We start from the raw sequence: 54,966 nt of genomic DNA, 5'->3' as shown, positions 1-54,966 counted from the left end.
GCTGCCGCGCGAGTCGATACGCGCCTTCCGCGGCAAGGGCCCCAAGCCTCAAGAGGGTGGCAACGTCATCGCACTGCCCGCGCCCTGGACGCTCGCGCCCATTCCGCTGGAACTGGTGCGCTGGCGCGACGTGGTCTGGATCGACCGGCGCGACATCGCACTCGCCTACGACGGCGAGATCGCCTTCGACCCCCAGTGGCGTCCGCGCCAGGCCCGCGTCGAGCGCGCCGGAGCGACGCCGCTCGCGCGCCTGCGCCTGGACCGCGAAGCCGGGCAGGACCGCTGGCGCACCCGCATCGACGTGGGCGGCGGCACGTGGAACGGCGTCACGCTGTTCGAGACCGCCGCCGGCGGCAAGCTGCGCCTGTCGGCCGAACTCGATCCGCGCCAGGTCGACATCGAAGGGCTGGTGCAGGCCTTCGGGCGGCGCACCTCGGTGGCGGGCAAGGTCAACGGCCATTCCACGCTCGTGGCCGAGGCCGACGAGGCCAACGAGTTGGGCGCACTGATGCGCAGCATGCACACCCGCACCACCTTCTCGGTGCAGCCCGCCACGCTCACCAGGCTGGACATCGCCAAGGCCGTGAGCACCGTCGGCATCAGCCGCGGCGGCACCACGCCGCTGGACGAGCTCACCGGCACGCTCGACACCCAGGGCACCGAGGACGGCATCGTGATGCGCTACACCAACCTCAAGGCACGCTCGGGCGTGCTCACCGCGAGCGGCAACCTGCGGCTCTTCAATCGCAAGATGGAGGGCGATATCGCGGTGGACCTGGTCGATGGCGTGGTCGGCGTGCCGCTGAAGATCGGCGGCAGCGTGAGCGACCCCGAGGTGTCGTTGACCGGCGGCGCGCTCGCGGGCGCTGCGGTCGGCAGCGCGGTGCTGCCGGGCGTGGGCACGGCCATCGGCGCGCGCGTGGGGCAGCAGGTCGAGAAGCTGTTCGGCGGCGGCGAGCCCGAGAAGAAGCCGGCGCCGAAGCCGCGCAAGCCGCCGGCCTCGCAGCGCTGACGCCGTGCGTCAGGCCGGCTCCGGCTCGCCGGGCGGTTCGGCAATGGCAACGGGCTCGATGTCCTGTACGCGCGGCACCGGCCGCTCGCCGATCTGCTGGCGCCACATCGCGTAGTACAGCCCCTTGCCTTCGAGCAGCGCCGCATGCGTGCCGCTCTCGACGATGCGCCCCTTCTCCAGCACGTGGATCGTGCCCGCATGCATGATCGTCGAGAGCCGGTGCGCGATCAGGATGGTGATCTGCGTGCTGCGCGCCGAAATCTCGCGCACCGTGGCGGTGATCTGCTCTTCCGTCAGCGAGTCGAGCGCCGAGGTGGCCTCGTCGAAGATCAGAAGGCGCGGCTCCCGCACCAGCGCCCGCGCGATCGACAGCCGCTGCTTCTCGCCGCCCGAGAGCTTCATGCCGCGCTCGCCGATGGGCGTGTCCAGCCCCTCGGGCGACTTCTCGGCGAGGTACGCGCACGAGGCCTGCCGCATGGCTTCGAGGATCTCTTCGTCGGTGGCATCGGGCTTCACGAGCTGCAGGTTCTCGCGGATCGTGCCCGCGAAGAGATGCGTCTCCTGCGTCACGAAGCCGATCTGCCGGCGCGCCTGGTTGTAGCGCAGGTCGCGCGTCGAAATGTCGTTGTAGAACACCTCGCCGCTCGCGGGCGTGTACAGGCCCACCAGCAGCTTCACCAGCGTCGACTTGCCCGAGCCCGAAGGTCCGACGAAGGCGATGGTGTCGCCCAGGCCCGCCTCGAACGACACATCGTCGAGCGCGTTGTCCGTGGCGCCCTTGTGGCGAAAGCTCACGTCCGCAAAGCGCAGGTGGGTGACCGGCCCGATGCTGATCGGCGACTCGGGCCGCCGCTCGATCGGCTTCTGCATCAGCGCTTCGAAGTTCAACAGCGACGCCTCGGCTTCGCGCCACGCCAGGATGATGTTGCCCAGCTCCTGCAGCGGCGCGAAGATCGCGACCGAGATGAACTGCATCGCGATCAGCTCGCCCGTGCTCAGCACGTCGCGAAAGATCAGCCACAGCAACGCGAACAGCACCGCCAGCTTCAAGAGGCTCAGCGTCGTGCCCTGCAAGAACGACAGGAGCCGGATGCGCTTCACCTTCTGCATCTCGAGCGCAAAGATGCGCGTGGTCTGCGCCTGCAGCCGGCGGATCTCGGGAAAGGTCAGCCCCAGGCTCTTGATGAGTTCGATGTTGCGCAGCGACTCGGTGATGAAGCCCGAGTTGCGATTCGTCTCGCGCGTGATCGAGCGCTGCTGGGTCTTGATCTCGCGGCTCAGGAGGCCCGTGAGACCGCCCAGCACCAGCACGCCGATCAGGAACACCGGCACCAGCAGCCAGTGCTTGGTCACCGCATACCAGACCAGGAACCCGATGCCCACGATGGCCGCGAACGCGGTGTTGATGAAGGCATTGATGAAGCGCTCGCTGTCCGCGCGCACCTTCTGCAGCATCGATAGCGTCTCGCCGCTGCGCAGGTCCTCGAACTCGGGGAACTTCAGGCGCAGCACCTGCCGCAAGCCATCGTTGAAGATCTGCGTGCCGAACTTCTGCACCACCAGCCGGGTGATGTATTCCTGCAGCGCCTTCGCAAGCCGCGAGGCGATGGCCACGCCCACCGCGAGCGCCAGCAGGCGCAGCACGCCGGAGACCAGTTCTTCCTCGGTCTTGCCGTCGCGGTGGATGGCGTACCGGTCGATGATCTTGCCGAAGATGATCGGGTCGACCAGCGCCAGCACCTGGCTGATGCCTGCCAGCAAGAGGGCGAGCAGTGCGAGGCGCGCATGCGGCCTCAAGTAGGTCCAGAGGATGTGCATCGCGCCAGTATGCGACGCACGCCCCGCACTTGCGAAATCAGCCGAAGGCCTTGATCACCGCCGGCACCGTCAGCACAGCCGTGTAGTAGCCCATGAACTGCACCCCGGTGTTGAAGCCGATGGCGCGAGACAAGAGCCCGCCGAGCAGACCCATCGTGAGGATCACCAGCAGCCCGAGCAGCTGGCCTTCCCACACGCTGATCACCACGATCAATCCGACGAAGGTCGCGATAATCGCTTCGTGGCTCACCTTGCGCGAGACGAAGAGCGCCGCGCGGCGCGCGAAGTTCATCGTGAACGGATAGGCCACCAGCGCCGCGAGCACCACCGCCAGCATGCCGTAGCCGAGGAACTCCCAGTGGTTCAGCAGGTTGTGCAGGTTGTGGGTCTGGCCCGTGGCCGAGTCGATGGTGAACACCGGTGGCGCATTGAAGAGCGGCGCGGCCGGGCCGGCCGCGACGGGGCTCAGCGGCAGGCCGATGGCGATCAGCGGAATCAGCGCCTCGGCGATGTAGGTCGCCTCGGTCACGCCGTTGCGCGCGGCCAGCGTGGTCGTGAGGCGGTGGTACGCATGCTTGATGCGCGAGCCGACCAGTTCGCCCAGTACCACCGTCATCGCGACCGGGCTGAACACGAAGGTGGCGCTGGAGATCGTGGCGGTCGCGAAGGTCCATTTCACCTGCGTGCGGTCGAGCACCTTGAACGGGTTCGGGAAGTAGCCCGTCCAGCCCTTCACATCGGGAGCGAGCGAGAAGGTGCGGACCTTGTCGCGCTTCATGCGCGCACGCGCCGCGGGCGAGATCACCGAGAACAGGTCGGCCACCAGCGGCCCGATCGCGATGCCCAGGAAGTAGCTGATGCTGAGCTTCACGCCGTACTTGCCGGTGAGCGCCTGCAGCGCCACGATCACCATCACGAACGGCACCAGCGTGGCGACCGACGCCCAGCGACCGCTCGAGAAGTAGGCGATGGCCACGGCCGCGACCACGAAGATCCACGGCGCTGCCTTGGTGATCGCCGCGCCGTAGGGCGCGAGCAGCACCGCGAACAGCACGGCCAGCGGCACCGCGATGAAGGCCGCGATGATCGCGCCCGACACCATCTTGCGCAGCGCGATGTGCGGCACGCCCAGGTTGCGCAGCACGTTCGCGTCCTGCAGCAGCGGCGTGGCCATGGTGTCGCCCGGAATGCCGAGCAGCGCAGTGGGCACCGCATGCGTCATGTGCTTGGCGACCGCGGCCGCGAGGAAGAAGGTGAACACGCCTTCGGGCGGCACGCCCAGCAGCACCACCAGCAGCGTGAGCGGTGCGAGCGTGGTGGTTTCGTCGGTGCCCGAGACGAGGCCGATGGCCGCGAACACGATGGCGCCCACGAGGCCCATGCCGGTGGCGACGAGGATCTGGTTGAGAAGCGCGGCTTCGATCATGGTGCGGCTCCTTCGGTATTGCGAGCGCGGGGCTTGTACGACGCGAACAGGTCGTAGATTTCCAGTTCCTTCATCTCGCGCACCACCGATGGCGGCAGGTCGTCCACCGAGCCCAGGTCGCCGTGCTCGCCGGCCAGTTCGGCCAGCACTTCCTCGCGCCAGCGCGGATCGGGGTCGGTGCCCTCGACCACTTCGCGCTTCGGTGCAAAGAGCTTGGCGCAGATCACGCCCGAGACCACGCAGCCGCCGAGGCCCGCGAGCATGGCGTAGGCGCGCGCCAGCTCGGGTGTGCTCACCACGCTCGCGAGCACGCGGCTTGCTACGAGGTAACCCGTTAGGCTCACGACGACGCCGATGACGATCGACCAGGCGAGGTGGCCCAGGTCGGCGGTGTCGCCCCATATCTCCACCAGCCGCCAACGGGCGGGCGTTGCACTGTCTGCGTTCATTTCCTGATGTCTCCGTCTTTGGTTATGTGACGGCCGCCTGCGCGGCCGCCGCGGTTTCGGCCGCGGTCCGTCGTGCGGGGCTCTCCCGCGTTAGCTGCTTACTTCTTGCGCAGCGCTTCGAGCAGCGCCACGGCGCGGTCGGTGCGCACGTCGTGCTCGGCGGCCATCTGCCTGGCGATGCTGTCGATCTCGTCGCCGGTGGCGCCCGCGACCAGTGCGATGTTGCGGGCATGCAGCGCCATGTGGCCGCGCTGGATGCCTTCGGTGGCAAGCGCGCGCAAGGCGCCCAGGTTCTGCGCGAGGCCGACGGCGACCGCGACTTCGCCGAGCTCCTGCGCGGACTTCACATCGAGGATCTTCAGCGCGAGCCGCGCGAGCGGATGCGTCTTCGTGGCGCCGCCAACGAGGCCCACTGGCATGGGCATCTCGATCGTGCCGACCAGCGCGCCTGTCGTGTCCTTCTCCCACGTGGTCAGTGAGGTGTAGCGGCCACTGCGGCAGGCATAGGCATGCGCGCCGGCTTCCACCGCGCGCCAGTCGTTGCCGGTCGCGACGATCACCGGGTCGACGCCGTTCATGATGCCCTTGTTGTGCGTGGCTGCGCGGTAGGGGTCGATGGCCGCGAAGGTGTACGCATCGATCACACCCTCGACCACCTCTTCGCCGCTGCGCTCGCGCGTGGCCAGCACGGAAGGTGCGAGCCGCACGCGCGCACGCGCCAGCCGCAGGTCCGCCAGGTTCGACAGGATGCGCAGGAGGACCGTGCCGCCCGTGAGCTTCTCGACCAGCGGCGACACCGCCTCGGCCATGGTGTTGACGGTGTTCGCGCCCATCGCGTCGCGCACGTCGACGATGAGGTGCATCACCACCATCGCGCCGCGCGGCGTGTCGCCGAACACATGCACCTCGATGTCGCGGCAGCCGCCATCCAGGCCGATCAGCACCTTGTCGCGGCTGTTCGCCACGGCCAGGATTTCTTCGCGCGCACGCAGCAGCGCGAGCCGTGCGCCGTAGGGGTCGGTGATGCCGATCACCTGCACCTGGGCGCGCATCAGCGGCCCGGTGCTCGAGGCCTCGAAGCCGCCGCCTTCGCGCGCCAGCTTGGCCATGAAGGAGGCGGCGGCCACCACCGAGGGCTCTTCCACCGCCATCGGCACGAGGTAGTCGCGCCCGTTCACGGTGAAGTTGCCGGCCACGCCCAGCGGCAGCTCGAAGGTGCCGATCACGTTCTCGACCATGCCGTTGGCGCGGTCCACGCTCAGCGCGCCGGGCTGGGCGAGCAGCGCCACCTCGTCGTCGGTGAGCGATGCGGCCTTGGCAATATGGGCAAAGCGCTGCGCGGGCGTGAGTGCGCGGAAATTGGGAATGCGGGAGTCGGCGACCATCGTTGCTTGTCTCTTGGGAAGATGAATTCGGGAGCAGGCAATTTAGGTCGGCTGTACCGCCGGCGGAAGGCACAGTTTGGCGGGACAGTGCGGACAGTGACCCGTTGAAGCGGCCCGCTGTGTCACAGTCCCGGCCCATGACCACGATCGCCGATTCGCTCGCCGACACCCTCGCGCGCCAGATCGCGAGCGGCGCCTACAAGGCCGGCGACAAGCTGCCGTCGCTGCGCGAACTGGCGCAACTGCACAGCTATGCCAAGAACACCGTGGTGGCCGCGTTCGAGCTCTTGGTATCGCGCGGCCTCGTCGAACCACGGCGCGGCTCCGGTTACTTCGTGCTCGCGCAATCGACGGCACCCAAGCCGCCCGAGGAAGACGCGGGAAGCCTCGGCCGTGCGATGGACATCGTGTGGCTCATGCGGGAGCAGCTCAAGACGCAGCCCGATGCGGTCGCCGTGGGCGACGGCTTTCCGCCCGTCGAATGGCTCGCCGACGTGCGGCTGGACAAGTACCACCCCAAGGTCGTGCGCACGGGGCTCGGCGCGCTGTTCCGCTACGGCAGCCGCTTCGGCTATGCGCCACTGCGCGACCACCTCGTGCGCAAGCTCGCGGACTTCGGCATCGGCGCCGAGCCGCGGCAGATCGTGCTCACGCACGGCGCCAACGAGGCGATGGACATCGTCATCCGCTACTTCGTGCCGCCCGGCGGCAAGGTGCTGGTCGACGACCCGGGCTACTACCCGCTGTTCGGCAAGCTCAAGCTTGCGGGTGCGCAGATGCTGGCCGTGCCGCGCCTGGCGGACGGACCTGATCTGGACGTGCTGGAGCAACTGCTCATCGCCGAGCGGCCGCGCCTCTTCTTCACCCAGTCGCTCGCGCACAACCCCACGGGGTCGGACATCTCGCCGGCCAAGGCCTTCCGCGTGCTGCAGCTCGCGCAGAAATACAACCTGCTGATCGTGGAGAACGACCCGCTGGCCGACTTCAAGCCGACCGCGTTGCCGCGGCTCTCGGCGCTCGACCAGCTGGAGCGCACCATCTACATCGGCAGCTTCTCGAAGTCGTTCTCCGCGGCGCTGCGCGTGGGCTTCATCGCCTGCGGGGCAGACCTCGCGAGCGACCTCGCTGACCTGAAGGCACTGATCCACGTGAGCAGCTCGGAATACAGCGAGCGCACGGTCGATGTGATCCTGAGCGAGGGCCACTACCAGCGGCACTTGAACCGCCTGCAGACCCGCCTGGGCGAGGCCACGCGCAAGGCGCTGCAGCTCTTCGATTCGGTCGACGCGGAGGTCTTCGCGCGCACCCCGCAGTCGCTCTACATCTGGGCCGCGCTGCCCGGCGTGGGCGACTCGCTGGCGTTCGCGAAGGAGCTGCTGCCGCGCAAGATCGTGATGGCGCCGGGGCGCATCTTCAGTGTCGATTCGACGCAGGTCTCGCGCTGGTCGCGCTTCAATGTCGGCGCAATGGCCGATCCGCGCTTCGCGAAGGCGCTGCGCACCGCGCTGCGGCGTCGTACGGGCGCCTGAATCAGCCCTTGAAGGCGCCGTGCCGCCCCGCGCCGCCGGCGAAGCGCGCGGCGCCGGCTTCGCCTTCGGCAAAGACGATCGGCACGCCCTGTGCGCCTTCGCGCCGCAGCGCCTCGGCCAGCGGCAGGTCCCACTGTTCGTAAGCGGATCGGCGGTCGGCGAGCATGCATTGCTGCGGGAACGCGGCGATCTGGAGTGCCAGTTCACGCGCCGCGGCGAGCGCGCCGCCCGGCGGCGTGACGCGGTTGACCAGGCCCATCGCCAGCGCCTCGGCCGCGGAGACCGGCCGTCCGGTGAGGATCATGTCGAGCGCGCGCCCCATGCCCACGATGCGCGGCAGCCGCACCGTGCCGCCGTCGATCAGCGGCACGCCCCAGCGGCGGCAGAACACGCCGAAGACTGCATCGTCATCGGCCACGCGCAGGTCGGCGAGCAGCGCCAGTTCGAGGCCGCCGGCCACTGCATAGCCGTTCACCGCTGCAATCAGCGGTTTGGACAACGCCATGCGCGTCGGCCCCATCGGTCCGTTGCCGCCGCCTTCGGGATCGAGTTCGTTGCGCTCGTCCGGGTTGCCGACTGCGCCCAGGTCGGCGCCGGCGCAGAAATGGCCGCCCGCGCCCGTGAGGATCGCCACGCGCAGCGCATCGTCGGCCTCGAAGCGTTCGAAGGCCTCGCGCAGTTCGGCGGCCACGATGCCGTTGACGGCATTGCGCTTGTCGGGGCGGTTCAGCGTGAGGGTGCAGACCGCTCGATCCGTGTCATAGCTCACGTATTCCATAGCCATGGATGCATTCCCTTGGAGGCAAAATTACTTACTCAATCGCTCTAGGTCATCGTAGGAAATATTTCTCCGATGTGCAAACGTGGAAAAAATATGCAATGTCCCGGTCGCCATTCCCAGCGCGCCGGACCTGATCCTCGACCTGCTCGTCGCGCACGGCGGCATGCTGAGCGCGCAGTCGCTGTGCCGCGCCGGCGCCCTGATGGGCATTGGTGAATCGACGCTGCGCGTGGCCCTCACGCGGCTCGCGAGCGACGGCAAGATCGAACGCAGCGAGCGCGGCAGCTATGCGCTCAACCGCGCGGGGCCGGCGCTGTCGCGCGCGGTCGATGGCTGGCGGCAGCGCGGCGCGCAGGCCGTCGCGTGGCGCAACGACTGGCTCGCGGTGCACGACGCGGGCGTGCCGCGTTCTGACAAGACGGCCTGGCGCCATCATGGCCTGGCGCTGTCGCTGCGCGGCTTTGCCCCGTTGCAGACCGGCTTGCACATCCGGCCCGACAACCTGAGGGGCGGGCTGGCGGCCGAGCGCGAACAGCTGCAGGGTCTGGGCCTGTCTTCGAAGGCGCTGGTGTTCCGCCTCGCCGACATGGACGAAGCCACGCAGGCCGCCGCGCGCAAGCTGTGGAACGTGCGGGCGCTGGCGGCCAGCAGCCAGCGCCTGCAGACCGGCATCGAGCGCAGCGAGAAGCGGCTGGACAAGCTGCCGCTCGAAGCGGCGGTGCGCGAGTCGCTGCTGCTGGGGCGCGCGGTCATCGCGCACCTCATCCGCGATCCGCTGCTGCCGGCCGAACTCATGTCGCCGGCGCCGCGCGCCGCGCTGCAGACCGTCACGCGCCGCTACCAGGACAAGGCGCGCAAGTTGTGGCGCGAGTGGTTCACACTGCCCTAGCGTGAACAAGCGCCGGTGCGTCGGGTCCGGGTGTTTCAAATCTCCGGACCCCAATCGTCATGTCATCGATGGACTTCCCTGTTTCAAGGAGCAATCGACATGGCATCACTTCGTCCCGAATCGGTCATCCTGGGGGAACCGCTGGTATCCAACCGGTCTTCCCACAGGTGGACATTGGACCGCCCCGCGCAGAAGATCAACTTCGAATCGCCGGACATCAACTGTCAGGCGTCGGCCGGACTGCACGGCACCGCGAACGAGGTGGTCGATGGCTGGCTGCTGGGATTCGTTCAACTTCAATTCATCGAAACGAACTACGCAACCTATCGGGGAAGGAGCTCCCGCGATGGTGGCTCGAAGCACTCCTGGAGCCACAACGTGCTGTGCCGCGATACGGACGAAAAATGCCCGGGCCTGTTCTACGACCCGCAGAAGAAAAGAACGCCCGCGCAGTTCCGCGGAGTCTGCGCGCCGACCCGGCTGGATGCCACCGGCAGGGTGGACATGGAGACGGGTTTCGGCGACGCCCCGCTGCAGAGATTCGACACCGTGGTGACCAACACCACCACCGGCCGCCCGAACTTCCTGCACCACGCGGACATCGCCTTCCATTTCTGCACGATGCTCGTGGTGGGCGACCCGCTGCATCGCTTCACGGTGCTCAGGCATTTCTACTGGAACGTTCGGTGGGAAGCCCACTTCGCGCCCGGGGCGGACGATGCGCCGCACGAGACCCGCAGGGACCATTTCGACATCAACGTGCAGCGCCATGTCCACAGCGGCATACCGAACGATCCCCGCTTCAGGGGACGGGTGTTCGACAGAAGCCTCAAGGTCGCCAACGACATGGCGGCCCGCAAGCCCGCGAAGCAGTTCAGCGCGGACTGGAGCATCACCTAAGCGGCGCAGGGCCTCATGCCAGCTCGTCGAACTGGACCACGCCTTCCTTCATGACCAGCGGAATGCGTTCGCCCTGTCCCAGCAGGCATTCGACGTCGCGCAGCGGATTGCCATCGACGACGAGGATGTCGGCCAGCGCGCCCGGTACCAGGCGGCCGAGCCGGTCGGGCATGCCCAGGACCTCGGCGCCGATCGTGGTCGCGCTCGCGATGGCCTCGGCTGGCGAGAGCACCTCGGCGCGCAGGCGGAATTCGTCGCTCTGCAGGCGCTGCGATTCGCCCAGCAGGTCGGAGCCGAAGCCCATCTTCACGCCGGCCTTCTTGTAGATCTCCAGCGAGCGCAGGCCCGCCTCGCGCACGTCGGCCACCTTGGCGACGCTTTCCTTGGGCAGGCCGAAGCTCTCGCCCTCGTTGGCCAGCGCGTCGTAGGTGACGAGTGTCGGCACCGCATAGGCGCCCAGCTCGGCCATCAGCGCGGCCGTGGGCGCGTCCACGAGGTTGCCGTGCTCGATGGTGCGCACGCCGCAGCGCACCGCGCGCGCGATGGCGGCGGCGGTGTAGGCGTGCGCCATCACGTAGGTGCCGCGGCCCGAGGCTTCTTCCACGATGGCGCGGATCTCGTCCTCGCTGTAGCCGAAGGCGCCCACCGGGTCGGTCGGCGAGGCGACGCCGCCGGAGGCCATGATCTTGATCTGGTCGGCGCCCATCTGCAGCTCTTCTCGCACGGCGCGGCGCACCGCGTCGACGCCGTCCACCACGCGCGCCAGCGCGCCGACGCGCACGCAGGTCGAGCAGGTCGCGGCCGGGTCGAGGAAGTCGGAGCGCCCGCGCATGTCGCCATGCCCGCCGGTCTGGCTCAGCGCGCGGCCGGAGACGAAGAGGCGCGGCCCTTGCGCGAGGCCGGCGTCCACCGCCTGCTTGAATGCGAAGCCCGCGCCGCCCGCATCGCGCACCGTGGTGAAGCCGCGGCGCAGCATGCCGCGCAGCATCGGCACGCTGCGCAGCGTGATGAGCACGTTGGGCATGTGGACCTGGCGCGAGAGGTTCAGCTCCACCGCGATCACATGCACGTGCAGGTCGATCAGGCCGGGCATCACCGTCTTGCCCTTCACGTCGATGACGCGCGCCGTCTTGCTCTGCAGCGGCTTGTCGGAGACCTCGCGTACCACGCCTTGCTCGACCAGGATGTCGTGGCCTTCCAGCAACTCGCTGCGCAGCGGATCGAGCAGGTTCGCGTTCTTGAAGAGGACCGTGTTCGTCATGCGATGGATTCCTTGGTCTGTTGCGCCATCACGGCCGGCACCGCCAGTTGCGCGAACACCCGCGCGAGCTCGACGTGGCCGTCGCCGTACCAGTTTTCCTCGTGCAGCATGTTGAGCGTGCCGAGCGTCTCGCCCTGCCAGCGCAGTGGAATGTTCAGCACGCTGCGGCAGCCCAGCGAGACGATGAGTTCGTGGTCGTAGAACACGTCGCGCAGGTCCTCGGCATTGCGGCCGATGTAGGGAAGGCCGCGCTGCATCACCTGCTGCATCCACGGCGAATCGGTGATGGGCTTGCGCCCGCCCACCGGGTAGGCCTCGCGCATGTTGGTGTACACGCGCTCCGATTCGCGCGCCTCGCGGTGGTGGACCAGGATGGTGAAGAGCCGGTGGCCGATGGTCGATGCGACCGCCTTGTCGATCGCATCGAAGGTGGCGTGCGGCTGGGTGGTATCGGCATGGGCGAGCGCCACGGCCGAAAGGGAATCCGTGAGGGAATCTTCGAGAGAGTTTGGCTGCATGGTTGTCGGAGGTCGTCAGGAAAGTTCACTGGCCGCGATGTCTTCGAGCGAGCGGCCGCGCGTGGGAATGCCCATGAACGTGACGGCCGCCGCGCCCAGCAGCAGCACCGCCGTCGTCATGCCGAACACGCCCGCGAAGCCGGCGGTCGGATAGATGAAGCCCACCAGGATCGGCGCCGTGATGCCGCCGATGCGCCCGATGGCCGAGGCCAGGCCCGAGCCCGTCGCGCGCACCTGCGTCGGAAACACCTCGGGCGTGTAGGCGTAGACGCCCGCGTAGGTGCCGTTCATGAAGAAGGACAGCAGCACGCCCGCGACCATGATCTGCGCGTCGCTGTGCGTGAACGCGAGGCCCAGCGCGCAGAGCCCGCCCAGCAGCATGTAGCTCACGATGGTGGCCTGCCGGCCGATGCGCTCGTTGAACCACGCGGCCGAGAAATAGCCGGGAATCTGCGCGATGTACATCACCAGCGAATAGCCGAAGCTCTTGGTGATCGTCATGCCGTTCTGGATCAGGAGGCTCGGGATCCAGGTGAAGAACGAGTAGTAGCTGAAGGTGATCGACAGCCACATCAGCCAGGTCATGGTGCTGATGCGGATGAGCTTGCTGGAGACCAGCGTCGCGTAGTTCTTCAGCAGGCTGCCGCGGCTCGTGCTGGGCGGCGGCGCGGCGACGTCTTCGGCGTTGAGCGCGGGCAGCGCGTGGCCGCGTTGCACGTGCTCGGACTCCATCGCATCCATGATCGCGTCCGCCTCGACGGCCCGTCCCTGGCTCTCGAGCCAGCGCGGCGACTCCGGCAGCGCGCGGCGCCACCACAAGAGGAGCACCACGGGCAGCGCGGTGATGAAGATGACGATGCGCCATCCCTGCGGGTGCGCCGGCACGATGAAGTAGCCCAAGAGGGCCGCGGCAACGAAGCCGAACGAGAAGAAGCCGGCCAGCGCGCCCGTGAAGGTGCCGCGGTAGCGCCGCGCCACGAACTCCGACAGGTAGGGCGCGATGATCGCGCTCTCGGCCCCGGCGCCGAAGCCGGCCACGATGCGCAGCGCGAGGAAGGCCGTCCAGTCGTTGACCATGCCGCTGAAGAGCGAGGCCACGCAGTAGATCGCGAGCGCCGACATCATCACCTTGCGCCGCCCGATCAGGTCGCCGCAGGCACCGGCCGCGAGCGCGCCGAAGAAGAAACCGATGAAGTTCGCGCTGGCCAGCACGCCGATCTGCACGCTGCTCAGCCCCCATTCGGTGCGCAGCACCGGCAGCACGAAGGCGATCACGGCGGCATCCATCGCATCGAAGGTGTAGCCGAGGCCCCCCATGAGGAGCAGGCGTCGATGGAAACCAGAGAAGGGCAGGCGCTCGATGCGCGCCGACAGCATGGTCATGGGGATCCCTCGGCTTCAGGTGGGGTGGGGGTGAAGCGGCAGATCGTAGGATCGGGGGGATATCACGGCAAATTTATATGCGTGATTGTGTTTATTGATCTGGTGAATAGATTGGACGCACGATGAACTACCGCAACGCCGATCTGAACCTGCTGAAGGTGTTCGAAGCCCTGATGACCGAAGGCAACGTCACGCGCGCGGCCAGCAAGCTGTCGCTGACGCAGCCCGCCGTCAGCAATGCGCTACGCCGGCTGCGTGACACCTTCGACGATCCGCTCTTCGTGCGCAGCGGCGCGGGCGTGAACCCCACCCGGCGCGCCATCGATCTCTGGGAGCCGCTGTCGCAGTCGCTGCATGCGATCCGGACGACGATGGACGACGAGCGCTTCGACGCGCTGCGCAGCACCGCGAGCGTGAGCATTGCGATGTCCGACTACGTGTCCTCGATCGTGGTGCCGCGGCTGGCGGCCCGGCTCGGCAAGGTCGCGCCCTCGATGCAGGTCCATGCCATTCCGAACACGCTGGTGGATTTCGGTCCGGTGCTGGCCGACAACAAGGCCGACTTCGCGATCAGCGTCTACAACGAGGAGGTGCGGCGGCCCGCGTTCCTCAAGTCGAGGGCGTTGTGGTCACCCGATTTCCTCTGCTTCATGCGCGCGGGGCATCCGCTGGCGCGCACGGGCAGGATTCCGCTGAAGAAGTTCCTGGCGGCACGGCATGTGGATGTGAGTCTGGTCGGCAAGACCACGCCGACCTACGACCTGTTCCTGCGCAGCCGCGGGCTGCAGCGCAACCTGGTCGCGACGGTGAACCACTACGGCGCGGCGTACGAGGCGGTGCGCCGCTCCGACCTGCTCGCAGTGCTGCCGTGGTCAGAGAAGTTCGAACCCTCGCGCCTGGCGGGCCTGCGCATGATGCCGGTGCCGCTGGAGGCGCCGCCGCGCATCATCGAACTGTTCTGGCACCAGCGGCACGAGACCTCGGCGCTGCACCAGTGGGTCAAGGAGACGCTGCTGGCGTTGTTCGAGCAGCCGTCCTGATCAGCCGCGCGGGCGCACAACCTGCGGGTCCTGGTGCGCCGCATGCAGGCGCGCCACATCGGCCGCACGCCGCGTGAGCACCGCGCGCTGGTTGATGTAGCCCTTGTCGGTGATCTCGCCCGCGTCGAGGCTGGGCGGCTCGGCCAGCACCAGCGCGCACGCCGGGCATTGCGACGAGCCCGCACCTTCATCGCGCAGCGAACGCAGCACGCCGGCGATGCGTTCGGCCAGCGCCTCGGGCGCGAGCGATGCGGCCTGCGGACTGGCGAACACCAGCATGCCGATCTCGTCGCGGTCGTGGCCGGTGAGCACCACGTCCTGCACATGCGGCGCGAGCAGCGACACCAGCTTCACGCGCAGCGTGCCCACCGAGACCCAGGTGCCGGTCGAGAGCTTGAAGTCTTCGGCCACGCGGCCGTTGAAGATCACGCCGTGCGCGGGCTCCGCGGCATTCGCGAGAAAGCCGGCATCGCCGATGCGGTAGTAGCCTTCTTCGTCGAAGGCCTCCGCGGTTTCACGTGGCGCATCGCGGTAGCCCGGGAACACCGAGACGCCCTTGACCCGCATCTCCAGCTTCTGGCCGTTGGGCACGAACTTGAGTTCGAGCCCCGGCAGCGGTGCGCCGATGCAGCCGGCACCGTCGAGCTTCCAGTGCGCGGAGGTGATGGCGGGCGAGGTCTCGGTCGCACCCCACGAGGTGGTGAGCCACAGCGGGCGCGTGGGCCGCACGCGCCGGGCCACCGCTTCGAGCCGCTGCCATGTCGAAGGCGCGAGCGCCGCTGCCGCATAGAAGGCGAGGCGCAGCCGCGAGAACACCTCGGTGGCGAGTGCGTCGTCGGCTTCGAGAAAGGGCAGCAGCATGTCGAAGCCGCGCGGCACGTTGAACAGCAGCGTGGGCTTCACTTCGCGCAGGTTGCGCACCGTCTTCTCGATCAGGCCCGGCGCGGGCCGGCCTTCGTCGATGTAGAGCGCGCCGCCATGGCACAGCACCATGTGCAGGTTGTGGTTCGCGCCGAAGGTGTGGCTCCACGGGAGCCAGTCGACCAGCACCGGTTTTTCCTCTGCGAGGAAGCGCCAGGTCTGCGCCATCATCTGCTGGTTGGCGCACAGCATGCGGTGCGTGTTGATCACCACCTTGGGCTTGCCGGTGGAGCCCGAGGTCAGCAGGTACTTGGCGTGGGTGTCGGCAAGGATCGTTGCGAAGGCTTCCATCACGGCCGGCGTTTCGCTGGCCGCGAGCAATTGGTCGAAGGCGATCGCACCCGGATGCGCGTCGGCGTTACGGCTGAACACCGTCACGGCCTCGACGCCGCAGCCCGCGAGTGCGCCGCCATACACCTTGGCGTCCGATGCGTAGATCAACGAAGGCCCGAGCGCCTTCAGCATGCCGTGCAGCCGCGACGGGTCCTTCGCCATGCGCGAGTACGCGCTCGAGAGCGAGCACGCGGTGCGGCCGATGTGCATCGTCGCGAGCATCAGCACCGCGTGGTCGATCGCGTTGTCCGAGAGGATCACGATGGGCTGGCCCGCAGGCAGCTTCAGGTCGAGCAGGCCCTGCGCGACCGCGCCGACGGCGTGGCGCAGCGCGCGGTAGTCGAGCCTGCGCCAGCCTTCGCCGCTCTCGTCGCGCTCCGCGAATGCCAAGGCGTCGGGCGTCTCGCGCGCCCAACGCTCGATCCATTCGCCGATGCAGCGCGCATAGGGCTTCAGCGTCTGCGGTGAGCGCAGCGCGAAGGAGCCGTCGTCGAAGTCGATGCGCACCGTGCGGGGCGGGGCGATCAGACGCTCGTCGTTGAGGAAATCGGTCATGTCAATCGAGTTTGCCGGTGTCGGCCTTGGCGCGAATCAGGTCTAACAGCAGGGTGTCGCGCGCGGCTTCGAGGTCGGCCGTGCGGCGCGTGCCCAGTTCCTCAGCGATGCCTTCGGCCACCTTCTGCTTGAGATCAGCCGTCATCGACGGCGCGCCCAGGTCCTTCCACCAGTCCTCGATCGGTCCGCCCAGATGCGCGAGCACATGTTCGATGCCGCCTGCGCCGCCCGACAGATGCAGGTTCATGAACGGCCCCATCACCGCCCAGCGCAGACCGGGGCCATGCGCGATCGCGGTGTCGATGTCCGCCACGCTCGCCACGCCTTCGTTGACGAGGTGGAAAGCCTCGCGCCACAGCGCAGCCTGCAGCCGGTTCGCGATATGCCCCTTGACCTCGCGCTTCACATGGATCGGCCGCTTGCCGATGGCCGCATAGAACGCCATCGTGCGTTCGATGACTTCGACTGACGTCTTCTCGCCGCCGATCACCTCCACCAGCGGAATCAGGTGCGGCGGATTGAACGGATGCCCGAGCACCACGCGCTGCGGGTGCGCGCAGCCCGACTGCACACCGCTGATCGCAAGGCCCGACGAGCTCGAGGCGAGGATGGTCTCCGGCGGCGCGGCCGCATCCATGCGGCGGAACAGGTCGATCTTGAAGTCCATGCGCTCGGGGCCGTTCTCTTGCACGAAGTCGGCCACCGATACCGCGTCTTCCAGGCTGTCGTGAAAGCGCAGCCGGTCCACCGAGGCGCCCTCGGCGAGGCCGAAGCGCTCCAGCGTCGGCCAGTGCTGCGCCACCGCATCGCGCAGCCGGCCTTCGGCGCCGGGCGACGGATCGGTCGCGTTCACGTCGAGCCCGTGCGCGAGGAAATACGCGGCCCAGCTCGCGCCGATCACGCCGGTGCCGACGACCGCGACACGTTGCACATTCAAGAGGGTCATGATTTCCACCGCGCGCAGCGGCTCTCTGCCTTCGTCGTCCATGCGGCCTCGCCGCGAATCGGCTCGACCACCTTGTAGTAGTCCCACGGTTCTTTCGATTCGTCGGGCGTCTTCACCTGCATCAGCTGCATGTCGTGCACCATGAGGCCGTCGTCGCGGAGCCACCCGCCCTTGACGAACATGTCATTGAACTTCGTCTTGCGCAATTGCGCCATCACCTTGTCGGCATCGTCGGTGCCGGCCGCCTTCACCGCCTGCAGGTACTGCAGCGCGGCCGAGTAGTCGCCGGCGTGGAAGGAGGAGGGCATGCGCTTGTGCTTGTCGAAGAAGCGCCGCGCCCAGGTGCGCGCTTCGGGGCTCTGGTTCCAGTACCAGCTGTCGGTGAGGTACATGCCCTGCGAGGTCTTCAGGCCCAGCGCATGCACGTCGTTGATGGTGATGATCATGCCGGCCAGCTTCATGTTCTTGCTGATGCCGAACTCGGCCGCCGACTTGATCGCGTTCACCGTGTCGCCGCCCGCATTGGCGAGCGCCAGCACCTGTGCCTTCGAGCCCTGCGCCTGCAGCATGAAGGACGAGAAATCGCTCGCGCCCAGCGGATGCTTCACGGAGCCCGCCACCGTGCCGCCGCTGGCAGCGATGATCTTGGCCGCATCGGTCTGCAGCGCGGCGCCGAAGGCGTAGTCGGCGGTCACGAAGTACCAGCTCTTGCCGCCCGCCTTGACCACCGCACTCGCGGTGCCGCGCGCCATGGCCACCGTGTCGTAGGCGTAGTGCACCGTGTACGGCGAGCAGTATTCGTTGGTGAGGCTCGAGGCGCCCGAGCCCACCACGAAGTACGGCTTCTTCTTGTCGGCCGCCACGCCCGCCATGGCAATCGCCGCGCCCGAGTTGACGCCCGCGATCAGCATGTCGACCTTCTGCACGTCGAACCATTCGCGCGCCTTGGCCGCGGCGATGTCGGGCTTGTTCTGGTGGTCGGCGGTGACCAGCTCGATCTTCCTGCCGTCGATGGCGCCGCCCATGTCGGCAATCGCCATGCGGATGGCCTCGGCGCCGGCCGGGCCGTCGTAGTCGCGGTAGATGCCCGACATGTCGCTGATGAAGCCGATGCGGATGGTGTCGTCCGACACCTGCGCCGAAGCGCCGGTGGTGGCGAAGGCGGCGCCCAGGGCGATGGCCAGCGCGGTGCGCGAGAGGTGAGTGTTCATGGTCTTGTCTCCGGTCGTTGTATTTGTTCGGTCAGCCCAGCGCGAACTCGGGCCGCGGCGTGCCGGTGCGCGGCAGCCCCATCATCTGCCGCGCCTCGGCGGGCGTGGCCACTTCCATGTCCAGCTCGCGGATCACCCGCACGATGCGCTCGGTGAGCTGCACGTTGGTGGCCAGCTCCCCGTGGCGGAAGTAGAGGTTGTCCTCGAGGCCCACGCGCGCATGCCCGCCGAGCAGCAGCGCCGCCACGTTGGCCTCGAGCTGCGAAGGCCCGATGCCGCTCACGCAGAAGATGCTGCCCTTGGGCAGCGTGTCGACCATCATCTGCAGGAAGCGGGGCGAATACGGCATCGCGTTCTGGAAGTTGCGGTGCACGTTCATCACGAGGTTGATGAAGTACGGCTCCTCGTCGTGCCCTTCGCCGATCAGCGTGGTGGTGTCCTGCAGGATGTGCGTGGGGCTGAACACCTCCCACTCGGGTTTGATGCCGCGCGCCTTCATGCCCGCGGCCAGTTCGCGGCCACGCGTGATGGGCGTGTCCATCAGGATCTGCTTGCCCTCGAAGCTCAGGTTGAGCGTGGTCGCATCCAGCGTGCACATCTCGGCGCCGGCGTCCATGCCCTTGATGCGCTCTTCCCACGCGATCTCCCAGCGGTCGCCCGCGAGCGGCTTGACCATGTCGCCGTGCACGCCGCCGCCGGTGGAGTTGTTGATGACGATGTCGCTGCCGCCCGCGCGGATGCGGCTGTTGATGTCGCGGTACACCTCGGCATTGCAGGTGGCGCCGTCGTCGGGCCGGCGCGCGTGGATCGCCACCACGCTCGCGCCGGCGTTCCAGCAGCGCAGCACGTCGGCGGCGATCTCGGCGGGTTGGGTGGGGAGGTGGGGGTTCTGCGATTTGTGCGCCATGCCACCCGTGGGTGCGATGGTCACAATCACCTTGCGCTTCGACATGCGATTTCTCCTGTGGGAAGCGCGCTATTATTTTTGGCTGCCGTCGCCCGGGCAGTCATTGCGATGACATTTGGGGTCAGGGTTTACGAGGCGCGGCCCGCCTGCACAGGAGCTTTCATTTCATGCCGACCCCGAAGCCGACCATCAAGGCGGCATCGCTGACGATCCCGCAGCTGCTGCACGGCTCGGCCTGGTTTCCGTTGCTCGACGAACCGGCGCGCGGGCGTGTGCTGGACGAGATGCGCGAGGTCGACATCGCCCCCGGCACCGCCCTGTGCCGGCGCGGCGACACGCCGCTGCACTGGTACGGCACGCTCGAAGGGCTGCTCAAGTGGTCGATCACGTCCAGCGATGGGCACTCCGTGACCCTGGGCGGGCTCTCGGTGGGCAGCTGGTTCGGCGAAGGCACGCTGCTTCGCGCGATGCCGCGCTCGGCCGACATCATCGCGCTGCGGCCGAGCCGCGTGGCGCTGCTGCCGCTGGAGACTTTCGAGTGGCTGCACCGCACGCAGCGCGGCTTCGATCATTTCCTGCTGCAGCAGATCAACGAACGCCTGCACTGGTTCATGGGCAGCTATGCGGCGCACCGGCTGCTCGATGCGGACAGCCAGGTGGCGCGCGCGCTGGCCGGGCTGTTCCACCCGTGGCTGCATCCGGGGAGCGAGCCGTACCTGCAGACTTCGCAGGAAGAGATCGCCAACCTGTCGGGGGTGTCGCGGCAGCGGTGCAATGCGGCGTTGAACCGGTTGAAGGAGGCGGGGTTTCTGCGGATCGAGTACGGGGGGATCACTGTGATCGATCTGGAAGGGTTGCGGCGGTTCATCGAGTAGACCGTCACAAAGGCCCGCTACGATTTCCGCCGATCTTCAGGGAGGCCCTATGCTCGAATTCAACCTCTTCGCGGACTACTTCCAGTTCTACATTCAGGACGAGGCTGCGGACGGCGACCTGTCGGACGCCTGGTCCGACGAAGCCGTGGACCAGCTCTTTGCCGTCGGCCCCGGCGTCGTCGGCATCGGCACCGTGAGAAACATGGACGTGCCCGTGACCGTAGAGATCCTCGATGCGGAAAAGCCCATCGATTTCGCCGAATGGGACCACGTCGTCGAATGCACGCTGGTGACCGAGAGCGCCAACCTCGTGATCGCCGGCTGCACCGACTACTTTCCCGATGCGGCCCGCATTCCCGTGGCGCCGGGCACCTACCGTTTGCGTGCCTGCTATGCGGGCCTCGACACGCTTTCCGACGACGGCCTCGAAGGCAACGACCGCTACCACCTGCAGCTGTGGCGGGCGCCCGCCGTCGAACCGGTGGTTCTCAAGCAGCGCGTGGCCTGACGCCCTCACTGCGCTTTCTTCGCGCCTTCCGCCAGCCGCTTGCGGTACGCGGTGGTCGTCACGCCGCCGAACCCCCAGTCATCCGTATCGATCTCCTCGATCACGATGTGCGTCCACTCCGGTGGCTTCTTCAGCACGCGTTCGAGGACTTCGGTGAACTCGGCGATGACCTGGGTTTTCTGCTCGCGCGTGACGCCGTCGCGGGTGATCTTCAGATTGACGAAAGGCATGGTGTGCTCCTTGGTTGTGTGAACGAGGCAGTTACCAGGTGCCGGCGCTCGCACCGCCGTCCACCGGCAGCACCACGCCCGACGTGAAACCGGCGCTCGTGAGATAGAGCACCGCATCGGCGATTTCGCGCACGGTCGCGATGCGGCCGGCGGGTGCCAGGCCGTTGAGAAAGCCATGCGTTTCGGATGGGTGCATCGGCGTGTCGACGATGCCGGGCGCCACCGCATTCACCTGGATGTTGTGCGGCGAGAGCTCCAGTGCCAGCGCGCGCGTCGCGGCGTTGATGCCGCCCTTGATCAGCACCGGCAACAACGCCGGCACCTGCAGGTTCGGCTGCAGTGCGATGCCCGCGGTGATGTTCACGATGTGGCCCTTGCGGCGCGGGATCATGTGCTTCGCGGCGGCCTGCGAGGCGTAGACGAAACCCTTGAGGTTGGTGGCGACCAGTTGCTCCAGTTCTTCCTCGGTGTAGTCGACGAACGGCTTGGCGTTGAAGATGCCCGCGTTGTTGATGAGCACGTCGACATGCCCGAAGCGGGCCACGGCGCGGTCGATGAGTTGCAGCGCGGTATCGCGCTTGCCGATGTCGCCCGCGACGCCGAGAAAACGCGACGGGTTGCCCAACTGCTTCGCGGCGGCCGCAAGGCGCTCGTCGGTGCGGGCGGTGGCGACCACGTTGAAGCCGCGTTCGAGATACGCCTGCGCAAGGCCCAGGCCGATGCCGCTCGAGGCGCCGGTGATAACGACGGTGGATGAAGTGCTGTCTTGCATGTCGGGTTCTCCAGAAGTTGATGACGTTGGGAGAACTGTATTGATGACAAAGCGATAGATAAATCACTAGACTCGCACTTCACTTGATACCTCAGGTAATCAATCCATGCAGCGGCAGTTCGGCGACATCCTTCTTGGCAGCATCGAACTCTTCTGCCTCGCAGCGGAGACGGGCGGCTTCACATCGGCCGCGCTTGCTGCGGGCGTGACGCCGGCGGCCGTCAGCCGCTCGATCTCGCGGCTGGAGAAACGACTCGGTCTTCGTCTGTTCGTGCGCACCACGCGCAGCGTGCGGCTCACCGAAGCGGGTCGTTCCTACTTCGCGCAATGCCGCCAGGCGCTCGCACAGCTCGCCGAGGCCGAGCGCGAAGTGATGGGCCAGCAGGCGCAGCCCTCGGGCACGCTGCGCATCAGCGTGCCGACCACCTACGGCCACCATCGCATCCTGCCGATGCTGCCCGTGTTCCGCGAACGCTTTCCCGACATCCGGCTGCATGTGCACCTGAGCAACCGCAACATCGATTTCGTGGAAGAGGGCTACGACATGGCCGTGCGCGTGCGCGCCCAGCCCGACTCCACGCTGATCGCGCGGCACCTGGAGGATGCGGGGCTCGTGGTGGTCGCGACGCGCAAGTACCTGAAGGCGGCCGGCACGCCCCGCACGCCGGACGACCTGGCCGCGCACGAGTGCATCCAGTTCGAACTGCCCAGCAGCGGCCGGCGCATCTCGTGGCTCTTCAAGGAAGACGGCAAGGACCGCGAGGTCTTCGCCGACAGCGCCTACAGCTGCTCCGACGACGTGCTCGGCGGCGTCACGCTCGCCAAGAGCGGCGCCGGGCTGTTCCAGACCTACCGCTTCGTCGTGGAGAAGGAGCTTGCCGACGGCACGCTCGTCGAGGTGCTCAAACCCTTCGCCGGCCGCTCGCGGCCGTACACGCTGCTGTACCCGGACGGGCGGCATGTGCCGCTGCGCATGCGGGTGTTCATCGACTTCCTGATGGCGCAGCAGGCCCGCTGAAAGCTCAGCGGCAGGCGAAGCTGGCCGCCGCCTTCACATCGCCGCCGACATACGCGATCTTCTTCGGGTAGGTGCACAGCGGCCGCGCCAGCGACTTGTCCGCGTTCTGCAGCACGAGGTTGTCGGGCGCCACGCCTTTCTCGACCCAATCAGTGAGCGCGGCGAACAACTGGTTCGGTGCCGGCAGCGGCGGATTGGCCGCAGGGCTGACGCCCGCCAGGCCATTCACGGAACCCACGCCCGCGCAGTGCCCCATCGCCGGGATCTCGACGTAGCGATAGAACTTCTGCGTCGCATCGATGCCGCCCATCGCCTTGGCTGCGCGCTCGTAGTAGTTGGCCGTGCCCGAGTTCGCGATCAGCTGGTCGGCCAGGCCGTGGTACGTCAGCAGCTTGGCGCCGCGGTCGCGGAACCTGCCCAGGTCGGGGTTGTCGGCGTTGATGTTCGCGAAGGCGGTTTGCAGTGCCTTGCCGCGATCGCTGGCGTTGGCCAGCTGGGCGTACGACAGCCCCTTCCAGTTGTTCGCGCCGTTGCCCGTGGCATTGACGAAATCGGGCGTCGCGATCGTCGGGTCCTGCAGGTTCAGCGCCACCTGGTGCGCCGCGATCGGAAACGGGTGGGGTACGCCGCCCGTGGAGTCCGCCAGCGAGAACCCCGGTGCGCCGGGGCTGTTGAGCGCCGTGCCGCGTGTGAGGCCGTACCAGAGCTGGCCCGAGGCCAGCGTGGCGCCGTAGCCGATGTCGCTCGCGGGCGCCGGTGCGCTGCCGTCGCGCGTCTGGCCGTACCAGATCTTGTTGACCGCCTGCGCCTGCACGGTGCTCAGGCAGGCGGCGGTGGCGTTGGTGCCGCCGCTGCCGGTGCACAGCACGACCTTGTCCTGCACCGGGTCGTATTTGCAGGCGGCCGGGTCGCTGATGAAGCCTTCGTGCTGGCCGGTGAGCGTGCTGTCGCAGGCGCTCACGGCCGCCGAAGACACCAGCGTCATCTGGTCCGGCGCGAGCGGTGTGCCGCCCAGGTCGCGCTGCATCACGACCTGCGGATACAGCTCGGAGGTGATGAAGGTGGTCCAGTTGATCGCGCTGTTGCCGGCCAGGATGCCGTCGAAATCGTCGGGGTTCACCTGTGCCTGCATGTGGCCCTGGCGGCCGCCGGTGGAGCAGCCGTCCCAGTAGGCGTACTGCGCGCTGCGCTGGTAGAAGCCGGCCGCCAGCGCCTTGGCCTTGACGGCCATCTCGTGGATGCCGCGGCTTGCGAAGTCGGTCCACAGCGTGGTGTTGATGGTGCCGTCGGGGGTCATGGCGAACGAACCGTCCACCGAGGCGGCCGGCAACTTCGAGGCATGGCCCGCATCGGTCACGGCGCTCACCGAGCCCTCACCCGCGGCAATGGCCGCCGCGCCGGCGCCGCCGATCTGCGCCTTGGCACTGATGCCCGCATCGCCCACGAAGCCGCCGCCGCCGAGCACGCGCACGCGGTTGTTCCATCGGGCCGCCGTCGGCAGCCACACCTCGATGCCGATGCCCGGCGAGGTCGATGGCGCGTCGGCAGGCCCCGCGTGGCCCGGCCCGACGTTGAGCTTGACCATGCACACGTCGCTGGCCGCCACGGTGCCCGAAGCCTTGCCGTCGAGGTTGAGGTCATCGCCCTGCCTGAACTGCTTCACCACGGTGACGGTGGTGTTCGCATCGGGCTTGAATGCGGTCTTCAGGCTTTCGTCGCAGGCCAGTGCCGTGGAGCCGGCCGGCGGCGGCGATGCGGGGATGAAGGGCAGCACGGTCCCGGAGGAATCGCTGCCGCCGCACGCAGTGAGCGCAGCGGCCGCGCACATGCCCATGCACAGGGCAGCCAGTGCCGTGAACCTGGTGCGCGAAGGGTTGGGACCGGGGCGATGGATCGTGCGGTGCATCTTCTTGTCTCCTGTTGTGTAGACACTCGAATTTGCCTTTGCCCCTCCACGCGGTCTATCGACAAGCGATCACCGCTTGCAGGATCCCTTCACGCTGCACGGGGACTTACCCGAGTCGTGCGCGCGCCGGTGTGGTGCCCACCAGCTGCTTGAACACCTGCGTGAAATGCGCCTGGCTCGAAAAGCCGACGGCATGCGCGATCTCGGCGAGCGACAGCCGCCCCTCCAGCAGCGACAGCGCATGGCGCACGCGCTGCTCCATCACGTAGCGGTACGGTGTGGCGCCCGTGCTGGCCCGGAAGAGGCGCGTGAAATGAACGGCACTCATGTGCAGCTCGGCCGCGAGTTCATCGATGCCGAAGTCTTCGCCCAGATGCTGCATCACCCAGTCGTACACCCTGCGCAGGTCCGCCTGGGAGAGGCGTCCGGGTGGCCGCTTCGCATTGCCCGTGCTGCTGTAGCGGCTCTGCAGGTAGCTCACCAACGCCATCGACAGGCCCTGGGCATGCATGCGGCCCGAGGTGCAGCCGCGCTCCACCTCGTCGCGCATGGCGATGGCGAGCGACGACAGGGTGGCGTCGGTGGTCGAGAGATGCGTCTGCAGGTGAAGCTCGCCATTGCCCTCGGGCATCAGATCGCGCAGCGTCTCGGAGCGGATTTCCAGCGCGATCATTTCCACGGCCTGGCCGGACCACGTCACGCGGTCGACTTCGTAGCCCTGCTCGAAGATGCACAGCCCGCCGGACCGGATCTCGGTGTGGCGGGTGCGGCGCCCCGTGGTCATCGCGGACTTCACGTGTCCGCGCATGCAGAAGGCGAGCAGCGGGTGCGGGTTGTAGCAGGCCGGGTTCTCGCCGTCGCCGTGCATGGCGCGCACCTCCAGCGCGAAGCCCTGCCAGGGCGTGGCGGCGGCGTTCATCAGCATCCTGCCGTCGAAGCGCACGGGCTTGCCCGAGGGATCGAGGAGGCTGATCTCGCGTGTCACCGCCATGCCCCTCCTACACGCCCAGCAACTCCTCGAGCGCCTGCGGCTCGGCCAGCAGGTCGGCCGACGCTCCGTGCCGCACGATCTGCCCCTTCTCCATCACTACTGCGAGGTCGGTGTGTGCGAGCACCTTGCGGTAGTCGCGGTCCACGATCAGCGTGGCGATACCGGTGCTGCGGATATCGCCGATCACGCGCCAGATCTCGGCCACGATCAGCGGTGCGAGGCCTTCGGTCGCTTCATCGAGGATCAGCAAGCGGGGATTGGTCATCAGCGCGCGGCCGATCGAGAGCATCTGCTGCTCGCCGCCCGAGAGCTGCTGCCCGCCGTGCGAAAGGCGTTCGGCCAGCCGCGGAAAGGTGGCCATCACGCGGTCGAAGGTCCAGGCGCGGCGGCCGTCGATGCCCGCGCGCTCGCTCATCACGAGGTTCTCGCGCACCGAGAGGTTCGGGAAGATGCCGCGGCCCTCGGGCACGTAGCCGATGCCCAGGCGCGCCATCTTCTCCGGCGGCCAGCCGGTGACGGTGCGGCCATCGACCTGCACTTCGCCTGAAGCAGGGCGCACGTAGCCCATCATGCTGCGGATCAGCGTGGTCTTGCCCATGCCGTTGCGCCCGAGCAGGCCCACCGAGGTGGCCGTCGGAATATCGGCATGCACGCCGCGCAGGATGTGGCTGTTGCCGTAGTAGGTGTTGAGGTCGCGGACGATCAGCATGTCAGTGGTCTTCTCCGAGGTAGGCGGTGCGCACTTCGGGGTTCTCGCGGATCGCGCGTGGGTCGCCGGTCGCGATCACCGTGCCATTCACCATCACCGTGATGCGGTCGGCGATGCGGAAGACCGCGTCCATGTCGTGTTCCACCAGCAGGATCGCGTGCGTGGCTTTCAGCCGCGCGAGCAGCGTGAGCATGCGGTCGGTTTCCTCGGCGCCCATGCCGGCGAGCGGTTCGTCGAGCAGCAGCACGCGCGGATTCGTCGCGAGGCACATCGCCACTTCGAGCTGGCGCTGCGCACCGTGGCTCAAGGTTCCGGCGATGCGCAAGGACTCGTTCGACAAGCCCGCCGCTTCGAGCGCCGCATCGGCCGCTGCATTGCTCGCCTCGCAGCGCTGCGAGGCCTGCCAGATCGCCCACGGCCGCGCGGTCGCGGCCTGCGCGGCGAGCCGGCAGTTCTCGTGCACGCTGAACTCCGGAAAGATCGTCGTGCGCTGGTAGCTGCGGCCCACGCCGTCGCGCGCGCGGCGCGATTGCGCGCGCTGGGTGATGTCGATGCCGTCCAGCGCGATGCGGCCTTCCGAAGCCTCGATCTCGCCCGAGAGCATGTTGATGAGCGTCGACTTGCCCGCGCCGTTGGTGCCGATCACCGCATGCACTTCCCCGATGTGCAGGTCGAGCGTGACGGCGTTCACGGCGGTGAGGCCGCCGAAGCGGCGGGTCAGTCCTTCGACGGAAAGCAGTGCGGTGGTGTTCATGGCATTGCTCCTTCCCCTTCCGGGGGAAGGTTGGGATGGGGGCAAGCGGCGCTGGCGGACATGGTGCTTTTGCGAAGGCCGCGTGCCCCCACCCCAGCCCTCCCCCGGGAGGGGAGGGAGAAAGACAGGGAGAGGGTCATACGGCCTCCTTTGGCGAGATGCGCTTCACGAGGCCGATCAACCCCTTCGGCAACCACGCCACGAACACGATGATCGCAATGCCCAGCGTCAGCTGCCAGTGGTCCGCAAGCGGCCCCATCACGGCGTGCGTCGAGAAGATTTCCTTCAGGAGCGTGAATGCAATGGCGCCGATCACCGCGCCCCGCAGGTGGCCGAGGCCGCCGAGGATCACCATCAGCAGCACCTCGCCCGAGTTGTGCCAGGCCATCAGCTCGGGGTTGACCACGCCGTCGCGCGAAGCGAGCAGAAAGCCAGCGAGCCCCGCGAGCGCGCCCGCCAGCACGAAGGCCGCGAGCTTGTAGCCGTACACCGGAAACCCCGCCGCGCGCATGCGCTGCTCGTTCACGCGGATGCCCGCGAGCGCCGCGCCGAAGCGCGAACGGCGGACCAGCGCGAGCAGCCCGTAGGTGAACGCGAGCGATGCGAGCACCACGTAGAACAGCACCATGCGGTTCTCCAGGTCGAGCGCGCCGAGGGCGGGGCGCACATACATGTAAATGCCGTCGCTGCCGCCGCCGACCTTGGTGTCGTGGAACACGAAGAAGGCCATCTGCGCGAAGGCCAGCGTGACCATGATGAAGTACACGCCGCGCGTGCGCAGGCTCAATGCGCCGACGAACAGCGCATAGAGCGCCGCTGCGCCCATGGCCATCGGCAGCAGCAGCGCGAAGTTGCCGCCTTCGCTGCCTGATGCAAGCACCGTCACGTACGCGCCGATGCCGTAGAACGCCGCATGGCCCAGGCTCACGAGGCCTGTCATGCCGACCAGCAGTTCGAGGCTCAGCGCGAAGATCGAGAGGATCATCACCTTCACGACGAAGTCCGAGGCGTAGTTGCCCATCAACGGGCCGGCGATGCCGATGAGCACCGCGCAGGCCACGGGCACGAGGAATGCGCCCTTCTTCATCATGACCGCTTCCCCATCAGCCCTTCGGGCTTCCAGATCAGCACGATGGCCATCAAGAGGTAGATGCCGATGCCGCTCAAGTCTGCGAAGAACACCTTGCCGAAGGTGTCGACGAAGCCCACCAGCAGCGAGGCCAGCAGCGCACCGGTGATCGAGCCGATGCCGCCGATCACCACCAGCACGAAGCAGATGATGAGCACGCTCGCGCCCATGTTGGGGTACACCGAGGACATCGGCGCCGCGATCATCCCGGCCAGCGCGGCGAGCGCCACGCCGGCTGCGAACACGATGCGGTAGAGCCGCTTCACATCGATGCCGAGACCGCGCACCATGTCGCGGTTGCTCGCGCCGGCGCGGATCATCATGCCCAGCCGCGTGCGGTTCACCACCCAGTACAGGCCCACCGCGAGCACGATGCACGCGGCCGAGGCGAAGAGCCGGTACCACGGGTAGCTCATGACGTTGCCGAGCGCAAAGCTGCCGTCCAGCCACGCGGGCACCTTCACGCCATGAACGTCGTTGCCCACAAGGATGGAGCGCAACTCCTCGAACACCAGGATGAGCCCGTAGGTCATCAACACCTGCTGCAGGTGGTCACGCTGGTAGAGGTAGCTGAAGAAGGCCCATTCGAGCAGGTAGCCGAAGATGGCCGCGAGCACCACGCCGGCCACCAGCATCAGCAGGAACTGGTCGCCGAACAGCGGCGCGAGCGAGAACGCCAGGTAGGCGCCGATCATGTAGAAGCTGCCGTGCGCGAGGTTGATCACGCCCATGATCCCGAAGATCAGCGTGAGGCCCGATGCGACGAGAAAGAGCAGCAGTCCGTACTGGACGGAGTTCAGGCACTGGACAAGGAAGGTTCCGAAATCCACCGTGTGAGATCCCAGTTGAGTGTGGTTGCCGCAAGGCGGCTCGCAGCCCGTGAACTCCGTCAAGGGCCGCGAGGGAACGAAATAACCGAAGGCCTTCAGGCCTGTGCTTACATCCGGCAGCCGCGCGCTGGATCAGCCAGGCCCTTGATCGCGGTGCTGACGAGCTTGTTTTCCTTGCCATCCACCTTGCGCAGATAGATGTCCTGCACCGGGTTGTGCGACTTGCTCATGGTGAACGTGCCGCGCGGGCTGTCGATCTTGGCCTTCTCGATGGCGGCGGTGAACTCGGCCTTCTTGCCGATGTCGCCCTTGGCGGCGGCAAGGCCCACGCCCAGCATCTGCGCCGCGTCGTAGCCCTGCACCGCATACACGTCAGGCTGCAGCTTGAACGACTTGGCATACGCCACGCGGAACGCGTTGTCGCGCGCGGTGTTGAGGCCGTCCGCGTAGTGCAGCGTGGTCAGCATGCCCTGTGCCGATTCGCCTTGCGCATCGAGCGTGCCGTCGGTCAGGAAACCGGGGCCGTAAAGCGGAATGGTCTTGTTGAGGCCCGCGGCCTGGTAGTCCTTGACGAACTTCACCGCGCCGCCGCCCGCGAAGAAGGCATACACCGCATCGGGCTTGGCCGCCGCGATTTCGGTCAGCAGCGCCTGGAACTCCACGTTCGGGAAGGCCAGCGTGAGCTGCTTGTCGACCTTGCCGCCGTTCTTCTCGAAGCCTTCCTTGAAGCCGTTGACCGATTCGTCGCCGGCCGCGTACTTCCAGGTGATGGTCATCGCCTTCTTTTTGCCCTGCTGCTTGGCCGCAACTTCGCCCATCGCAAAGGCCGGCTGCCAGTTGCTGAACGAACTGCGGAAGATGTTGGGCGCGCACATCGGGCCGGTCACCGCATCGGCGCCGGCGTTCGGCACGATCAGCACGGTGCCGCTTTCCTTCGCGGCCTTGGCCATGGCCATCGCGACGCCGGAGTGCACGGTGCCCACGATCACGTCGACGTTGTCGCGCTTGATGAGCTTGTTGACGTTGTCGGTCGCCTTGGCCGGATCGGATTCGTCATCGACCTTGAAGTATTCGATCTCGCGGCCCGAGAGCTTGCCGCCCTGTTCGTCGATGTAGAGCTTGAAGCCGTTCTCGATGGCCACGCCCAGTGCGGTGTACGTGCCGCTGTAGGGCAGCATCAGGCCGACCTTGAGCTTGCCCGTGCCCTGGGCACCGGCGGCCGACGCAAGGGCGGCAAAGGCGATGGCGGTGAGCGCGAGGCGCGCATTGCGGATGGTCGTCATGGTGTCTGTCTCCTGTTCTTGGTGATGAAAGCGGCGGTTGCGACGGTGACACGTTCCGGCTGATCGCGATGTGGGGAATGCCCGCATTCAGGGATTTCCACCAGTTCGCAACCGCCGCTCACGCGCGCGGCGATGCCGCGGATCTGCGCGAGCGTTCCGTATTCGTCGTCGATGCCCTGGATGGCGAGCACGGGGCAGCGGATCGTGTCGAGTTCGGCTTCGATGTTCCAGTCGCGAAAGGGCGGGTGCAGCCAGATGCGGTTCCAGCCCCAGAAGGCGGAGTCGGCACTGTCGTGGTAGCGGCCGAGCTTCTTCGGCAGGTCGGTCGAGAGGTACGCGGTGCGGGCCAACTCGATGTTCGCGACGGTCACGTCTTCCACGAAGATGTGCGGTGCCAGCACCACGAGCCCCGCCACGCGATCGGGGAAGCGCGAGGCGTAGAGCAGCGCGATCGAGCCGCCGTCGCTGTGGCCGAAGAGCCAGGGCTTTTCATCGTCGAGCTTCAAGGCGGCGAAGAGGGCGGGCAGCACCTCGTGCGCCTGGCGGTGCATGAAGTCGACGTCCCAGATCTCGTTGTCTTCGCGCGGCGTGGAACGACCGTAGGCGGGGCGCGAGAACACGAGGCCGCGGGCGTTGGCGGCCTCGCAGACCTGCGCGGGGAAATCCTTCCACATCGCGACGGAGCCGAGGCCTTCGTGGAGGAAGACGATGAGCGGTGCGGCGGTGCGTTCGGGTGCGATCCACGCGCACTCGATCTGCACGGCACGGCCGCGCCAGTCGATGGTGGCGAAGTCGGTGCTCATTGCATTGCTCCTTCCCCCTTTGGGGGAAGGTTGGGATGGGGGCAAGCGGCGCTGGCAGAGGCTGTACTTTTGCGAAGGCCGCTTGCCCCCACCCCAACCCTCCCCCAGCGGGGGAGGGAGCAAGAGAAAGACGCGCGGTGGCTCATGCCTGCTTCTCCCGCTCGCGCAGGCGGAACCGCTGGATCTTCCCCGTCGCAGTCTTCGGCAGTTCACTCACGAACTCCAGAAACCGCGGGTACTTGTAGGGCGCGAGGCGTTCCTTCACGAAGGCCTTGAGCTCGTCTTCGGTCGCGCTTCTGCCATCCTTCAGCACGACGAAGGCCTTGGTCTTGGTGAGCCCTTCGGCATCTTCCTTGCCAATCACCGCCGCTTCGAGCACGGCGGGGTGCTGCATCAGCGTGGCCTCGACCTCGAAGGGCGAAACGTAGATGCCGCTGACCTTCAGCATGTCGTCGCTGCGGCCTGCGTAGGTGAAGTAGCCGTCCGCATCGCGCGTGTACTTGTCGCCGCTCTTGGTCCATCCGCCCTGGAAGGTGTCGCGCGATTTCTCGCGGTTGGTCCAGTACATGAGCGCGGAGCTCGGGCCGCGGATGTAGAGGTCGCCCACTTCGCCATCGGGCACCGGGCGGCCGTCTTCGCCGCGCAGCTCGACCTCGTAGCCGTCCACCGGCTTGCCGGTCGTGCCATAGCGCACGTCGCCGGGGCGGTTGGAGATGAAGATGTGCAGCATCTCGGTCGAGCCGATGCCGTCGATGATCTCGCAGCCGTAGTGCGCCTTGAAGCGCTGCGCAATCTCGCCGGGCAAGGCCTCGCCGGCGGACGAGCACATGCGCAGTGCGACGGTGTCGCGTGCGGGCAGTCTGGGCGAGGCGAGCATGCCCGCGAAGCCGGTGGGCGCGCCGAAGAACACCGTTGGCTTGTGCTCGGTCCAGCGACGGAAGGTGGCATCGGGCGTGGGCCGCTCGGCCATCAGCACGACGGTGGCGCCGACCGTGAGCGGGAAGGTCAGCGCGTTGCCGAGGCCGTACGCAAAGTACATCTTGGCGGCCGAGAAGCACACGTCGTCTTCGGTCAAGGCGAGCACCGGTTTGCCGTAGAGCTCGGCCGTCCACCAGAGGTTGGCGTGCGTGTGGACCGTGCCCTTGGGCTTGCCGGTGGAGCCGGAGGAGTAGAGCCAGAAGCCGGGGTCGTCGGAAGCGGTGTTCGCCGGTGCGGCCAGCGGTTCGGCCTTGGCGATCGCGTCGTCGAAGGCCTGTGCGTTGTCCGGCAGTGCGCCCGTCGGCTGCGAGACGATCAGCGCCTGCAGCTCGTGCGCGCCGCGCCCCATTGCATCCTGCAGCGTCGGCAGCAGCGCACCCGACACCAGCGCGGCCTGCGCGCGGCTGTGGTCGAGCATGTAGGCGTAGTCCTCGGGCGTGAGCAGCGTGTTGACGGCGACGGGAACGATGCCGGCGTACAGGCAGCCGAGAAAGCTCACGGGCCAGTCGTTGTTGTCGAGCATCAAGAGCAGCACGCGTTCTTCGCGGCGCACGCCGGCGGCTTTCAGTGCGGCGGCCAGGCGGCGCGCGCGGTCTTCGAGCTGGCCGTAGCCGAGCGTGCCGCGGTCGTCGATGTAGGCGATGCGATCGGCGCGGCCGCGGTTGAGGGCGAACAGGTGTTCGGCGAAATTGAATCGTGCGGGCAGGCTCATCGTGTGGTCTCCTTGGGGCCTTTTGTTCTTCTAGAGGCCGAGGGCCGCGAGCACGCCGGGGCTCGCCTGCACCGCGCTCTTGCGGTGATAGAAATCGAGCGCGCGCAGGCCGCCCAGTTCGGCGCCGCCGCCCGCGCGGCCGGGGCCGCCGTGCATCGACATCGGCATCACGTTGCCGTGGCCGGTGTGGGCTTGCGCGACCTCGGGAGTGATCACGTGGACGCGGCCGTGGCTGGGTGCGACAGCGAGTGCGGCCTGCGCGAGCGCGGTGTCGTCGCTGCCGTAGAGCGATGTGACGAGCGAGCCTTGTCCGCGATGCGCGAGCGCGATGCCGTGTGCCAGGTCGCGATACGGCAGCAGCGTGGCGACCGGGCCGAACACCTCGACGTCATGCACGCGCTGCGCAGCATCGGCATCGCGCGCGCCCAGCAGGACCGGGCCGATGCACGCGGCGACGGCCGGGTCCGCGTCGATCAAAGGCTTGTTGCGGCTGTCGTGCAGCACGGTGGTTTGCGCGGCGAGGGCGTCGAGGCCGTCTCGTACGGCGTTGAGTTGCGCGCGACTCACGAGCGAACCCATGCGCACGCTCTCGTTGCGCGGATTGCCGACGGTGACGCCCGCGAGCTTCGCGCCGATGGCTTCGGCCGCGGCGTCGTACATCTCGGCGGGCACGAGGATGCGGCGGATCGCGGTGCACTTCTGGCCCGACTTCACCGTCATCTCGCGCACCACTTCGCGCACGAGCAGGTTGAAGGCCTCACTGCCGGGCGCGGCGCCGGGCAGCAGCAGGGCGCTGTTGAGGCTGTCGGCCTCGATGTTCGCGCGCACCGAGCGTGCGGCGACGGCGGGGTGCGAGCGGATCACCGCCGCGGTTTCGGCCGAGCCGGTGAACGACACCACGTCGAAGGGATGGAGCTGGTCCATCAACCCGGCCGAGCTGCCGCAGATGACCGAGAGCGCGCCGGCGGGCAGCACGCCCGCATCGACCACGTCCTTCACCATGCGCTGCGTGAGCCAGGCGGTGGCTGTCGCAGGCTTCACGATCACTGGCACGCCCGAGAGCAGCGCCGGTGCGGCCTTTTCCCACAGGCCCCACGACGGGAAGTTGAAGGCGTTGATGAACAGCGCCACGCCGTGCGTCGGCACCTGCAGGTGCTGCGACAGGAACACCGGCTCCTTGCCGAGCTTGACCGCATCGCCGTCGCGCAGCGCGCGCACGTCGCCCAGCGCATCGCCCCACTTGGCGTACTGGCCGAGCGTGAAGATCGCGCCGTCGATGTCCACGGCCGAATCGTTCTTCACGGTGCCGGAGTTCGCGGTGGCGATCTCGTAATAGGCATCGCGGTTCGCCTGCAGCACCTTCATGATGGCGCCGAGCAACCCCGCGCGCTGGCGGTAGGTGAGGGCGCGCAGCGCGTTGCCGCCCTGTTCGCGCGCAAACGAGAAGGCTTCGGGCAGGTCGAGCCCCGTGGCATCGACGCGCGCGAGTTCGGTGCCCAGCACCGGATCGACAAGCGGCGTGCCGGCGCCCGAGCCGCTTTGCCAGCGGCCGGCGACGTGGTTGGAAAGGAGTTCGGTCATGCGGTGAACTTGATCTGCCCTTCGGGCAGCAGGTAAAGGACGAGCGCGCGGCCTTGCGCGACGGTCGGGCGGTGCGCGGTGCCGGGTCCGTAGACGCACCAGCCCGCGGGCCGTCCGTCGAAGGTGGCAGCGGCGCTGTCGGCCAGCGGCATGATCAGGTCGACCTCGCCGTTGGGATGTGTGTGGTGCGGGCCGGCGATGTCCTGCATGTCGACCACGTCGACCGAGAAGCGATGCAGCGCGTCTTCGGCCTTGAACACGCGGCCATACCTGATGCCCCCGCCTTCGCGCTCGCAGAGCCAGCCTTCGGCGACGCCGCCGATGCAGGCCTGGCGCAGCTGCTCGAAGCGGGCGCTGCCCGCGCCATGGGTGGCGTTGAGCCACTGGTCGAGCTGTGCGTCGAGCGGCTTGCCGGCGATCTCGGCGGTCAGGCCGGCGATCAACTGGTGAAATGCTTCCTTGCCGGTGGCGGGCTTGCTGCTGTCGGACATCGTGGGGCCTCGAACTTTGGAACTACCTTGCAGGAATACCGCGTGTGCAGTATCTTGCTTGTGGCCGAACAATAAGCAACGAGACATTGGGTGTCAAGCAATATAGTGCATCTATGGTGTTTACCCTGAGCGCGCACAATCCCGGCCGAGAACAAGGACTTCGAGGACTTGCATGAACGAGCATGTAGACGCGGTGCTGGCCACCGCGCCAGAAAGCGGCAACAACACCGCACCGGCCGGGGAGGCCAAGAACCCGCTGCTGGCCGCACTGGGCGACCGCGTGCGCAATCTGCGCGCGCAGCGCGGCCTCACGCGCAAGGCGGTGGCCATTTCGGCCGATGTGTCGGAGCGGCACCTGGCCAATCTCGAGTACGGCATCGGCAATGCGTCGATCCTGGTGCTGCAGCAGGTGGCCGGTGCGCTGCACTGCTCGCTGGCCGAGCTGGTCGGCGACGTCACCACCAGCTCGCCCGAATGGCTGCTGATCCGCGAGCTGCTCGAGAACCGCAGCGAAACCGACCTGCGCCGCGTGCGCGTCGCGCTGGGCGAACTGCTGGGCACGGCCTCCGTCGATCCGGCGCGGCACCGCCGCATCGCGCTCGTGGGCCTGCGCGGCGCGGGCAAGTCGACGCTGGGCCAGATGCTGGCCGACGACCTCGACCTGCCCTTCGTGGAACTGAGCCGCGAGATCGAGAAGCTCGCCGGCTGCAGCGTGCGCGAGATCCACGACCTCTACGGCACCAACGCCTACCGCCGCTACGAGCGCCGCGCGCTCGAGGAGGCCGTGCAGATCTACAGCGAGGTGGTGATCGCCACGCCGGGCGGCATCGTCTCCGACCCCGCCACCTTCAACGAACTGCTCGCGCACTGCACCACCGTGTGGCTGCAGGCCGCGCCCGAGGAGCACATGGGCCGCGTGGCCGCGCAGGGCGACACCCGCCCGATGGCCGCCAGCAAGGAAGCGATGGAAGACCTGCGCCGCATCCTGAACGGCCGCGCCGCCTTCTATTCGAAGGCCGATCTCTCGGTGGACACCAGCGGCAAGAGCCTTGCGCAGAGCTTCCAGGCTTTGCGCGCTGCCACGCGCCAGTCGATGGGTCTGGGCGCCTGACCTGAAGTTTGAAAAAAAGCGATTCAGGCATTGACTTGCCTGTTCGCATGCAGCATGATGCATGTCATCGGAACCAGAAGATGCATTATTCTTCAGGTTTGCATCTGCCCCACAGGAGACTTCCGTATGACCGACACCACGACCCCGCTTCAGGCGCCCCCGCGCGTCGACTACCGCACAGCACCCGGCCAGTACCGCCACTGGTCCCTGAGCTTCGACGGCGCCATTGCCCGCCTCGTGCTCGACATCGCGGAAGACGGCGGCATCCGCCCCGGCTACAAGTTGAAGCTCAACAGCTACGACCTGGGCGTGGACATCGAGCTGAACGACGCGCTCAACCGCGTGCGCTTCGAGCACCCCGAAGTGCGCAGCGTGATCGTCACCAGCGGCAAGGACCGCATCTTCTGTTCGGGCGCCAACATCTTCATGCTGGGCGTCTCGGGCCATGCCTGGAAGGTGAACTTCTGCAAGTTCACCAACGAGACCCGCAACGGCATCGAAGACTCGTCGAAGCACTCGGGCCTGAAGTTCCTCGCGGCCGTGAACGGCGCCTGCGCCGGCGGCGGCTACGAACTGGCGCTGGCCTGCGACGAGATCCTGCTGGTGGACGACCGCTCCTCCGCCGTCTCGCTGCCCGAGGTGCCGCTGCTCGGCGTGCTGCCCGGCACCGGCGGCCTGACCCGCGTGACCGACAAGCGCCATGTGCGCCATGACCTCGCCGACATCTTCTGCACCAGCGTCGAAGGCGTGCGCGGCCAGCGCGCGGTCGAGTGGCGACTGGTCGATGCGGTGGCCAAGCCCGCTCAATTTGCAGCCGCAGTGCAGGACCGCGCTTCGCAGCTCGCCGCCGGCAGCGACCGCCCGGCGGGCGGCAAGGGCGTGGCGCTCACGCGCCTGGAACGCACCGACAGCGCCGACGGCATCAGCTACTCGCATGTCGACATCCAGATCGACCGCAGCAAGCGCACCGCGACGATCACCGTGAAGGCGCCCACCGGCGCGCAGCCGGCGGACATCGCCGCCATCGAAGCCGCGGGCGCCGCGTGGTGGCCGCTCGCGATGTGCCGTGAGCTCGACGACGCGATCCTCAACCTGCGCACCAACGAACTCGACGTGGGCACCTGGCTGCTCAAGACCGAAGGCGACGCCGCCGCAGTGCTCGCATCCGACGCCGTGATGCTCGCGAACAAGGACCACTGGCTCGTGCGCGAAACCATCGGCGCGCTGCGCCGCACGCTGGCGCGCCTGGATGTGTCGTCGCGCAGCCTGTTCGCACTGATCGAAGCCGGTTCGTGCTTCGCCGGCACGCTGGCCGAGCTGGCCTTCGCGGGCGACCGCACCTACATGCTCGCGCTGCCCGACGATGCCGAGCGCGCGCCGAAGCTCGTGCTCAACGAATTCAACTTCGGCTTCTTCCCGATGGTGAACGACCAGAGCCGCCTGCAGCGCCGCTTCTACGAAGAAGCCGCACCCCTCGAAGCCGCACGCGCAGCCGCCGGCAAGCCGCTGGACGCCGACGAGGCCCTGAAGCTCGGCCTGGTCACCGCCGCGCCCGACGACATCGACTGGGACGACGAGATCCGCATCGCCGTCGAGGAGCGCGCCGCCATGTCGCCCGACGCACTCACCGGCCTCGAAGCCAACCTGCGCTTCGCGAGCAAGGAGAACATGGCCACCCGCATCTTCGGCCGGCTCACCGCCTGGCAGAACTGGATCTTCAACCGCCCCAACGCCGTCGGCGAAAAGGGTGCGCTCAAGGTCTACGGCACCGGCGAGAAAGCCGGCTTCGACATGAATCGCGTCTGAGCAAACAGCAGCCCGTACAACCCAAGGAACAGCGATGAGCACGATCAACTACAGCGAGAAGATCCCCAACAACGTCAACCTCGGCGAAGACCGCACGCTGCAGCGCGCGCTCGAAGGCTGGCAGCCGAACTTCATCAACTGGTGGGACGACGTGGGCCCTGAGGGGTCGACCAACCACGACGTGTACCTGCGCACCGCGGTGAGCGTCGACCCGCAGGGCTGGGCGCAGTTCGGCCACGTGAAGATGCGCGACTACCGCTGGGGCATCTTCCTGAACCCGGGCGATGCCAACCGCGAGATCCACTTCGGCGACCACAAGGGCGAGAAGGCCTGGCAGGACGTGCCCGGCGAGCATCGTGCCAACCTGCGCCGCATCATCGTGACGCAGGGCGACACCGAGCCCGCGTCGGTCGAGCAGCAGCGCCACCTGGGCCTCACGGCGCCGTCGATGTACGACCTGCGCAACCTGTTCCAGATCAACGTGGAAGAAGGCCGTCATCTGTGGGCCATGGTCTACCTGCTGCAGAAGCACTTCGGCCGCGACGGCCGCGAAGAGGCCGATGCGCTGCTGCAGCGCACCTCGGGCGACGAGAACAACCCGCGCATCCTGGGCGCCTTCAACGAACGCACGCCCGACTGGCTCGCGTTCTTCATGTTCACCTACTTCACCGACCGCGACGGCAAGTTCCAGCTCTCGGCGCTGGCCGAAAGCGCCTTCGATCCGCTCGCGCGCACCACGAAGTTCATGCTGACCGAAGAAGCGCACCACATGTTCGTGGGCGAGAGCGGCGTCTCGCGCGTCATCGCGCGCACCGCGCAGGTGATGAACGAACTGAAGACCGACGACGCGCAGAAGATCCGCGCCGCGGGCTGCATCGACCTGGGCACGATCCAGCGCTACCTGAACTTCCACTACAGCGTGACCATCGACCTGTTCGGCGCCGACCAGTCGAGCAACGCCGCCATCTTCTACAGCTCGGGCCTGAAGGGCCGTTACGAAGAAGGCAAGCGCACGGACGACCACATCCTCAAGGGCCAGACCTACAAGGTGCTCGAGGTGAAGGACGGCCAGCTCGTCGAGAAGGACGTGCCGATGCTCAACGCGCTCAACGAAGTGCTGCGCGACGACTTCATCAAGGACTCGGTGGCCGGTGTGGGCCGCTGGAACAAGGTGCTGGAAAAGGCCGGCATCCCGACCCGCCTGGTCGTGCCGCACAAGGCCTTCAACCGCCAGATCGGCGCGCTCGCCGGCATCAAGATGTCGCCCGAAGGCCGCGTGGTGAACGAGATCGAATGGGCCGCCAAGCGCGACGAATGGCTGCCCAGTTCCGAAGACTTCGCTTTCGTGGCATCGTTGATGGGCCGCGTGGTGGAGCCGGGCAAGTTCGCGGGATGGATCTCGCCGCCGGTGATGGGCATCAATCGCCAGCCGGTGGATTTCGAGTACGTGCGTTTCGGGTAATTGGTATTGCTCCTTCCCCCTCTGGGGGAAGGCTGGGATGGGGGCAAGCAGCGTGACCACGACAAGCGCCGCTTGCCCCCACCCAACCCTCCCCCAGAGGGGGAGGGCTTTCAGGAGAGAACAACATGGACATGGCCGTTGAAGCCGGGGTCATCAAGCAGCACCTGATCGACCCCGAGATCTGCATCCGCTGCAACACCTGCGAGGCCACCTGCCCCGTCAATGCGATCACGCACGACGACAACAACTACGTCGTGCGGGCCGACGTCTGCAATGGCTGCATGGCCTGCATCTCGCCGTGCCCGACGGGCTCCATCGACAACTGGCGCACGATGCCGCTGGTGCGCGCGTACACGATCGAAGAACAGCTCACCTGGGAAGAACTGCCCGCGGAGCTGACGCCCGAAGAGCTCGAAGCCGCGGGCGTTTCCGCCGATGCGGGCGATGAAGCCGGTGCCGGCGCCGCGCCTTCGCCGACGCAAGTGCAAGCTGCGGTCGAGCCCATCGAAGCGGTCTTCAATTCCGCGCAGTACGGCGCGACCGTGCCACCCTGGTCGGCCGCACACGCGTACACCAACCTGTTCCCGCCGAAGACCCCGACGACCGCCACCGTGGTCGGCAACTTCAATTGCACCGAAGCGGGCTTCGACAGCGAGACCCACCACATCGTGCTCGACTTCGGCGTGGTGCCGTTCCCGGTGCTCGAAGGCCAGTCGATCGGCATCGTGCCGCCGGGCGTCGATGCCATCGGCAAGCGCCACCATGCGCGCCAGTACTCGGTGGCGAGCCCGCGCAACGGCGAACGGCCCGGCTACAACAACGTCTCGCTCACCGTGAAGCGCGTGACCGAAGACCACCAGGGCGACCCGGTGCTCGGCGTGTGCTCCAACTACGTGTGCGACCTGAAGGTGGGCGACACGGTGCAGGTGGTGGGGCCCTTCGGCGCCTCGTTCCTGATGCCGAACCACCCCAAGTCGCACATCGTGATGATCTGCACCGGCACCGGCAGCGCACCGATGCGCGCGATGACCGAGTGGCGCCGGCGCCTGCGCAAGAGCGGCAAGTTCGAAGGTGGCAAGCTGATGCTGTTTTTCGGCGCACGCACGCAGCAGGAGCTGCCGTACTTCGGGCCGCTGCAGTCGTTGCCCAAGGATTTCATCGACATCAACCTCGCGTTCTCGCGCACGCCGGGGAATCCCAAGCGCTACGTGCAGGACCTCATGCGCGAGCGGGCCGCGGACCTGGCCGCGCTGCTGAAAGACGGCAGCAGCCATTTCTACGTGTGCGGCTTGAAGAGCATGGAAGAGGGCGTCGTGCTCGCACTGCGCGACGTGGCGACGGAAGCGGGGCTCGACTGGGACACGGTCGGTGCGTCGCTGAAGCGCGAAGGCCGCCTGCACCTCGAAACCTACTAAGCTGCGGCGGATGAAGTTCGCCGACTTCCATGCAGGCCAGGTCATCGAGGCCGGGCCGTGCGTGCTCACCGAAGCCGAGCTGGTGCAGTTCGCCAAGGCGTACGACCCGCAGTGGTTCCACACCGATGCGGAGGCTGCGGCGGACAGTCCCTTCGGCGGGCTGATCGCGAGCGGCTGGCACACCTGCTCGATCGCCATGCGCCTCGTGGTCGAAGCGGCGCTGCAGGGCTCGGAGTCTTTTGCGTCGCCGGGGCTCGAGCATGTGCGCTGGCCCCACCCCGTGCGGCCCGGCGATGCCTTGCGACTGGTGGCCGATGTCATCGAGGTGCGGCGCTCCGAGAAGCGGCCCACGCTCGGCATCCTGCGGTGGCGCTGGCGGCTGTTCAACCAGCGCGAGCTGATGGTGCTCGACGCGGAGGTCACGAGCCTTTTCAGGCTCGACGTGCCCGGCTGACAAAAAAGGCCCGCAACGCGCGAGCGCTGCGGGCCTCTGGCAGAAGCGATGCGGTTACTTGGTGATGTCGACCGCGCCTGAGCCCTTGGCCTTGCCGCTGGCCTTTGCACCCACGCCAGCACCTGACGGTTTCACCGCACCGCCGGCGGACCCGACGGCACCGGTCGCGCCGTTCAACGTGCCGCCCACGGTGTTCGTGAGGCCGCCTGCTGCGCCGGTCGCGCCGCCCACGGCCCCGGTGGCACCGCCGACCGTACTGGTCGCGTTGCCCACGGCCCCCGTTGCGCCGCCGACGACGCCACCGACCGTACTGCCCAGGCCGCCCGCAGCGTTGCCGGCACCGCCATTGGCCGATGTGCCTGCACCTGCGGCGGCGCCAGCCCCTGCGCTGCCTTGCGCCGGTGCGGCCTTGACCGTGCCCGATGTATTCACATCGGCATTCACGCCCACGCCTACTCCAACGCCCTGTGCCTGGGCGAAACCGCTCATGGCAAGAAGGCCTGCGAGCAAGGCGCTGACGAGGATGGATTTGTTTTGTTGTTGCTTCATGGGTGACTGTTCCTTTCGTTTGAATGGTCACTGACAAGAACCGGCTTTGAGGCCAGTTCGGTCGCTACCGTGACCACCTCGCACCATGTCGCCGTGTGCGGGGTGTTCGCTCTCGCTTGTGGGACGTGTCCGTCGTCGGGAATGGATGGTGAAGCGTTGGAGCGGCGCTCCGCGGCGGCGCCCCGGGGGTCAAGGCAGCAGGTGCATGCCGAAGAAGGCCGTCGTCTTGCGGTCCACTTCCGGCAGCACGGCGCGGTCGAATCCGGGCGGATCGTTGAGCAAGTCGCCAATCAGCCCCGTGAGCCCCGGCGGTGGTGGCGAGAGCAGCGCGCCATGGCCGCCCGTGGGCAGGTCGGCGATCAGTTCGCAGCGTGGCAGGCAGGCCGCGAGCACGCGGTCGCTGTGATAGCGCGGCACCAGCCAGCGGTCCTGCTGCGCGGTGATCAGCCCCAGCGGCACGCGTGGCGTGGCGAGCGAAGCCATGTCGAAATCGGCCGATGAAGGCATCGCAGCCACCACGGCGACGATGCGCGGGTCCGTGTACGCGCGCGGCGTGGCGTCGTCGAAGCGATGGCGGATCACGAACAACGCGGCCCATTTCCGGACGCCGTCGAACCAGCTGCCGGTCAACTGCGTGATCAAGCCGACGCAGGACTGGAAATCGCCCTCCAGATCGGCTTCGCAATGCTGCTTGAATGCCGCGGGCGACCAGCGGCCGCCGGCCAGGCTCAAGGCGGTGTGGCCGCCGGCCGAGACGCCGTACATCCCGACCTTGTCGAGCTGGAGCAGCGGCGCGAAACGGGCATCGCGCCCCACTGCGTCGATGGCGCGCGACACCTCGGCCGGGCGGATCGTCCAGCTGTCGGGGCCTGGGTTGCCGTCGTCCTTGTAGTTGTCGGCCTTGTGCTCGGGCATCGCCACGATGAAGCCGGCGTCCACCAGGCTGCGTGCGAGATCCCTGTGGACCCAGGGGGCACCGCCCGAACCATGAGAAATCACGATGAGGCGGCCGTTGCCGCGGACGGGGGCACCCTGCGCCGCCAGCATCAGCGTGAAACGGCCGCGCCGCATCGGGCCGGCCTCGTCGCCCGATGGATAGAACACCGTGACCGGCCCGTCGCCGGCCATGCCGGGAATCTCGGCCAGGCCCATCGCGGCCTGGGTCAGCCCGGACAGCAGCGCCAGCGCCATGGCCGCAAAGAAGAAAAGCAGACGTCGCATCGAATCGAACTCCTTGGTTGTCGTCGAAGGCCCATGCCCTCGGCGAGCCGGACGATGCACGCGAGGTGCCCCCTGCGTCTTGCCGAAAGTTGCAAGCGCGGTTTTCGGCAGGACGATTTCAGGATTCGGCCAGCTTCTGCTTGCGGAATTCGGTGGGCGTCAGGCCGGTGGCGACCTTGAATGCGCGGTTGAACGGCCCGATCGATTGGAAGCCCGCAGTGAGCGCGATGGTGAGCACGGGCAGATCGCGTTTGGCCAGATCGGCCAGCGCGGCCATGGCTTCGGCCAGCCGGAAGCCGTTGACGAAGGCGCTGAAGTTGCGGTGCCCCAGCCGCTGGTTGATGAGCCGCCGCAGCCGGTACTCGGGCACCGACAGCCGCGCCGCGAGGCTGGCGATGCTCAGGTCTTCGCTGCGGTAGGCGCGGTCGACGGCCATGACGTGCTGCAAGGATTCGGCGAGGCGGTCTTCGGCAAGGTCCGCGGCGAGTTCGGGGTCCGGTTGCGGGGTTGGGCCTGCTTCGGACGGGGGCGGTGCAGGCAGGTCGGCGGGTGCCGGCGTGGCGATTTCCTCGACTGGAAGCGGCTCGATCGGCGATGGTTCGGCAGGCGGGGGCGACGCGTCCTCCGGAACAACCATGGGCATCGCAGCCGGCACTTGTGCCACCGGAAAAAGGTCTGACCCTGCCAGCCGCACCATCCGCCACGTGACCACCGCCACGATGGCCAGCAGCATCGCCACGTCCATCGTGGCCGAGAGCTCCGACAACCGGCCGTGCGGCGAAACCAGCCGGACCGCCAGCATCCCCACGCTGTAGCCGACGCCGGTCACCACGATGAAGACGCGCAGCCTGCGGCGCTTTTCCACCAGGTCTTCCCGCCAGTGCGCGACTGCGGCCAGCGCAGCGAGCACTGCGAACACCAGCGGCACCGCACGCTGCAGGCTCATCGTGACCGGCGCCAGCATCGGCGCGCCACCGGCCCCTGCCGCGCAGTTGAAGGCCGCCAGCACGGCGACCGCGATCCAGGCCACGACATGCAAGGGGCGGAGTGAAAAGTCGTCGTCGAACAGCGCCTGCACGAATACCCAGAACAGCACCCCGTTGCCGACGGAGACGGCGACCAGCGGCGCTTGCCAGAACCAGGGCACCAGCGCCTCGAACATCGGCGCGGACCCGATGACCTGCACGCCAAGGCCGAGCGTCAGCGCCACGCCAGCGCGTGCAGCCGGCAGGCGGGGGCGATCGCGGCCGAGCACGAATGCGAGCAGGAGCAGCAATGCGAGCAGCGCGCCGCGCAGGGCGGCGTCGAGCAAGGTCGAGGGTAGGGCGGCGGGCATGCGGTCGACGTGAAGGCGGCCGACGATAACAGGCGGGGAGCCGACAACCGTTCGGGCAGCAAGGTCAAAAGCCATCGTTCCGGGTGCCTAAATTCTTATGCAACTAATAATGTTGCATGAAAAGAGACAGCAAGCTTTCAGCCGTCCTCCACGTGCTGCTGCACATGGCCGAGATGGACGGCCCCATCACCTCCGAGTCGCTCGCGGCCGCGATGCACACCAACCCGGTCGTGGTGCGCCGGCTCATGGCGGGCCTGCGACAGGCGGGCTTCGTGAGTTCGGCAAAAGGCCACGGCGGCGGCTGGGTGTTGTCGTGCTCCTTGGCGCGCGTGACGCTGGGCGACATCCACAACGCCGTCGGCGCGCCCGCGCTGCTGGCCATGGGCAATCGCACCGAGAGCCCCGGCTGCATCGTCGAGCAGGCCGTGAATGCGGCGCTCGACGACGCCTTCGATGCGGCCGAGGCCTTGCTGCTCAAGCGCTTCAACAGCATCACGCTGGCCGATCTCTCGAAAGACTTTCATCGCCGCATGACGGGCGGCGGCTTCACCAAAAAGGACATCGAACATGCGCTATGACGCTCTTGTGGTGGGCGGCAGCTTTGCCGGCCTCTCCGCTGCCATGCAGCTCGCGCGTGCACGCAAGAACGTGTGCGTGGTCGATGCGGGCGCGCCGCGCAACCGCTTCGCCGCCGCGGCACACGGCTTCTTCGGCCAGGACGGCATGCCGCCGCTGAAGATGATTGCCGACGCGCGGGCCAAGCTGCTGGCCTATCCGAACGTCACCTTCATCGAAGGCCGCGTGGCGAGCGCGCAGGCCGATGGCGCGGGCGGGTTCGTCGCATCGCTCGATGATGGCGACCGGCAGCTGTCGGCCGGCAAGCTCATGCTGGCCTTCGGCGTGCAGGACGGCTTTCCGGACGGCATCGCCGGCGTGCGCGAACGCTGGGGCACGAGCGTGCTGCACTGCCCTTACTGCCACGGCTATGAATTCAGCGGCCGCAGGCTTGGCGTGCTGATCGAAGCGCCGCATCCGCCGGACCACGCGATGCTGATCGCCGAGTGGGGACCGGCGACGCTCTTCCTGAACGGCAACAACACGGTGGACGACGAGGCGCGAGCCAGGCTGCAGGCGCGCGGCGTGGCCATCGAGCCCAGCCGCACCGTGGCGCTGGAGGGACCGGGGCAGGACCTTGCCGGCGTGCGCCTCGAAGACGGCCGCATCGTGCCGATCGACGCGCTGTTCATGGTCCCCCGCACGCGGCCTTCGAGCCCCATCGCCGAGCAGCTGGGATGCGCCTTCGACGACGGCCCGGCCGGCCCGGTGATCCGCACCGACGCGATGAAGATGACCACCGTGCCCGGCGTGTTCGCCGCGGGCGATGCAGCCATGCCGATGCACAACGCCACGCTGGCCTCGGCCGATGGCGTGATGGCCGGCACATCGATGCACCGCGCCATGGTGTTCGGCACTTGACCCCACTTTTTTCTCGGGCTCGGAGAAATCGGGCTCCGAGCCCCCTATAATTCGACGCTCGAAATGCGGGAATAGCTCAGTTGGTAGAGCGCAACCTTGCCAAGGTTGAGGTCGAGAGTTCGAGACTCTTTTCCCGCTCCACATTTCATGCAAAAGGCCACCTCACCGGTGGCCTTTTCTTTTGGAACGTTCGTTCAGCCCTTCGCCGGCAGCACCGTTCCGCGGCTTTCGCCGAACCCGATGCGCGCATGCCCCGGCTTCTCGCACCAGCCGCGCAGCAGCACCGCGTCGCCGTCTTCCAGGAACCCGCGCTGTTCGCCGTTGGCCAGCGCCACGGGGCTCTGCCCCGCACGCGCCAATTCGATGATCGCGCCGGCCTCGCCCGGCCCGGGGCCCGAAATCGTGCCGCTGCCGAACAGGTCGCCCGCATTCAGCTTGCAGCCGCCCATCGTGTGGTGCGCCACCATCTGCGCCACGCTCCAGTACTGGTGTTTGAAGCTTGTGCGCGACAGGCGTGATGGGCCGCTCTTGTCCTTGCGCGCTTTCTCGCTTTCGAGCCAGACCTCGAGGCTGATATCGATCGCGCCACTTTCGCGGTTCGCCTTGCTTTCGAGGTAGTCGAGCGGCTGGGGCTCGCTGGCCGGCCGCGTCCAGGCCTGGCGATAGGGCGCGAGCGCTTCCATGGTCACGATCCACGGCGAGATGGTGGTCGCGAAGTTCTTCGCGAGGAAGGGTCCGAGCGGCGCCATCTCCCAGAACTGGATGTCGCGCGCCGACCAGTCGTTGAGCAGGCAGATGCCGAAGATGTGCTCCTCTGCGCGTTCGAGCGGAATCGGCTCGCCGGCCGCGTTGCCTTCGCCGATCCACACGCCGAGTTCGAGTTCGTAGTCGAGCCGCGCGCAGGCGTGGTACGTGGGCGCCTTCGCTCCCGGTGCCAGCGTCTGCCCCATCGGCCGGTGAAAGCGCTGGCCGCTCACGCCGATCGTCGAGACGCGCCCGTGGTAGGCCGTGGGAATCCAGCGGAAGTTCGGCGTGACATCGCCCTCGGGATTGAACAGCCGCGTGATGTTCAGCGCATGGTCGATCGAGGTGTAGAAGTCGGTGTAGTCGCCGATGCGCGCGGGCACGGTGTATTCGACCTCGGACTGCGGCACGAGGCATTGGCGCACGTCGTCCACGGTCGAGGCCGGCGCATCGCTTCGCAGCAGCGCGAAAACCGCATGGCGCAGCGCCTGCCACGCGGTGGGGCCGAGCGCAAAGAAGTCGTTCAACGCGGGCAGCGCGGCCACCCGTGCCGCATCGAGCGCGAGCCCGTCGACATGCTGGCCGGCAGCCAATGCCGCGAGGTCGAGCACCTGGTCGCCGATGGCCACGCCGCCGCGAAACGGCTCGGGGCTGCCGATGCGGCGGAACTCCGCATACGGCAGGTTCTGGATCGGGAAGTCGCTGCCCGCGACGTTGGCGGTGGCTACCCAGCTGCGGGCGTCGACGTCGTGCGTGTGGTTGAGTTCGATCATGGTTGTGGATCTCCTTCGTTCAGACCGACGCCATCAGCGCGTCGTCGAAAATCGCCACCGCACGCGTCCAGCCCGCCGACGCGCCGCGGATCTTGTGCGGGAAGCAACTGATGAAGAAGCCCGTCGGCGGCAGCACTTCCAGGTTGTGCAGCTTCTCGATGTGGCAGTAGCCGATGTCGCGGCCGGCCTTGTGGCCTTCCCAGATCAGCGAGGCATCTTGTGTTTCGCCGTACTTCTTCGCGGTGTGCACGAACGGCGCGTCCCAGCTCCACGCGTCGGTGCCGGTGAGGCGCACGCCGCGCTCCAGCAAGTACATCGTCGCTTCGTAGCCCATGCCCGCGCCGGCCGACACATAGTCGTTGTTGCCGTAGCGCGAGCCGGCGCGCGTGTTGACCACCACGATCTCCAGCGGGCTCAGCGTGTGGCCGATGCGCAGGAGCTCAGCCTCCACGTCGTCGGCCGTGACCACGTAGCCGTCGGCGAAGTGGCGGAAGTCGAGCTTCACGCCGGGCTGGAAGCACCACTCGAGCGGCACGTCGTGGATCGCGATCGAAGGCTTCTTTTCGCCCAGCGCGTTGTCCATGGTCGAGTGGAAATGATAGGGCGCGTCGAGGTGTGTGCCGTTGTGCGTGGAGAGCTGCACCAGCTCCACGGCCCAGCCCTCGCCATCGGGCAGGTCCTCTTTCTTCAGGCCGGGGAAGAAGGGCTCGATCTGCTCGTAGGTCTGCTCGTGCGTGAAGTACTGGATCTTCGGCGCGAAGGCGGGCGGATCGGAGAGCACATCGTTCTCGAGAAAGATCGAAAGGTCGACGAATTTGCGTGGCATGGCGGGACTCCTTGTGGGGATGTTGGTGTTGGCGTGAAGGAATGAATGACTGAAGCAATCGATCAGGGCTGTTGCCAGCGCAGCAGGCGCTTCTCGGCAAAGGCCAGCAGCGCATTGCTCGCGAAGCCGATGAGCCCGAGCAGCACGATGCCGGCGAAGAGATCGCTGGCGCGGAAGGCGCGCGCGGCCAGCAGGATGGCCTGGCCGAGGCCGCTTTGCGAGGCGATCATTTCGCCCACCACCGCGACGATGAGCGCAATGGTCAGCGCCAGGCGCATGCCGGCCAGGATGTCGGGCATCGCATTCGGCAGGCCCATCTTCCAGATGTACGCAGCACGCGACATCTGCAGGCAGCGCGCCACTTCCGCCAGACGCGGCTCCACAGCCGCGAAGCCGTGCACCGTGGCCAGCAGCACCGGCCACATCGCGCCGAACGCGACCACGAAGAGCACCATGCCGGGGTTCAGCCCGAAGATCGAAATGGCGAGCGGCAACAGTGCCGATGCGGGCAGCGGGCGGATGAATTCGAGCGTCGGCTGCACCCACGCGCGCACCGCGGGCGACACGCCGATGGCTGCGCCCAACAACACGCCGAAGAGCGAGGCGAGCAGCCAGCCCTCGACCATGCGGCCGACCGTCGCTTGCGTGAAGGCGAACAGTTCGCCATTGCCTGGTGAATCGCCGGAGAGATTGAGCCCTTCGAGCAGGCTCGCGAAAGTGGCTTGCGGTGTCGGCAGGAACACGCGGCTGACCCAGCCCGCGTTGCTCGCGATCCACCAGAGTGCGACGAGTGCGCACAACACGGCGAACGAGCCGAGCCAGTTCAGGCCCGAGGGTGCGTGGTCATTGCCGTTCATGGCATCACCCCCATGCGCCGGGAGACCACGCACTGCAGCGCCACCATGCCTGCATTGACCGCAAAGCCCACCACGCCGATCCAGCCGAGCCACGCGAGCATCAGCGCGGGATCGAAGCTCTGCTGCGCGATCATCATCGCGTAGCCCATGCCGTTGGGGTTGGCGGCGATCTCCACCGTCACGGCCACCACCAGCGCGACCGCCACGCCCAGGCGCAACGCAACGAACAGGCGCGGCACGATGGCCGGCAGCACGATCTTGAAGGCACGCTCGCGCGCCGAGAGACCCAGCACGCGGCTCACCTCGAGCAGGCGCGGCTCGATCTGCTGCACCGCCGACTGCACCAGCACCAGCAAGGGCCAGAAGGTGGCGAAGGCGACGATGGCCAGTTCCATGCGCACGCCGAAGCCGAAGGCCAGCATCGCGAGCGGGATCAGCGCGACCGAGGGCACGGGCCGCAGCACCTCGATGGAGACCGAGCCCAGTTGCGCCGCGCGGCGCGAGAGACCGAGCACCAGGCCCAGCGCGATGCCGAGCACCGCGCCGATTAGCAAGCCTAGGGCCGCGGTGCCGAGCGTGAAGCCCGTGGCCTGCCAGAGCGAGCCGTCGAGCGCCGCGCCGACGAAGGCCCTGGCGGCTGCGCTGGGCGGAGCGAGTGCATCGCTGCCCAGTGCCGCTGCGCGCCGGGCGTACCACTCGAAGGCACCGATCAGCGCCGCGGGCAACACCCACGGACGGAGCCAGCGAAAGAGGCGGCCTTCAGTCATGGCCCTGCTCGATGAAAGCGAACAGCTCACGCCGCAACTGCAGGTATTCGGGATGCTCCTTGGTCGTGAGCTGGTCGCGCGGGCGTGGAATCTTCACGTCGATCATCCGCGCAAGGCTCGGCCGTCCGGGGCCGGGGTTGGCCTGCAGCGCGATCACGCGGTCGCCGAGATAGATGGCCTCTTCGAGGTCGTGCGTGACGAACAGCACCGTGAGCCCGTCGTCGCGCACCAGCCGCGCGAGCTCGTCCTGCAGGCTCTGGCGCGTGAGCGCATCGAGCGCGCCGAAGGGCTCGTCCATCATCATCAGTTCGGGCTTCTGCGCGAGGCAGCGCGCGATCTGCGCGCGTTGTTGCATGCCGCCCGAGAGCTGCACCGGAAACTTCTGCGCATGCTTGGCGAGGCCGACCTTGCCGAGCACATCGGCGATGCGCGGCGCGCGTTCGGCGGCGGGCACGCCGGCCGCTTCGAGCGCGAGGCTCACGTTGCCTTCCACCGTGCGCCACGGCAGCAGTGCGCGGCCGTAGTCCTGGAACACGAACGCCACTTCGCGCGAAGGCTCGGTCATCTTCACGCCGTTGCGCCGCACCTCGCCGGCACTCGCGGTGACGAGGCCGCTGGCCGCGCGCAGCAGCGTGGTCTTGCCGCAGCCGCTCGGGCCCACGATGCAGACGAACTCGCCGCGCGCCACGTCGAACGAAGTGGGCGAAAGAATCTCGCGGCCGCCGAGGCGGATGGTGACGCCGTCGAAGCGCAGGAAGGGCGTGGCGTGCATCGTGGAGCTCGTCGGCGAACGCGCGGCGCTCACGGAAAGCGCCGCGCGCGCGGTGATCGGGGCGGGTGAGGAAATCACTTGGCGATCAGCTTCGCAACGTCGATGTTCGTCTTGAGCATGTCCTGCTCCTTCATGAGCCCCGTCCAGTAGCCGAGCTGCTTGTCGGTGACGACCGGGCCGGGCGGCGAGACCTGCACCTTGGCCAGCACCTCGGGCGGCAGCTTGATGTACTTGCCGATGGCCGCGCGCACCTTCGCGTCGTTCTTCGCCTGCTGCATGAAGCCGCCCGACTCGACCAGCGCCTCGCGGAACGCGCGCGCCGTCGCGGGGTTCTTCGCGACCCATTCGCGCTTGGCCGCATGCACGATGGTCTGGTTGTTCTCGGGCAGGAAGGTCGAGTAGTAGGAGGCGACGTAGCCCGCGCCGCTCTCGGTGATGCGGCTCATGAACGGATCGGCCGACACCACCGCATCCACCGAGCCGCCGCGCAAGAGGTCGGCGTGCTGCGGGAACGAGGCCTCGACGAAGTTGACCTTGCGGTAGTCCACCCCGCTGTCTTTCAGCCACGCACGGAAGGTCACGTGCAGGAAGGCGCCCAGGCCCGGCACGCCGATCTTCTTGCCCACGCAGTCCTGCGGGCTCTTGATGCCCGAGCCAGCGCGCGCCACCAGGCCGAAGCCGGTCATGGTCTTCGAGGTGAGGCCGCCGCCAGCCACCAGCACCAGGTCGAGCCCGCCGTCCACCGCCTGCAGGAACACCGAGGGCGTGGGGCCGCCGATCTGCAGCGAATCGGACTGCAGCGCCGCGGGGATCGTGGAGTTAAGCGGAATGAACTTGAGCTCGACATCGAGCCCGCGCTTCTTGAAGTAGCCCTCTTCGGCCGCCACGAAGACAGAGGCGAAGTCGGTCACGGCGGTGTAGCCGAACACGATCTTCGGATGAGGCTGCTGCGCGCGCGAAGGCAGCGCGGCGGCGGCCGATGCGGCAGCGAGTGCCGACAGCAGGGTGCGTCGTTTCATCATGTCTTCTGTCTCCGGGTGGGGGTTTTTTGTGGGCGCGGGGTCTTGGGCTTCGGCAGCGCGGCGCGCAGGCCGCCGACGATGAAGTTCACGAGCATCGGCGCCACGGCCGGGTCGGCGCGCTTGTTCTCGCCGCGCGAGAGCCGTTCGATGCGGCTGTCGTTCAGGTGGTGCAGCAGCGCGCCCAGCGCGAACTGGTAGCCCCATGCGACCTGGCCGCGCGTGGCGTGCGGCAGCGCGAGGTGCAGCGCGTCGATGTACGCGGCGGCCAGCGGGTCGAAGTAGCCGCGCAACACGCGGTCGGCTTCCTCGGTCGCGTGATAGAGCTCGCGTGCCACCAGCAGCGCGTAGTACTCGCCTTCGGCGCTCGCACGCAATGCGAGCACGGGCGCGGTGAAGGCTTCGATGATGCGCGGCAGCGTGTGCGCGTCGTCGGGGTCGTTGTCCACCTCCGCCAGGCGCGCGAGCCGCTCCTCGATGGTGTGGCTCCAGTGCTCGAAGATGGCGTGGAAGAGCTCGTGCTTCGGCCCGAAGTAGTAGCCCACCAGCGCGAGCGGCACGCCGGCTTCTTCCGCGATCTGCCGGATCGTCACCGCGTGATAGCCGTGCTGGGCGAACAGCTTCTCTGCGGCCAGCAGGATGGCCTGGCGGCGGTCGGGCCGGCCGGCTTCGGCGGTGATGGCCGCGGCCCGGGGAGGGCTGCGCCGGGCGGTCGGGGTGCGGGTGCTCATGGTGCGTATTGAACGCCTGTACAAAAATGTTGAACACACGTACAAACCCTGAGGTCAACCCCGATTGAGCACGGTCGTTCGCAGCGCTACGCTCGGTTCATGTCCGTTCCCAACATCCCTCAAATCCGTCTCTATCAAAACTGGCTGCGCGAGCAGCGCGGCCTTTCGTTCGACACCTACGACGCGCTGTGGCGCTGGTCGGTCACAGACCTCGATGCGTTCTGGCAAAGCATCTGGGACTACGCCGGCCTGCAGTCGCCCACGCCGCACACCGCGGTGCTCGCCGAGGCGCACATGCCCGGCGCGCGCTGGTTCCCGGGCGCACAGGTCAACTACACGCGCGAGGTGCTGCGCCATGCCGATGCAGCGCACGCCGCCGGCATGCCCGCCATCGTGAGCGACAACGAACTCGGCGAAGTGCGCGAGCTGTCGTGGCCCGAGATGCGCCGGCAGGTCGCCGCGGTCGCGCTCACGCTGAAGTCGCTCGGCGTGCAGCGCGGCGACCGCGTGGCCGCCTACATGCCCAACGTGCCCGAGACCATGGTCGCGTTCCTCGCGTGCTCCAGCATCGGCGCGATCTGGAGCGTGTGCGCGCCCGACATGGGCACGGCCGCCGTGGCCGACCGCTTCCGCCAGATCGAGCCCAAGGTGCTGATCGCGGTCGATGGCGTTCACTACGGCGGCAAGCCGCTCGACCGCAGCGCCGTTTTGCAGGAGCTGCGTGCCCAATTGCCGAGCGTGCAGAAACTGCTGCTCGTGAAGACACCTTTTGCAGCGAGCGCGGTTGAACACGACGTCGATTGGACGCAAGCCACCGCACGCAACGACGCCGAGGTCGCTGCCTTCGAACCCGAATGGCTGCCCTTCGACCACCCGATCTGGATCGTCTATTCAAGCGGCACCACCGGCCTCCCCAAGCCCATCGTGCACGGGCAGGGCGGCATCCTGCTGACCATGCACGCTTGCGGCCTGCACAACGACGTGGGCGCGAGCTATAGCGCCAACAACTTCGGCGAGCGCTACCACTGGTACAGCTCCACCGGCTGGGTGATGTGGAACTCGCAGCTCTCGGGCATGGCCTTCGGCGCCACCATCTGCATCTACGACGGCAACCCGGCGGGCAGCAAGGAGAAGCCCGACTGGGGCGTGCTGTGGCGCTTCGTCGCGCGCCACAAGGTCAGCTTCTTCGGCGCGGGCGCGGCCTACTTCACCAACTGCATGAAGGCCGGCATCGTCGCAAAGGAATGCGGCGATCTTTCTCGCGTGCGCGCGCTCGGCAGCACCGGCTCGCCGCTGCCCGACGAGGTGCAGCGCTGGGGCTCGCAGCAGATCCTCGATGCGGGCTCGAAGGCGGTGTGGTGGTGCAACATCTCCGGCGGCACCGACTTCTGCGGCGCCTTCGTCGGCGGCAACCGCGAACTGCCCGAGGTGCCGGGCCAGATGCAGTGCCGCGAACTCGGCCACGCGGTCGAGGCGTGGAACGAGCAGGGCCAGCCGGTCATCGGCGAGGTCGGCGAACTGGTCTGCACGAAAGCCATTCCTTCGATGCCGCTCTACTTCTGGGGCGACGAGGGCAACGCGCGCTATGTGTCGAGCTACTTCGACACCTACCCCGGCGTATGGCGCCACGGCGACTGGATCAGGATCGGCGAAGACGGCGGCTGCATCATCTACGGCCGCAGCGACGCCACGATCAACCGCCAGGGCCTGCGCATGGGCACCAGCGAGATCTACAGCGCGGTCGAGGGCCTGCCCGAAGTGCTCGACTCGATGGTGGTCGATCTCGAATACCTGGGCCGCGACAGCTACATGCCGCTCTTCGTGGTGCTGCGTCCGGGCGTGGCGCTCGACGAGGCGATGCGCACCCGCCTCAACAACGCCATCAAGACCTCGCTCTCGCCGCGCTTCGTGCCCAACGACATCTTCCAGGTCGCCGAGATTCCGCGCACGCTCTCGGGCAAGAAGCAGGAGCTGCCGATCAAGAAGCTGCTGCTGGGCCAGCCGATCGAGAAGGTGGTGAACCGCGAGGCGATGGCCAACCCGGGAAGCCTCGATTGGTATGTGGCTTTTGCCGCCGAGCGTGCCTCCGCATAATGGGCCGGATGAAAAGACGCACCAGCCTTCTCCTGCTTTCCGCCACGGCCGGCGCCTCGTTGCTGAGCGCCTGTGCATCGCCTTCGCCCGCTGCGTCGTCGCTGCGCGTGAGCGGCACTGTGACCTACCGCGAGCGCATCGCGCTCGATCCCTCGGCCGAGGTCGTGGTCCAGCTGCTCGATGTGTCGCGCATGGACGCGCCTTCGGTCACGCTGGCCGAGCAGCGCATCAAGGCCAACGGCAAGCAGCCGCCCTTCGCCTACGACCTGCAGGTCGATGCCGCGCGCATCGATCCGCGCATGCGCTACGCGGTGTCGGCGCGCATCCTGCGCGGCGAGCAGCTGCTCTTCATCAACGACACGCAGTACCCGGTGCTCACGCAGGGCAGCGGCGCCACCGCCGACCTGGTGCTGGTGCGCGTCACGCCGTCGCCACGCTGAACGACGCTCAAGGCTTCATCAGCTCGTAGAGCACCATGCGCGTCTGGCGGCCGCGCAGTTCCACCAGTTCCTCGATGCGGCGCGTGCCGAGGCGCCCCTTCAGGCCCGCGAAGGTGTCTTCCGACACCAGCGTCTGCGTCCCCAGCTGCTTGTTGATGCCCTCGATGCGGCTCGCCACGTTGATGACGTCGCCGAACGCCGTGTAAGACAGCCGGTCGTTCGAGCCCAGCACCCCCGCGATCACCACGCCGGTGTGGATGCCGATGCGGGTGCGGAACT

The 54,966-nt window shown here is 67.6% G+C and carries 53 protein-coding genes and 1 tRNA gene (2 of these 54 only partly in view); 18 read left to right on the top strand and 36 right to left on the bottom strand.

Going from position 1 to position 54,966, the window contains the following annotated elements; all coding sequences use genetic code 11:
* A protein-coding gene (locus tag NU688_RS22065; RefSeq protein WP_257862944.1) for a hypothetical protein crosses the window boundary here: on the top strand, nt 1-1,012 show its 3' portion. The gene continues 332 nt to the left of window position 1, outside the view; only the last 1,012 of its 1,344 coding nucleotides appear in the window; its start codon lies beyond the left edge, outside the window; it ends in the stop codon at nt 1,010-1,012.
* A 9-nt stretch (nt 1,013-1,021) separates the two neighbouring features.
* On the opposite strand, the gene NU688_RS22060 is transcribed toward NU688_RS22065, so the two are convergent.
* The 4 genes from NU688_RS22060 to NU688_RS22045 all read right to left on the bottom strand — a co-directional run bounded on the left by NU688_RS22060 (nt 1,022) and on the right by NU688_RS22045 (nt 6,090).
* Nucleotides 1,022-2,830 carry an ABC transporter ATP-binding protein gene (locus NU688_RS22060; RefSeq protein ID WP_257862943.1) on the bottom strand — a complete coding sequence of 603 codons (1,809 nt, stop codon included), beginning with the start codon at nt 2,828-2,830 and terminating at the stop codon, nt 1,022-1,024.
* 37 nt (nt 2,831-2,867) lie between these two features.
* On the bottom strand, nt 2,868-4,256 hold the full coding sequence (locus NU688_RS22055) for a tripartite tricarboxylate transporter permease (protein ID WP_257862942.1): 1,389 nt from the start codon (nt 4,254-4,256) through the stop codon (nt 2,868-2,870).
* Complete coding sequence (locus tag NU688_RS22050) at nt 4,253-4,705, bottom strand: hypothetical protein (RefSeq protein ID WP_257862941.1); 453 nt, start codon at nt 4,703-4,705, stop codon at nt 4,253-4,255. The genes NU688_RS22055 and NU688_RS22050 overlap by 4 nt, the downstream gene beginning before the upstream one ends.
* Nucleotides 4,706-4,803: 98 nt before the next feature.
* Nucleotides 4,804-6,090 carry a hydroxymethylglutaryl-CoA reductase, degradative gene (locus NU688_RS22045; protein ID WP_257862940.1) on the bottom strand — a complete coding sequence of 429 codons (1,287 nt, stop codon included), beginning with the start codon at nt 6,088-6,090 and terminating at the stop codon, nt 4,804-4,806.
* A gap of 137 nt (nt 6,091-6,227) precedes the next feature.
* On the opposite strand from NU688_RS22045, the gene NU688_RS22040 reads away from it, so the two are divergent.
* Complete coding sequence (locus NU688_RS22040) at nt 6,228-7,619, top strand: PLP-dependent aminotransferase family protein (RefSeq protein ID WP_257862939.1); 1,392 nt, start codon at nt 6,228-6,230, stop codon at nt 7,617-7,619.
* 1 nt (nt 7,620) lies between these two features.
* Here the strand turns inward: NU688_RS22040 and NU688_RS22035 are convergent, their stop codons facing one another.
* A complete protein-coding gene (locus tag NU688_RS22035; protein WP_374684675.1) occupies nt 7,621-8,403 on the bottom strand; it encodes a crotonase/enoyl-CoA hydratase family protein in 783 nt (260 codons plus the stop codon).
* A 79-nt stretch (nt 8,404-8,482) separates the two neighbouring features.
* On the opposite strand from NU688_RS22035, the gene NU688_RS22030 reads away from it, so the two are divergent.
* Both NU688_RS22030 and NU688_RS22025 read left to right on the top strand, forming a co-directional pair.
* Nucleotides 8,483-9,289 carry a PaaX family transcriptional regulator gene (locus tag NU688_RS22030; RefSeq protein ID WP_257862938.1) on the top strand — a complete coding sequence of 269 codons (807 nt, stop codon included), beginning with the start codon at nt 8,483-8,485 and terminating at the stop codon, nt 9,287-9,289.
* Between the two features lie 174 nt (nt 9,290-9,463).
* A complete protein-coding gene (locus NU688_RS22025; RefSeq protein ID WP_257862937.1) occupies nt 9,464-10,189 on the top strand; it encodes a hypothetical protein in 726 nt (241 codons plus the stop codon).
* A 13-nt stretch (nt 10,190-10,202) separates the two neighbouring features.
* On the opposite strand, the gene NU688_RS22020 is transcribed toward NU688_RS22025, so the two are convergent.
* From NU688_RS22020 to NU688_RS22010, 3 genes are read right to left on the bottom strand one after another with little or no spacing between them, the layout of a single operon-like run.
* Nucleotides 10,203-11,450: an amidohydrolase family protein gene (locus NU688_RS22020; RefSeq protein WP_257862936.1), complete on the bottom strand. Its 1,248-nt coding sequence runs from the start codon at nt 11,448-11,450 to the stop codon at nt 10,203-10,205.
* Nucleotides 11,447-11,968, bottom strand: a complete 522-nt coding sequence (locus NU688_RS22015) for a GAF domain-containing protein (RefSeq protein WP_257862935.1) — start codon at nt 11,966-11,968, stop codon at nt 11,447-11,449. Before NU688_RS22015 ends, NU688_RS22020 begins: the two co-directional genes overlap by 4 nt.
* Before the next feature lie 15 nt (nt 11,969-11,983).
* Nucleotides 11,984-13,351, bottom strand: a complete 1,368-nt coding sequence (locus NU688_RS22010) for an MFS transporter (protein ID WP_257862934.1) — start codon at nt 13,349-13,351, stop codon at nt 11,984-11,986.
* A gap of 122 nt (nt 13,352-13,473) precedes the next feature.
* On the opposite strand from NU688_RS22010, the gene NU688_RS22005 reads away from it, so the two are divergent.
* The gene (locus NU688_RS22005; RefSeq protein WP_257862933.1) at nt 13,474-14,391 is read left to right on the top strand and encodes a LysR family transcriptional regulator; all 918 of its coding nucleotides are present in this window, start codon (nt 13,474-13,476) and stop codon (nt 14,389-14,391) included.
* Here the strand turns inward: NU688_RS22005 and NU688_RS22000 are convergent, their stop codons facing one another.
* The 4 genes from NU688_RS22000 to NU688_RS21985 are packed head-to-tail and all read right to left on the bottom strand — an operon-like array spanning nt 14,392 to nt 19,309.
* Entirely contained in the window at nt 14,392-16,200 is a 1,809-nt protein-coding gene (locus NU688_RS22000) for a feruloyl-CoA synthase (protein WP_257862932.1), read from the bottom strand.
* Between the two features lies 1 nt (nt 16,201).
* On the bottom strand, nt 16,202-17,188 hold the full coding sequence (locus NU688_RS21995; protein WP_257862931.1) for a 3-hydroxyacyl-CoA dehydrogenase NAD-binding domain-containing protein: 987 nt from the start codon (nt 17,186-17,188) through the stop codon (nt 16,202-16,204).
* A complete protein-coding gene (locus NU688_RS21990; RefSeq protein WP_257862930.1) occupies nt 17,143-18,357 on the bottom strand; it encodes an ABC transporter substrate-binding protein in 1,215 nt (404 codons plus the stop codon). Before NU688_RS21990 ends, NU688_RS21995 begins: the two co-directional genes overlap by 46 nt.
* A 31-nt stretch (nt 18,358-18,388) precedes the next feature.
* Nucleotides 18,389-19,309, bottom strand: coding sequence for a 3-keto-5-aminohexanoate cleavage protein (locus NU688_RS21985; protein ID WP_257862929.1), 921 nt, complete (start codon nt 19,307-19,309; stop codon nt 18,389-18,391).
* A 122-nt stretch (nt 19,310-19,431) separates the two neighbouring features.
* On the opposite strand from NU688_RS21985, the gene NU688_RS21980 reads away from it, so the two are divergent.
* Nucleotides 19,432-20,139 carry a Crp/Fnr family transcriptional regulator gene (locus NU688_RS21980; RefSeq protein ID WP_257862928.1) on the top strand — a complete coding sequence of 236 codons (708 nt, stop codon included), beginning with the start codon at nt 19,432-19,434 and terminating at the stop codon, nt 20,137-20,139.
* Nucleotides 20,140-20,188: 49 nt separating this feature from the next.
* Entirely contained in the window at nt 20,189-20,647 is a 459-nt protein-coding gene (locus tag NU688_RS21975; protein ID WP_257862927.1) for a hypothetical protein, read from the top strand.
* 5 nt (nt 20,648-20,652) lie between these two features.
* Here the strand turns inward: NU688_RS21975 and NU688_RS21970 are convergent, their stop codons facing one another.
* Both NU688_RS21970 and NU688_RS21965 read right to left on the bottom strand, forming a co-directional pair.
* Complete coding sequence (locus tag NU688_RS21970) at nt 20,653-20,877, bottom strand: 4-oxalocrotonate tautomerase family protein (protein WP_257862926.1); 225 nt, start codon at nt 20,875-20,877, stop codon at nt 20,653-20,655.
* Nucleotides 20,878-20,908: 31 nt separating this feature from the next.
* Nucleotides 20,909-21,649 carry an SDR family NAD(P)-dependent oxidoreductase gene (locus NU688_RS21965; protein WP_257862925.1) on the bottom strand — a complete coding sequence of 247 codons (741 nt, stop codon included), beginning with the start codon at nt 21,647-21,649 and terminating at the stop codon, nt 20,909-20,911.
* Between the two features lie 106 nt (nt 21,650-21,755).
* Here NU688_RS21965 and NU688_RS21960 point away from each other — a divergent pair, with 106 nt between their 5' ends.
* Entirely contained in the window at nt 21,756-22,667 is a 912-nt protein-coding gene (locus NU688_RS21960; RefSeq protein WP_257862924.1) for a LysR family transcriptional regulator, read from the top strand.
* 4 nt (nt 22,668-22,671) lie between these two features.
* Here the strand turns inward: NU688_RS21960 and NU688_RS21955 are convergent, their stop codons facing one another.
* From NU688_RS21955 to NU688_RS21905, 11 genes are all read right to left on the bottom strand, one after another.
* The gene (locus NU688_RS21955; protein ID WP_257862923.1) at nt 22,672-24,573 is read right to left on the bottom strand and encodes a tannase/feruloyl esterase family alpha/beta hydrolase; all 1,902 of its coding nucleotides are present in this window, start codon (nt 24,571-24,573) and stop codon (nt 22,672-22,674) included.
* A 106-nt stretch (nt 24,574-24,679) separates the two neighbouring features.
* Nucleotides 24,680-25,564 (bottom strand): helix-turn-helix domain-containing protein, encoded by an 885-nt coding sequence (locus tag NU688_RS21950; RefSeq protein WP_257862922.1) that lies wholly within the window; start codon nt 25,562-25,564, stop codon nt 24,680-24,682.
* 7 nt (nt 25,565-25,571) lie between these two features.
* Nucleotides 25,572-26,273, bottom strand: a complete 702-nt coding sequence (locus NU688_RS21945; protein ID WP_257862921.1) for an ABC transporter ATP-binding protein — start codon at nt 26,271-26,273, stop codon at nt 25,572-25,574.
* 1 nt (nt 26,274) lies between these two features.
* Nucleotides 26,275-27,072, bottom strand: a complete 798-nt coding sequence (locus NU688_RS21940) for an ABC transporter ATP-binding protein (RefSeq protein WP_374684674.1) — start codon at nt 27,070-27,072, stop codon at nt 26,275-26,277.
* Between the two features lie 91 nt (nt 27,073-27,163).
* Entirely contained in the window at nt 27,164-28,114 is a 951-nt protein-coding gene (locus NU688_RS21935; RefSeq protein ID WP_374684680.1) for a branched-chain amino acid ABC transporter permease, read from the bottom strand.
* Nucleotides 28,114-28,986: a branched-chain amino acid ABC transporter permease gene (locus tag NU688_RS21930; protein WP_198785550.1), complete on the bottom strand. Its 873-nt coding sequence runs from the start codon at nt 28,984-28,986 to the stop codon at nt 28,114-28,116. The genes NU688_RS21935 and NU688_RS21930 overlap by 1 nt, the downstream gene beginning before the upstream one ends.
* A 107-nt stretch (nt 28,987-29,093) precedes the next feature.
* Entirely contained in the window at nt 29,094-30,269 is a 1,176-nt protein-coding gene (locus NU688_RS21925) for an ABC transporter substrate-binding protein (protein ID WP_257862918.1), read from the bottom strand.
* Nucleotides 30,266-31,072 (bottom strand): alpha/beta fold hydrolase, encoded by an 807-nt coding sequence (locus NU688_RS21920; protein ID WP_257862917.1) that lies wholly within the window; start codon nt 31,070-31,072, stop codon nt 30,266-30,268. Before NU688_RS21920 ends, NU688_RS21925 begins: the two co-directional genes overlap by 4 nt.
* A 142-nt stretch (nt 31,073-31,214) precedes the next feature.
* A complete protein-coding gene (locus NU688_RS21915; RefSeq protein WP_257862916.1) occupies nt 31,215-32,762 on the bottom strand; it encodes a benzoate-CoA ligase family protein in 1,548 nt (515 codons plus the stop codon).
* A 30-nt stretch (nt 32,763-32,792) separates the two neighbouring features.
* Entirely contained in the window at nt 32,793-34,343 is a 1,551-nt protein-coding gene (locus tag NU688_RS21910) for a 3,4-dehydroadipyl-CoA semialdehyde dehydrogenase (protein WP_257862915.1), read from the bottom strand.
* Nucleotides 34,340-34,834: a DUF4863 family protein gene (locus NU688_RS21905; RefSeq protein ID WP_257862914.1), complete on the bottom strand. Its 495-nt coding sequence runs from the start codon at nt 34,832-34,834 to the stop codon at nt 34,340-34,342. Before NU688_RS21905 ends, NU688_RS21910 begins: the two co-directional genes overlap by 4 nt.
* A gap of 172 nt (nt 34,835-35,006) precedes the next feature.
* Here NU688_RS21905 and NU688_RS21900 point away from each other — a divergent pair, with 172 nt between their 5' ends.
* The 5 genes from NU688_RS21900 (at nt 35,007) to NU688_RS21880 (ending at nt 41,082) form a co-directional block, all read left to right on the top strand.
* Complete coding sequence (locus NU688_RS21900; RefSeq protein WP_257862913.1) at nt 35,007-35,945, top strand: helix-turn-helix transcriptional regulator; 939 nt, start codon at nt 35,007-35,009, stop codon at nt 35,943-35,945.
* Nucleotides 35,946-36,071: 126 nt separating this feature from the next.
* A complete protein-coding gene (gene boxC, locus NU688_RS21895; protein ID WP_257862912.1) occupies nt 36,072-37,751 on the top strand; it encodes a 2,3-epoxybenzoyl-CoA dihydrolase in 1,680 nt (559 codons plus the stop codon).
* A gap of 34 nt (nt 37,752-37,785) precedes the next feature.
* Nucleotides 37,786-39,213, top strand: coding sequence for a benzoyl-CoA 2,3-epoxidase subunit BoxB (boxB, locus tag NU688_RS21890; RefSeq protein ID WP_257862911.1), 1,428 nt, complete (start codon nt 37,786-37,788; stop codon nt 39,211-39,213).
* Nucleotides 39,214-39,338: 125 nt separating this feature from the next.
* Nucleotides 39,339-40,628 carry a benzoyl-CoA 2,3-epoxidase subunit BoxA gene (gene boxA, locus NU688_RS21885; protein WP_257862910.1) on the top strand — a complete coding sequence of 430 codons (1,290 nt, stop codon included), beginning with the start codon at nt 39,339-39,341 and terminating at the stop codon, nt 40,626-40,628.
* 10 nt (nt 40,629-40,638) lie between these two features.
* Nucleotides 40,639-41,082, top strand: coding sequence for a MaoC family dehydratase (locus tag NU688_RS21880; protein WP_257862909.1), 444 nt, complete (start codon nt 40,639-40,641; stop codon nt 41,080-41,082).
* A 54-nt stretch (nt 41,083-41,136) separates the two neighbouring features.
* Here NU688_RS21880 and NU688_RS21875 read toward each other — a convergent pair whose 3' ends face one another.
* The 3 genes from NU688_RS21875 to NU688_RS21865 form a co-directional block, all read right to left on the bottom strand.
* Nucleotides 41,137-41,631 (bottom strand): adhesin, encoded by a 495-nt coding sequence (locus NU688_RS21875; RefSeq protein WP_257862908.1) that lies wholly within the window; start codon nt 41,629-41,631, stop codon nt 41,137-41,139.
* 189 nt (nt 41,632-41,820) lie between these two features.
* Nucleotides 41,821-42,852, bottom strand: a complete 1,032-nt coding sequence (locus tag NU688_RS21870) for a dienelactone hydrolase (protein ID WP_257862907.1) — start codon at nt 42,850-42,852, stop codon at nt 41,821-41,823.
* A 118-nt stretch (nt 42,853-42,970) separates the two neighbouring features.
* Nucleotides 42,971-44,188 (bottom strand): helix-turn-helix domain-containing protein, encoded by a 1,218-nt coding sequence (locus NU688_RS21865; protein WP_257862906.1) that lies wholly within the window; start codon nt 44,186-44,188, stop codon nt 42,971-42,973.
* Nucleotides 44,189-44,304: 116 nt separating this feature from the next.
* On the opposite strand from NU688_RS21865, the gene NU688_RS21860 reads away from it, so the two are divergent.
* From NU688_RS21860 to NU688_RS21850, 3 genes are all read left to right on the top strand, one after another.
* Nucleotides 44,305-44,766 carry an Rrf2 family transcriptional regulator gene (locus NU688_RS21860; protein WP_257862905.1) on the top strand — a complete coding sequence of 154 codons (462 nt, stop codon included), beginning with the start codon at nt 44,305-44,307 and terminating at the stop codon, nt 44,764-44,766.
* Nucleotides 44,756-45,664: an NAD(P)/FAD-dependent oxidoreductase gene (locus NU688_RS21855; RefSeq protein WP_257862904.1), complete on the top strand. Its 909-nt coding sequence runs from the start codon at nt 44,756-44,758 to the stop codon at nt 45,662-45,664. The genes NU688_RS21860 and NU688_RS21855 overlap by 11 nt, the downstream gene beginning before the upstream one ends.
* A 65-nt stretch (nt 45,665-45,729) precedes the next feature.
* Nucleotides 45,730-45,805: transfer RNA gene (locus NU688_RS21850), tRNA-Gly, on the top strand.
* A gap of 53 nt (nt 45,806-45,858) precedes the next feature.
* Here the strand turns inward: NU688_RS21850 and fahA are convergent.
* From fahA to NU688_RS21815, 7 genes are all read right to left on the bottom strand, one after another.
* Nucleotides 45,859-47,181, bottom strand: coding sequence for a fumarylacetoacetase (gene fahA / locus NU688_RS21845; protein ID WP_257862903.1), 1,323 nt, complete (start codon nt 47,179-47,181; stop codon nt 45,859-45,861).
* 19 nt (nt 47,182-47,200) lie between these two features.
* Nucleotides 47,201-48,007 (bottom strand): cyclase family protein, encoded by an 807-nt coding sequence (locus tag NU688_RS21840; protein ID WP_257862902.1) that lies wholly within the window; start codon nt 48,005-48,007, stop codon nt 47,201-47,203.
* Nucleotides 48,008-48,069: 62 nt separating this feature from the next.
* Entirely contained in the window at nt 48,070-48,864 is a 795-nt protein-coding gene (locus NU688_RS21835; RefSeq protein ID WP_257862901.1) for an ABC transporter permease, read from the bottom strand.
* Entirely contained in the window at nt 48,861-49,631 is a 771-nt protein-coding gene (locus NU688_RS21830; RefSeq protein ID WP_257862900.1) for an ABC transporter permease, read from the bottom strand. The genes NU688_RS21835 and NU688_RS21830 overlap by 4 nt, the downstream gene beginning before the upstream one ends.
* Complete coding sequence (locus tag NU688_RS21825; RefSeq protein WP_257862899.1) at nt 49,624-50,481, bottom strand: ABC transporter ATP-binding protein; 858 nt, start codon at nt 50,479-50,481, stop codon at nt 49,624-49,626. Before NU688_RS21825 ends, NU688_RS21830 begins: the two co-directional genes overlap by 8 nt.
* Nucleotides 50,478-51,425: an ABC transporter substrate-binding protein gene (locus NU688_RS21820; RefSeq protein WP_257862898.1), complete on the bottom strand. Its 948-nt coding sequence runs from the start codon at nt 51,423-51,425 to the stop codon at nt 50,478-50,480. Before NU688_RS21820 ends, NU688_RS21825 begins: the two co-directional genes overlap by 4 nt.
* Nucleotides 51,422-52,153, bottom strand: coding sequence for a TetR/AcrR family transcriptional regulator (locus NU688_RS21815; protein WP_257862897.1), 732 nt, complete (start codon nt 52,151-52,153; stop codon nt 51,422-51,424). The genes NU688_RS21820 and NU688_RS21815 overlap by 4 nt, the downstream gene beginning before the upstream one ends.
* A 99-nt stretch (nt 52,154-52,252) precedes the next feature.
* On the opposite strand from NU688_RS21815, the gene NU688_RS21810 reads away from it, so the two are divergent.
* On the top strand, nt 52,253-54,247 hold the full coding sequence (locus tag NU688_RS21810; RefSeq protein ID WP_257862896.1) for an acetoacetate--CoA ligase: 1,995 nt from the start codon (nt 52,253-52,255) through the stop codon (nt 54,245-54,247).
* Between the two features lie 8 nt (nt 54,248-54,255).
* Nucleotides 54,256-54,687 (top strand): YbaY family lipoprotein, encoded by a 432-nt coding sequence (locus NU688_RS21805; protein ID WP_257862895.1) that lies wholly within the window; start codon nt 54,256-54,258, stop codon nt 54,685-54,687.
* A gap of 7 nt (nt 54,688-54,694) precedes the next feature.
* Here the strand turns inward: NU688_RS21805 and NU688_RS21800 are convergent, their stop codons facing one another.
* Nucleotides 54,695-54,966 carry the 3' portion of an adenylate/guanylate cyclase domain-containing protein gene (locus NU688_RS21800; protein ID WP_257862894.1) on the bottom strand. It continues 1,696 nt past the right edge of the window, so the window shows 272 of its 1,968 coding nt (coding positions 1,697-1,968); the start codon falls outside the window, past its right edge; the stop codon is at nt 54,695-54,697.

Origin of the sequence: Variovorax sp. ZS18.2.2 (genome assembly GCF_024701975.1) — a bacterium.
In the GTDB taxonomy this organism is placed as follows: Bacteria; Pseudomonadota; Gammaproteobacteria; order Burkholderiales; family Burkholderiaceae_C; genus Variovorax.
This window is presented reverse-complemented; position numbering and strand designations above follow the sequence as displayed.

Excerpts from the sequence above, each read along its gene's own strand:
- NU688_RS22060 (WP_257862943.1), bottom strand. The coding sequence starts at position 2,830 with ATGCACATCCTCTGGACCTACTTGAGGCCGCATGCGCGCCTCGCACTG.
- NU688_RS22055 (WP_257862942.1), bottom strand. The coding sequence starts at position 4,256 with ATGATCGAAGCCGCGCTTCTCAACCAGATCCTCGTCGCCACCGGCATG.
- NU688_RS22050 (WP_257862941.1), bottom strand. The coding sequence starts at position 4,705 with ATGAACGCAGACAGTGCAACGCCCGCCCGTTGGCGGCTGGTGGAGATA.
- NU688_RS22045 (WP_257862940.1), bottom strand. The coding sequence starts at position 6,090 with ATGGTCGCCGACTCCCGCATTCCCAATTTCCGCGCACTCACGCCCGCG.
- NU688_RS22040 (WP_257862939.1), top strand. The coding sequence starts at position 6,228 with ATGACCACGATCGCCGATTCGCTCGCCGACACCCTCGCGCGCCAGATC.
- NU688_RS22035 (WP_374684675.1), bottom strand. The coding sequence starts at position 8,403 with ATGGCTATGGAATACGTGAGCTATGACACGGATCGAGCGGTCTGCACC.
- NU688_RS22020 (WP_257862936.1), bottom strand. The coding sequence starts at position 11,450 with ATGACGAACACGGTCCTCTTCAAGAACGCGAACCTGCTCGATCCGCTG.
- NU688_RS22015 (WP_257862935.1), bottom strand. The coding sequence starts at position 11,968 with ATGCAGCCAAACTCTCTCGAAGATTCCCTCACGGATTCCCTTTCGGCC.
- NU688_RS22010 (WP_257862934.1), bottom strand. The coding sequence starts at position 13,351 with ATGACCATGCTGTCGGCGCGCATCGAGCGCCTGCCCTTCTCTGGTTTC.
- NU688_RS22005 (WP_257862933.1), top strand. The coding sequence starts at position 13,474 with ATGAACTACCGCAACGCCGATCTGAACCTGCTGAAGGTGTTCGAAGCC.
- NU688_RS22000 (WP_257862932.1), bottom strand. The coding sequence starts at position 16,200 with ATGACCGATTTCCTCAACGACGAGCGTCTGATCGCCCCGCCCCGCACG.
- NU688_RS21995 (WP_257862931.1), bottom strand. The coding sequence starts at position 17,188 with ATGGACGACGAAGGCAGAGAGCCGCTGCGCGCGGTGGAAATCATGACC.
- NU688_RS21990 (WP_257862930.1), bottom strand. The coding sequence starts at position 18,357 with ATGAACACTCACCTCTCGCGCACCGCGCTGGCCATCGCCCTGGGCGCC.
- NU688_RS21985 (WP_257862929.1), bottom strand. The coding sequence starts at position 19,309 with ATGTCGAAGCGCAAGGTGATTGTGACCATCGCACCCACGGGTGGCATG.
- NU688_RS21980 (WP_257862928.1), top strand. The coding sequence starts at position 19,432 with ATGCCGACCCCGAAGCCGACCATCAAGGCGGCATCGCTGACGATCCCG.
- NU688_RS21975 (WP_257862927.1), top strand. The coding sequence starts at position 20,189 with ATGCTCGAATTCAACCTCTTCGCGGACTACTTCCAGTTCTACATTCAG.
- NU688_RS21970 (WP_257862926.1), bottom strand. The coding sequence starts at position 20,877 with ATGCCTTTCGTCAATCTGAAGATCACCCGCGACGGCGTCACGCGCGAG.
- NU688_RS21965 (WP_257862925.1), bottom strand. The coding sequence starts at position 21,649 with ATGCAAGACAGCACTTCATCCACCGTCGTTATCACCGGCGCCTCGAGC.
- NU688_RS21960 (WP_257862924.1), top strand. The coding sequence starts at position 21,756 with ATGCAGCGGCAGTTCGGCGACATCCTTCTTGGCAGCATCGAACTCTTC.
- NU688_RS21955 (WP_257862923.1), bottom strand. The coding sequence starts at position 24,573 with ATGCACCGCACGATCCATCGCCCCGGTCCCAACCCTTCGCGCACCAGG.
- NU688_RS21950 (WP_257862922.1), bottom strand. The coding sequence starts at position 25,564 with ATGGCGGTGACACGCGAGATCAGCCTCCTCGATCCCTCGGGCAAGCCC.
- NU688_RS21945 (WP_257862921.1), bottom strand. The coding sequence starts at position 26,273 with ATGCTGATCGTCCGCGACCTCAACACCTACTACGGCAACAGCCACATC.
- NU688_RS21935 (WP_374684680.1), bottom strand. The coding sequence starts at position 28,114 with ATGAAGAAGGGCGCATTCCTCGTGCCCGTGGCCTGCGCGGTGCTCATC.
- NU688_RS21925 (WP_257862918.1), bottom strand. The coding sequence starts at position 30,269 with ATGACGACCATCCGCAATGCGCGCCTCGCGCTCACCGCCATCGCCTTT.
- NU688_RS21920 (WP_257862917.1), bottom strand. The coding sequence starts at position 31,072 with ATGAGCACCGACTTCGCCACCATCGACTGGCGCGGCCGTGCCGTGCAG.
- NU688_RS21915 (WP_257862916.1), bottom strand. The coding sequence starts at position 32,762 with ATGAGCCTGCCCGCACGATTCAATTTCGCCGAACACCTGTTCGCCCTC.
- NU688_RS21910 (WP_257862915.1), bottom strand. The coding sequence starts at position 34,343 with ATGACCGAACTCCTTTCCAACCACGTCGCCGGCCGCTGGCAAAGCGGC.
- NU688_RS21905 (WP_257862914.1), bottom strand. The coding sequence starts at position 34,834 with ATGTCCGACAGCAGCAAGCCCGCCACCGGCAAGGAAGCATTTCACCAG.
- NU688_RS21900 (WP_257862913.1), top strand. The coding sequence starts at position 35,007 with ATGAACGAGCATGTAGACGCGGTGCTGGCCACCGCGCCAGAAAGCGGC.
- boxC (WP_257862912.1), top strand. The coding sequence starts at position 36,072 with ATGACCGACACCACGACCCCGCTTCAGGCGCCCCCGCGCGTCGACTAC.
- boxB (WP_257862911.1), top strand. The coding sequence starts at position 37,786 with ATGAGCACGATCAACTACAGCGAGAAGATCCCCAACAACGTCAACCTC.
- boxA (WP_257862910.1), top strand. The coding sequence starts at position 39,339 with ATGGACATGGCCGTTGAAGCCGGGGTCATCAAGCAGCACCTGATCGAC.
- NU688_RS21880 (WP_257862909.1), top strand. The coding sequence starts at position 40,639 with ATGAAGTTCGCCGACTTCCATGCAGGCCAGGTCATCGAGGCCGGGCCG.
- NU688_RS21875 (WP_257862908.1), bottom strand. The coding sequence starts at position 41,631 with ATGAAGCAACAACAAAACAAATCCATCCTCGTCAGCGCCTTGCTCGCA.
- NU688_RS21870 (WP_257862907.1), bottom strand. The coding sequence starts at position 42,852 with ATGCGACGTCTGCTTTTCTTCTTTGCGGCCATGGCGCTGGCGCTGCTG.
- NU688_RS21865 (WP_257862906.1), bottom strand. The coding sequence starts at position 44,188 with ATGCCCGCCGCCCTACCCTCGACCTTGCTCGACGCCGCCCTGCGCGGC.
- NU688_RS21860 (WP_257862905.1), top strand. The coding sequence starts at position 44,305 with ATGAAAAGAGACAGCAAGCTTTCAGCCGTCCTCCACGTGCTGCTGCAC.
- NU688_RS21855 (WP_257862904.1), top strand. The coding sequence starts at position 44,756 with ATGCGCTATGACGCTCTTGTGGTGGGCGGCAGCTTTGCCGGCCTCTCC.
- fahA (WP_257862903.1), bottom strand. The coding sequence starts at position 47,181 with ATGATCGAACTCAACCACACGCACGACGTCGACGCCCGCAGCTGGGTA.
- NU688_RS21840 (WP_257862902.1), bottom strand. The coding sequence starts at position 48,007 with ATGCCACGCAAATTCGTCGACCTTTCGATCTTTCTCGAGAACGATGTG.
- NU688_RS21835 (WP_257862901.1), bottom strand. The coding sequence starts at position 48,864 with ATGAACGGCAATGACCACGCACCCTCGGGCCTGAACTGGCTCGGCTCG.
- NU688_RS21830 (WP_257862900.1), bottom strand. The coding sequence starts at position 49,631 with ATGACTGAAGGCCGCCTCTTTCGCTGGCTCCGTCCGTGGGTGTTGCCC.
- NU688_RS21820 (WP_257862898.1), bottom strand. The coding sequence starts at position 51,425 with ATGATGAAACGACGCACCCTGCTGTCGGCACTCGCTGCCGCATCGGCC.
- NU688_RS21815 (WP_257862897.1), bottom strand. The coding sequence starts at position 52,153 with ATGAGCACCCGCACCCCGACCGCCCGGCGCAGCCCTCCCCGGGCCGCG.
- NU688_RS21810 (WP_257862896.1), top strand. The coding sequence starts at position 52,253 with ATGTCCGTTCCCAACATCCCTCAAATCCGTCTCTATCAAAACTGGCTG.
- NU688_RS21805 (WP_257862895.1), top strand. The coding sequence starts at position 54,256 with ATGAAAAGACGCACCAGCCTTCTCCTGCTTTCCGCCACGGCCGGCGCC.